The following is a 56,651-nucleotide window of genomic DNA, read 5'->3' on the forward strand; positions in this document are numbered from 1 at the left end:
GAAAAAGCCAAGCCGAAGCTGATTTGCCGCCGCCTGGCCGACACTGGCAGCCGCCTGCCCGAACGCGAATGCCGCACGCAGGAAGACTGGGATCGCCAGGCCGACAGCATCAGCAAAAGGCTGCACAACGAGAAATAAATGCCGTTGGCTGGACTTCCGGGGCGCCGGTCGAACGGATGTTCGACGATCATGTCAAGACGAGGAGGGTGCGATTTCGACAACCTCTTGGCTAATGCAGGAAATATCCCTAGGAAGCCACACCCCTCCAAGGAGCGAATATTGTTATGATCTCTGCGATACTTTCCCTGGCCCTTGCAGCAACGTCGCCGACCGTCGCTGCGGATTCGCCCGCAAAGCCAGCCAAGCCCAAGAAGGTTTGCGAAAAGGTCGAAGTCACCGGCAGCACGGTGCCAAAGCGCGTATGCCGCACGGTTGCCGAACCGGCAAAGCCGAAAGACGAAGCGGCGCAGGCCGTCGTCGCGCAGCCCGCGGGCGGCAGCACCAACTAAGCCCGGACGTCAGCTATCGGCGCGCAGGCGGTCCCACCGGGTCGCCTCATAGGCGATCGATTGTTCGACCAGCTCGTTCCACACGGCGCGCAGTCGCTCGGGTTCCAGCCCGGCGGCTTCGGCTTCGCGCGCGACATTGTCGAGCACCTGGGCCTTGCGGGCTTCGTCGCGAACGCTGCCGCGGTCGGTCTTGATGCGCGCCGCAGCGTCCATATAGCCGAAACGGCGAACGAGCAGCGCGACGAGCGCGCGATCGACCTGGTCGACCCCGGCGCGGACATCGATCATGGTTTCGCACTGTTCGGGAAGTTTGGCGGACGTCATGCGCGCTGCCTTTAGCGGCTTTTTCGACGCTGTCGAGGCATGCGTCCAACTTGCGCCGCAACGCTTGACTTTGCCGCCCTCGCCGTCTAACCGCGCGCCTTCGCAATGGACCCCGCACCCCGGTGAAGCGGCGGTCGCATATGGCATCTGCCCATATGGTGCGACCCGGGAAGCGCCGAAATCCTTCGGCACACAGCATATTGGAGACGACATATGTCGAAGCGCCAGAGCGCCAAGTATAAACTCGACCGCCGGATGGGTGAAAACATCTGGGGTCGCCCGAAGAGCCCGGTCAACCGCCGCGAATATGGCCCCGGCCAGCACGGTCAGCGCCGCAAGGGCAAGATGTCGGACTTCGGCATCCAGCTCCGCGCGAAGCAGAAGCTGAAGGGCTATTACGGCGACATCACCGAAAAGCAGTTCAAGAAGAACTATTTCGAAGCGTCGCGCATGAAGGGCGACACCGGCCAGAACCTGATCGGCCTGCTCGAGCGCCGCCTCGACGCGGTCGTCTACCGCTCGAAGTTCACGCCGACGATCTTCTCGGCGCGCCAGCTCGTCAGCCACGGCCACGTCTATGTGAACGGCGTGAAGTGCAACGTCGCCAGCCGCCTCGTGAAGCCGGGCGACGAAGTCACCCTCGGCAAGAAGGCGCAGGAAATGGCGCTGGTCGCCGAAGCGCAGAGCCTGCCTGAGCGCGACCTGCCCGAATATCTGTCGGTTGACGGCACCAAGTCGACCTACGTCCGCGTCCCGACGCTCGACGAAGTGCCCTATCCGGTGAAGATGGAACCGAACCTGGTCGTCGAATTCTATTCGCGCTGATCGAGTTCGCTATCGAATTCAAAGGGGCGGTCCGGCAACGGGCCGCCCCTTTTCGTTTCAGTGCGGCAGAAAGGCCGAAATCTTGCGGAGCATGTCGGCGCGCGCCTCCCCTGTTTCCAGGCCGTGGCCCAGTTCGGGATATTCCACCAGCTCGACCCGCTTGCCCTTCGCCGTCAGTTCGCGTTTCATCGTCCGTGCCTGCGCGACGCGGACATTCTGGTCAAAGGTGCCGTGGAACATCAGCACCGGTGCCTTGATTGCCCCGGCATTCTGCGCCGGCGATCCTTCGCGAATATGTGGACCGGTGCCGATAAACCGCGCGTTGATCGCACCGCCGCCGGTATCCCCCTCTTCGGTGCGCAATTGCTCCAGGTCGGTGACAGGGGCGATGGCGACGATCGCTCGGAACAGATCTGGCGCGACGACACCCGACTGCAAAGCGGCATAACCACCATAGGACCAGCCCACGATCGACAATTTCGCAGGATCAGCCCCCTGCCCGGAAACCAGCCAGCGCCCCCCGTCGGTAACATCGCCCATCGCAGTCTTCCACGATTTGAACCCGTTCTTCTGATACCATTCGTCGCCATAGCCCGACGATCCGCGGAAATTGGGCTGGAGCACTGCAAAGCCTGCCTGCGCGAAATATTGTGCCAGCCAGTCGAAACCCCACTCGTCGCGCGCCGACGGGCCGCCGTGCGGCATCACGATGGCGGGCAATCCCTTGGCGTCATTGCGTCCGGGCGGAAGGGTCAGATAGGCGGGCACCATAGCCCCGTCGGCGGCGGGATAGGTGACCGGACGAACGGGCGACAGCGTCATTTCGGCCAGCGCGTCACGCTCGCCCAGCAACGGGCGCAGTTCCTTCGCCTTCGGATCGAACAGGAAATATTGGCCGGGGTCGACGTCCGAACTGGTCCGGACCAGATAGCGGCTTTCGTCGGCCGATGCATCGGCGATCATGATCTGCTTGCCACCCAGCACCTTTGAAAGCGCCGCCGTCATTTTGGCGAGCGCCGGATCCGTGAGCACCGAAACACGACGGTCGGTGGCATAGGAAACCCCGACGATACGGCCGTTGCGACCGACACGAACGATATTGTCGATATCGACTTCGGGATGTTTGAAAACGGTCGTGACGGCGCCGCTGCCGTCCAGCGCCATGGCGACAACGGCCTTGCGCCCCTCGACCGATTGCAGCCCGTAGACGCGGTCGGTGGCGGGATCGATCGCCAACGGGTTAAAGCCTTGCTCGCTCGCAATGTCATAAATGGACAGAGGCTTCCAGACGCTGTCGCCCTTTCCTCGGTAGAGGAAGCGAATGGTCGGGTCCATTTGGCCGCTATTTTGCGAATAGCCCTGCGTCGCCATCACGCGGACCTGCCCGTGGCCATCCGACAGATAATAGATCGCGTCGCGGTTCGGCGCTTCGACGCGCTTGCTTGTTCCGTTCGCGGCATCAACGCGATCGACGCCCAATCCCTCGCTCCGGCCGGCGATGAATGTGCCCGTATTGTTTTCGGGAACATAGGTTCGCGTCATCAGCAGCGACCCGTTTTCCGACGCCGACCAGTCCAGAACACTGCCGCCGCGAAAATCGGCATAGAGCGATCGCGCGCTGCGCCGGTTGCTGAGGGATTTGAGATTCCCGCCCGCCGCATCGATCGCAATGAGGTTGCTGGCGGCGACAATCTCACCCGCCAGCTTGTCACGTTGATATGTCTGGCACGCGAGCCGCGCGTTCGTCACCCAGCCGCACCAGCTCAGAAACCCATCTTCGCCACTGCTCGACAAGATCTGTTTGGGGGTCGCCCCTTCGGTCGCATCGACGACAAACAGGCGACGCATCAACTTTTCGCCATTTTCGATGAAAGCGATCCGCGTGCCGTCGGGCGACAGGCTGACATCCCGGATCGATTCGAGCGCACCGAAACGCGCCGCATTGTCCACAGCCCCCTGCGCAACCGCGCCGGAAAATGCAGGCACAGCCGCGACCAGTGCACAAAGTGGAAGCGCACCGCGCCTCATCATATCAAGTTTCAACAAAAGCCCCTCCCGTTGCCCTTTTTAGGCGGTCCACGGTGAAGACCGCGGCCAATTTTTCAAGTGACTTTGGTGCCTTGCTGGCAGCTTCGGCCGAAAAATCCGCGGCTCCCGCCCCGCCTTGCATCGCGGCGCCCCGGCTGGCACAAGCCCGCTCGTCGCAAATGAAACTTTCCGAGGAATTTCCATGCTTCGTTTCCCCCGAACGACCGCAGCCGTCGCGGTTCTCCTGACCGTTGCCGCGTGCAACACATCCGACAAGGCCGCGACGTCGGCCACCGCCATTCCCGACGTCCAGATCCCCGAACTGTCGCTCGCGACGCTTCAGGAAGTGACGAAGGAATTGTCGTCGGACGCCTATGAAGGCCGCGCGCCCGGCACCCCCGGCGAGGAAAAGACCGTCGCCTATATCATCAAGAAGTATGAGGAAGCGGGGCTGAAGCCCGGCAACAACGGCAAGTGGACGCAGGATGTGCCGCTGGTCGAAATCACCGCGAAGAATGCGACGCCGCTGACCTTCACGGGCGGCAAGGCGCCGGTCACCGCGCAATATGCAAAGGACTATGTCGCGTTCAGCTATCGCGTCCAGCCCAAGACCGCGGTCAAGGACAGCGACGTCGTCTTCGTCGGTTACGGCATCAACGCCCCCGAAAAGGGCTGGAACGACTATGCCGGGCTCGACGTGAAGGGGAAGACCGTCGTCGTCCTCGTCAACGACCCCGACTGGCAGACCAAGGAAGCCAAGGGCGAATTCAACGGCCGCGCAATGACCTATTACGGACGCTGGTCGTACAAATATGAGGAAGCCGCGCGCCAGGGCGCCGCGGCGGTGCTGATCGTCCACGACACCGAGCCCGCCGCTTACGGCTGGAACGTCGTCGAATCGAGCAACACCGGCACCAATTATCTCGCCGAAACCAAGGACGGCGGGGCGAAGGAAACGCTCGCCAACGGCTGGATCCAGCTTCCGAAGGCGAAGGAACTATTCGCGAGCGCGGGACAGGATTTCGACAAGCTGCGCGCCGACGCGGGCAAGAAGGGCTTCAAGCCCGTCGCGCTGACCGGCGTGAAGGCGAACTTCAGCTTTGACAACGCGATTTCAAAGAAGATGTCGCGCAACGTCATCGGCGTGCTGCCGGGCGCGAAGCGTCCCGACGAATATGTGCTCTACACCGGCCATTGGGATCACCTCGGCCGCTGCACGCCCGTTGCCGGCGACGACATCTGCAACGGCGCGGTCGACAATGCGAGCGGCATCGCGGGTCTCGTGACCTTGGCGCAGGCCTTCCACAAGGCGGGCGCACCCGATCGCAGCATCGTATTCCTGTCGGTCACCGGCGAGGAATCGGGCCTGCTCGGGTCGAAGTTCTACGCCGAAAACCCCGTCTTCCCGCTCGCGCAGACCGTCGGCGGCGTGAACATGGACGCATTGAACGCAATCGGCCCGGCAAAGGACATCGTCGTCGTCGGCCGCGGCAAGTCCGAGCTCGACGCCTATGTCGCCAAGCTCGCCGAAATGGAAAAGCGCGTGATCAAGGACGAACCGACCCCCGAGAAGGGTTTCTATTATCGTTCGGATCACTTCAGCTTCGCCAAGCTCGGCGTGCCGATGTTCAACTTCGGCAGCGGCGACGACCTGGTCGAGGGCGGCGTCGATGCCGGCAAGAAGGCGGCGGAAGATTATGAAAAGAACCGCTACCACGCACCCGGCGACGAATATGAGGCGATCACCAACTGGGGCGGCATGATGTCCGACCTGCGCCTCTATTACGCCGCGGGCCGCATGCTCGCGATGACCGACGCATGGCCGAACTGGAACGAGGGCGACGAATTCCGCGCCGCTCGCGACAAGTCGCGTCCCGCAAAGTAAGCGGAAAGAGCGCGCGCCCATGACGCTGAAAATGCCTGCCGAATGGGCGCCGCACGACGCCGTCTGGATCGGTTTCCCGCACCTCGCCGAAGAGTGGGCGGGCGCGATCGACGAGGGACGGCGCGACGTCGCCGCCTTCGCCAACGCCGTCCATGACGGCGGCCGCGGCGAAGAGGTGCGGCTGGTGGTCAACGACGCGCGGCAGGCGGATATCGCCGCCGCGCTCGTCGATCCGGGCGTGCGCATCCTGATCCAGCCCTTGGGCGATATCTGGCTGCGCGATACCGGGCCGATCATCGCCGGCACCGGCACAACCCGCCGCGCGCGCAATTTCGAATTCAACTGGTGGGGCGAGAAGTTCGTCATGCCCGGCGATCAGGAAATCGGCGCCGCGCTCGCCGCCGGATCCGGCCTGCCAGTCGACGATCAGGACTGGGTGCTCGAGGGCGGCGGCATCGACGTCGATGGCACGGGCCTCTGCGTCACGACCGAAGAGTGCCTGCTCAACACCAACCGCAACCCGACGCTGACGCGCGAGGATATCGCGGTGCGGCTCCACCAGTCGCTCGGCATCGACCGGCTGCTGTGGCTCGGCAACGGCTTGGTCGGCGATCACACCGACGGCCATGTCGACAATCTGGCGCGCTTCGTCGGCGAAGGGCGGCTCGCGCTGCCCGTCGCGGCGGGCGCGGACGACCCCAACGCGCATATCTATGCCGATGCACGCGCGCGCACCGCGGCGTTCGGCGGGGTCGAGATCGTCGACCTGCCCTCGCCCGGCCGCATCGAGATCGATGGCGAGGTCGCGGCGGCGAGCTATATGAACTTCTACATCGGCAATAGCGTCGTCGTGGTGCCGACCTATGGCGTCGCCAATGACGTCGCAGCGGTCGACACCCTCGCCGCGCTCTTCCCCGACCGCCGCGCGGTCGGCGTGCCCGCGCGCGGGATCATCGTCGGCGGCGGCAGCTTCCATTGCTCGAGCCAGCAGCTTCCGGCCTAGCATCGGGCGCGAAGCCGCCTATATTCCGGCTCGATTCGAGCCATCACGGACCCCGCCCATGACCCGCACCATCACCGTCGCCGCGCTGCAGCTTCCCCTGCCCGGCCCCGTCCAGCCCAATATCGACGCCGTCACCGCGCTCGTCGAGAAAGCGGCGGCGAAAGGCGCGCAGGTGATTTTGCCCCCCGAGCTCTTCGAAGGCCCCTATTTCTGCCAGGTCGAGGATGAGGAATTGTTCGCATCGGCGCGCCCGACCGCCGAGCATCCGAGCGTGGTGGCGATGCAGGCGCTCGCCGCGAAGCTGAAGGTCGCGATCCCGACGAGCTATTTCGAGAAGGACGGGCCGCATTATTACAATACGCTCGCGATGATCGGTCCCGACGGGGCGATCATGGGGACGTACCGCAAGAGCCACATTCCCGACGGCCCCGGCTATGAAGAGAAATATTATTTTCGCCCCGGCAACACCGGTTTCAAGGTCTGGGACGTGTTCGGCACGCGGATCGGCGTCGGCGTCTGCTGGGACCAATGGTATCCCGAATGCGCGCGCGCGATGGCGCTGATGGGCGCCGAGCTGCTTTTCTACCCGACCGCGATCGGCAGCGAACCCTATGACGCCGATCTCGACACCAGCCGCATGTGGCGCCGCGCGATGCAGGGGCATAGCGTGTCGAACTGCATGCCGGTGATCGCGTCGAACCGCATCGGGACCGAGGGCGACGCCAATTTCTATGGCCACAGCTTTATCAGCGACGAATGGGGCGATCTTCGCCAAGAATATGGCGCCAGCGAAACCGGCGTGCTGATCGAGACGATCGACCTCGACCGCGCAGCGAAGCATCGCGCCGGCATGGGCTTTTTCCGCGACCGCAGGCCGCAGCTTTACGGGCGGCTGGTCGAGGACATCTGACAAGATAGCGCGGGGGCGAAACATGGAATTACCCGACGATATTTTTACCGAGCCCGAGGACGTCGATCCCGAGACGCTCGCCAATCTCGGCCCGCTGCGCCGTCTTGCGGGGATATGGGAGGGACAGCGCGGGGTCGATATCAACCCCAAGGCCGACGGCCCCGAGACGCGCCAATATTATGAGCGGATCGAGATGCAGCCGATCGACCCGCAGGCGAACGGGCCGCAGCTATTTTACGGGCTGCGTTACCATTTGCACGTCAACACGCGCGAAGAGGACATCGCCTTCCACGACCAGGTCGGTTACTGGCTGTATGAGGCCGCGACCGGCCTGATCCTGCAGACGCTGGCGATCCCGCGCGGGCAGATCGCGATTGCGGCGGGGCATGCCGAGTCCGATGCGAAGCAGCTGGTGCTGAAAGCGACGCGCGGCCAAACCGACTATGGCATTTGTTCGACGACCTTCCTCGAGCTCGCCTTTCGGACCGACAGCTATCAGATTACGGTGGATTTTCACGATGATGGGTCGTGGAGCTATGTTTCGGACACGACGCTGATCGTCAAAGGCCAGCACGAGCCCTTCCTCCATCGCGACCGCAACACGCTGACGAAGATCGCCGAACCCGACCTCAACCCCTGGGCAAAGATCACCCGCGGCGGCTAGGTCCTGACCCCAAGGTCAGCTTTCGAAGCGGCGGATGCTTTCGAGGTCGGCGCGGTCGAGCGGCTGCGTCAGCCACAGGCCGCCGCGCCCGGCGCGCGACCAGCGGACGATCGCGCGGCGCTTGACTCCGCCCGCGAGTATCAGGTCGAGTTCCTTGCCGACTTCCAGATGGCCGTCGTGGATGAACCCGGCACCATTTTGCGACAAATCGACCAGTTCGATGCTCGTCGTGGTTTCGTCGGTGACCGCCTGCGCCTGCGTGCTCACGGGCAGGCGCGGCTGGCGATAGCCGGTGGCGCGTTGTTCGGCCGCCAATTGTTTGAGCACGTCTGCGACATCGACTTCCTTGTCGAACGACACGCCGCACCGGCCCGCGTCGGACCAGACGACTTCGCCGCGGATCACAACCGTATCCGAAAGCGCGATCTCCAGCTTCTCGCCGACCCCGATCGGAACGTCGGCCGCCAGCATCATGCCCTTGTCGGAAATATTGCGCACGCGCCACAAACCCGCATCGCCATTGCGCATCACCTTGGCGATCCGCCAGACCGTGCGATAGCGGTCGCCGCCACGACGATCCGTGTCGGCCGCTTTGTCCTGTTCCTCTACCGGGTCGGAGAGGCGACGGTGGTTCATGTCATCTACCTTATCGAAGCAGCATCGAACGGAAGCATAACTTCCCGTCTATACTGGAAAACTCACAATCCCCACGACACCGCATTACTTGAATTAAGCTTATAATTCAATCTTAGTGCAGATCATAGTTAACGTCACATCGGTCAGAAAATGCGAAAGCGCACGGCCCGGCTGGTCGTTCGATAGCGAAGCTCTCGTATTTTACACAATTTACGGTGCGAGCGCGCCGGGATTAAGTGCCAAAGTGACCGGTTCGGCAAAGCCATTCGCGCCAGCGCGCCGGGCCGACCCAACCGAGCGATGCTTTGCGGCATGAAAGCGAAACTACGCTTGACGGCGCCAACTCTACCGATCAAGTTGAGTTGCCGGCCTGATCCCGACCGGCGAGGCGTTTTTCCCGGGATCCGCGGCTTTTGACCGGGAAGCAGCTTGCTCCGCGTTACCAACAGCTAAAGCGCGCGATGCTCAGGCGACAGCGCCAGGTATCGTGTTCCCCTCATGCAATGAGGTGATACGATGCACGTCTCCCCACCGCGATAGCGGCCCGCGTCCGAGCCGGACGCCTCTCTGAATCAAACGCACGCCGATTTGGGCGCAGCCGTTTGGCACCCCTTTATCCGGCGCCGCCCGGCGGTCGCCGCTCGCATCGTCGCGCGCTTCGGCGCCGCGACCCCAATCGACGAGGAATTCGACATGACCATCCAGACGCTCGAACATAGCGAAACCGCCACCAAATTCTTCGACATCACTCCGCTGCAACCGAGCCTCGGCGCGCTGATCAGCGGTATCGACCTCGCCCAGCCGCTGGACCGTCCGACCTATGACGCGCTGCGCGCCGCGCTGCTCCAGTACAAGGTGCTGTTTTTCCGCGACCAGAATCTGACGCGCGAGCAGCATATCGCGCTCGGCGCGGCGTTCGGCGACCTTGAGGAGCATCCGGTCTTTTCGCTTCCCGATTATCCGCAGATCCTGCCGCTGATCTCGCAGGAGCTGAGGGGCAAATATCGCCAGTCGACCGACAGCAACTGGCACGCCGACACCACGTTCCGCACCGAACCCTCGGCGGCGTCGATCCTGATCCAGCGCGTTTCGCCATCGCTCGGCGGCGATACGGTGTTCGCCAACGCCGTCGCCGCTTATGAAACGCTCGACGAGGAGACGAAGGCGCGGATCGACGGCCTGACCGCGATCCACGACCCCAGCATCTTCATCCAGTTCCTCGACACCGAAGAGAAGAAGGAGGCGCTGCGCGCCAGCTTCCCGCCGGTCGAGCATCCCGTCGTGCGCATCCACCCCGAGACGGGCGAGAAGGTGCTTTACGTCAATTCGGTGTTCACCCGGCATATCGTCGGGCTGCCCGAGGATGAGAGCAAGGCGCTGCTCGCGCGGCTGTTCGACCAGGTCAAGCGTCCCGAATTCCAGGTGCGGTGGAGCTGGCAGCCCGGATCGATCGCCTTCTGGGACAATCGCGCGACGCAGCATTATGCCGTCCCCGATTATAGCGAGGCACGCCATATGGAGCGCGTGACGATCGTCGGCGACCGCCCGGTCGGCCCGAACGCTTGATCTGAATTCAGCAGATGACACGCCCCCTCTCCCCTTTCCGCACGCTCGTCGCCGGCGCCTTCCTGTCGCTCGCGGCCTGCGGCGGCGCGGTCGACAGCGGCACGACGATCAAGATCGGCGACCAGCTCCACGCGCTCAAATCCTCGCTCGACGTGTCGGGCGAAGGCCAGCCGACCGATTACAAGATCGAATGGGCGAACTTCGTCGGCGGGCCGCCGATCATCGCGGCGCAGACCGGCGGATCGCTCGATGTCGGCTGGATGGCCGAAACCCCGCTGATCTTCGCGCAGGCCGCGGGCAGCCCGGTCAAGGTCGTCGCGGTGAGCAAGACGATCGACGGCGGCGGCTCGCCTTATGCGCTCGTCGTCAAACCCGACTCGCCGATCCGCAGCGTCGCCGATCTCAAGGGCAAATCAGTGTCGTTCATGAAGGGCACGGTGCTGCACTATTTCATCGCACGGCTGCTCGACAAGCAGGGGCTGTCGCTGAAGGATATCAAGCCGGTGCAGGCGACCGGCTTTGGCACCGGGCTGCTCGACAAGGGATCGGCCGATGCGATCACGATCGGCGAACCCTATCTGACGCAGGCGCTCGACGCCGGGAAGGTGCGCGTGCTCGCCAGCGGCGCGCCACCGAACACGCCGGGCTTCTTCTACCTCGTCGCGTCCGACAAGGCGCTCGCCGATCCGGTGAAGGCGAAGGCGATCGGCGACCTCGTCGCGCGCGCGGCGCGGGCGACGCGCTGGCAGCGTGAGAATCCCGCCAAGGCCGCGCCGGCGCTCGCCAAACGCTACAATGTCGACGCGGCGATCGCGGAAAAGATCATCACGCGCGCGCCCGCCAGCTATGCGCCGATCAGCGACGCGATCATCGCGGCGCATCAGGACGAGGCCGATCTGTTCTTCAAGGAAGGACTGATCCGAAAAAAGCTCGACGCGTCGCAAATCTTCGACAAGCGCTACGACGATATCGTCGCCGCGCAGGAGGCGGCGAAGTGAATGCGCCGACACCGATTGCCCTCGCGGGCGACCCCGGCCGGCTCGTCCAGCCGGTCGTCCGCAGGGCGGGAACCCGATCCGAACGCTTCTCGTTCGCGCGCCGCGCCACCGGCCCGCTGATCATCGTCGCGCTGTGGGCGACCTCGACGAGCGCGGGGTGGATCGACCCGTCGATCCTCCCCTCGCCTGCCGGTATCGTCGCGGGGTGGCAGCAATTGTGGACCGAACAGGCGCTCGCGTCGCAGATCGCCACCTCGCTCACCCGCGCGCTCGTCGGCGGCGCGGTCGGCATCATCTTCGGGCTGATCCTCGGCACGATCGCGGGCCTGTCGAAGCTTGGTGAGGAAGTCTTCGACGCGTTGCTCCAGATGCTGCGCACCATCCCCTTCCTCGCGCTCGTTCCGCTGTTCATCGTCTGGTTCGGGATCGGCGAGGCGCCGAAGCTGCTCCTCATCGCGCTCGCGACGATGTTCCCGATGTACCTCAACACCTATGCCGGGGTGCGCAACGTCGACCGCAAGGTGATCGAGGCGATGCGCAGCTTCGGGCTTGGCGGGCGCCGCCTGATCCTTGAGGTCGTGCTGCCGCTCGCGCTGCCACAGATCTTCACCGGGCTGCGCTTCGCGCTCGGCGTCTCGGTGCTCGTCCTGATCGCCGCCGAACAGATCAACGCCTCGGCGGGGCTCGGTTACCTGCTCAACAGCGCACAAATGTACCAGCAGGTCGACGTCATCCTGATCTGCATCGCCATCTACGCCGTGCTCGGCCTCAGCGCCGACCTGATCGTCCGCTCGCTTGAACGGCTGTTCATGCCGTGGCGCGCGGGTGTCGCCATCCGATAGGAGATTTATCGATGACCGCCGTCCTTTCGATCGATTTCGCCGCCGCCGAGCGCGTCGCCGTCCCTGACTTTTCGCACCGCCCCGTCGCGGTCGAGGTCCGCGATGTCAGCCGCAATTTCACCGGCAACAGCGTCCTCGATAGCCTGAACCTGACGATCCACAGCGGCGAATTCGTCGCGCTGCTCGGCGCGTCGGGCAGCGGCAAGACGACCCTGCTGCGCATCCTCGCGGGGCTCGACGCCCCCGACGGCGGCGAAGCCTGGGTGCCCGCGGCACGTACCGTCGTGTTTCAGGAACCGCGGCTCGTCCAGTCGAAGAGCGTGTGGAAGAATGTCGTGATCGGCCTGTCGGGCAAGGACGCATCGCGCGAGCGTGCCATCGCGGCGCTCGCCGAGGTCGGGCTCGATCATCGCACCGATGCCTGGCCCGCGACGCTGTCGGGCGGCGAGGCGCAGCGCGCGGCGCTCGCGCGCGCATTGGTGCGCGAACCGCGCCTGCTGCTGCTCGACGAGCCTTTCGCGGCGCTCGACGCGCTGACGCGGCTCAAGATGCAGCGGCTGATCGGCGAGCTGTGTCAGGCGCACGGCCCCGCAACGCTGCTCGTCACGCACGATGTCGAGGAAGCGATCCTGCTCGCCGACCGCATCCTTGTGCTGAAAGAGGGGCGGATCGGGTACGACACGCGCGTCCGCTTGCCGCACCCGCGCCGTGCGGGCGGCGAGGAATTCGACGCGCTGCGCGATACGTTGCTCGCCGAACTGGGCGTGCCGCAGGCGCACTAGCGCCGCATCAGCGAACCACAGCAAAGGCTTTGACCGCCCCGGCATGCATCGGCATGCTGGGGTCAGGGGGATTTCGACTCATGGTAATTTCGCGCGCACGGGCCTGGGCCACGCGCATGCCCGGATCGGGCTGGATGATCGTCGCGCTGATCCTCGGCTTCGCGATTGGCACCTTCATCGCGGCATCGTCACCTCTGGTCGAGGCGGCGCAGCTGGTCGGCGGAATCTGGCTCGACGGCCTCCGCATGACGATCGTCCCGCTGATCTTCGCGCTCGTTGCGACCGGCGTCGCCAGCCTCGGCATGGGCGACCATCACGAGGCCGCGCGGCTCGGGCGGCGCCTGCCGCTGGTGCTCATTGGCCTGCTGATCGTTTCGGCGGTGATCGGTGCGCTGATGGTCCCGCCGCTGCTCGGCGCGGTCACCATCGCGCCCGCCGATATCGCCGCGCTGCGCAGCCTCTTCCCTGCGCCGCCCGCACCAGCGGTTCCCGGCGCGGCCGAGACCGTGCACGCGATGATCCCGACCAACGTCGTCGCGTCGGCCGCCGAGGGTGCGGTCCTGCCGCTCGTCATCTTCGCGCTCATACTCGGCCTTGCCGTCGGCAAGATCGACCGCGACCGCGCCGAGGCGGTCCTCCAGCCGCTGCGCGGGCTCGCCGATGCGATGATTGTCGTCGTCGGCTGGGTGCTCCGCGTCGCGCCCGTCGGTATCTTCGCGCTCGCGCTGGCGATCGGCGCGACGGTCGGGACTGCGGTGCTCGCGATCCTCGCCCAATATCTCGCGATCTCGATTGCCGTCACGCTGGTGCTGATCATCATCGGCTATGCCATCGCGCGCTTCGCGGGAGGCGTCCCGCTTGGGAGGTTTGCGCGCGCGATGGCGCCGGCGCAGGCCATCGCGGCGAGCACCCAATCGTCGATCGCGACGCTGCCCGCGATGATGGCGAGCGCCGACCGCATCGGGATCGAGGAACGCAGCGCCGCCGCCATCCTGCCGATGGCGGTCGCGACCTTCAAGATCACCGCACCGTCGAACACGGTGATGATGGCGCTGGCGCTCGCGTGGATGGCGGGGGTCGAAGTCTCGCCGCTGCAGCTCGCGGTGGCCTTGCCGCTCGCGGTCCTGTCGTCGCTGGCGATCCTCGGCATGCCGGGACAGATCAGCTTTTACGCGTCGGTCGCGCCGACCGCGATCGCAATTGGCGCGCCGATCGAACTGCTACCGATATTGCTCGCAATCGACGTCATTCCCGACATGGTCCGCACGGTCGCCAATGTGACGCACGATGTCGCCGCGGCGGCAGCGATCGCACCGCCCGCCTCAATCGATCAGTAGCGGCCCGACAGCAGCGCCCCGGCACCTGGGACTTCGGTCGGCAGTCCTAGCCGCGTGAGCATCTGGTGGGCGGTGCAGATCGCCGCCGACACGACGGGCAAGCCGGTCGCATCCTCGATTGTCTGCACCGACGGCAGCGACGGCATCTGAACGCATGCCGACAGCACGAGCGCGTCGATGCCGGTGAGGTCGAGCTTTTTGTAATGCTCGAGCAGGTTGGCGGGATCCTGCGCCGCGACCTCCAGATTGTCCGGGATTTCAAGGGCAAGCCAGTCGCTTACCTCGATACCTTCATTTTGAATGTAGGAAACGACCATCTGCGTCAGCGGCTTCATATAGGGCGCGACGAGCGCGATGCGCTTCGCCTTCAGTGCCGCCAGTCCCTCGACCAGCGCACCGGCGCTGGTGACGACAGGTGCAGCGCGGCCATTCTCGACCGTCCGCTGGTGCAGCCGCGCCTCGGACACGCGATGATAACCTTCGCCCATGCTCATGATCGCGACGAGGCAGGCATAGCCGAGCACATCGACCGCGGCGTCGGACAGCTCGAGCGCGCAGCGATCGGAATCGGCGTCCATCGCCGCGAGTTCTTCCTTCGTCACCTTCTTCATCCGCATCCGCGACGAGTGGAAGGTGAAGCGTTCGGGTGCGATGCCCTCGCGCGCGCGAAGCAGCGCGGGGATTTCGGTTTCCATCGTGACGTTCGAGCTGGGCACGATCTGCCCGATGCGGATGGGGCGTGTCATCTTAAACGCCTCAGACCGCGATGATCGGATTGCGCAGCGTGCCGATGCCCTCGACCGTGCATTCGACGACGTCGCCAGGCCACATGAACTCCTGCGGATCGCGCCCCGCGCCGACGCCCGCCGGGGTACCCGTCGCGATGATGTCGCCGGGTTCGAGCGTCATCACGCTCGAAATGTCGGCGATCAACTTATTGATATTGAACAACATGAAGCGCGTGTTGCTGTTCTGCTTCTCGACGCCGTTCACATGCGTCAGGATATTGAGGTTGTGCGGATCGCCGATCTCGTCGGCGGTGACGATACACGGCCCCATCGGCGCGAAGCTGTCCTGCCCCTTCGAGACGATCCATTGCCCCGCGCGGCGGCAATCGCGCGCCGATACATCGTTGATGACGGTATAGCCGAACACATGGTTCAGCGCGTCAAGCTCGGCGACCTGGCGCGCGGTGCTGCCGATGATCACCGCCAGCTCGGTTTCCCAGTCGAGCTGCTGCGTCACCTTCGCATTGTGGCGGATCGGATCGTTCCACGCGACGACCGCAGTCGGCGGCTTCGAGAAGATCACCGGCTGCTGCGGCAGCTCGTTCGACGTGTCTAGCGAACGAGCAGATTCAGCGACATGCTCGGTATAGTTTAGACCAATTCCGAAGATATTTTTGCGCGGGCGCGGGATCGGCGCGAGCAAGGTCACATTGCCCTCGGGAAGCGAGGTGCCGATCAGGTCGGCGGTGGTCGCGGCTGCGACAGCTTCCTGCAGGAAGCGCAGCGCGATCGGCCCCAGATCGATGAAATCGAGCATCGTCGAGGGCAGATCCTGCCCGATTGCATCGCCGAAATATTCGACGTCGATCACGAGGCCGTCGTGGAGAAGGCCGAGCCGCGGTTCGGTCTCGGCCGTGCGATATGTCACGAAGCGCATATTCTGTCCTGTCTGCTGCAAATCAGGCGGGTTGGTGGCCGCCATGTTCGGAATAGGCTTCCTCGATCCGGACGCCGAGCGCCTCCATCACGGGGAAATCGTTGAACGAGAAGAGGAAGGCCTCCTCGGAAGGATCGAGATTGACATGCTCGTGCCACATCCACGCGGGCACGCAGAAAATGTCGTGCGTGCCCCAGTCGAAACGCTCGCCGCCGATGATCGAATAGCCGCGCCCGCTCGCGACATTATAGACGACATTGCCGGTGTGCCGGTGCGCCTTGCCGTGAAAGCCGGGCTTCAGCATCTGCATATGCGCGCCCATCGTCTGGAGCGCCCAGCCGCCGGTCAGCGGGTTCGAATAGCGTAGCATATGTCCGTCGAACTGCGTGCCGTCGGACACTTTCGCGAGGTTCCACAGCGCGTCGCGCGTCGCTTCCCAGCGATAGACCATCACCGGCGAATAGGGCTTGTCCCACGCGCCAATGCCTTCGGGCCGTAGCGACCCGCCGCCATAGCTCAGCGGCAGGTCGTCGACGGGAAAGACCGCCGTCTGCGCGGGCTGGTCGTAGACCGCGTAAAAATTGGTCTCGAGGCTGTTCATCAACGGAATGTCGAGCCCGTCCTGCCAGATCGACACCTCGCCCCCGGCGACGACGCCATGGTCGTGCCAGCAGCCGCCGGGCGTCAGCACATAGTCATTGGCCCCGAGCGTGATGTGGTGCCCGTCGACGACGGTATAGGCGCCCTTCCCCTCCATGATGAAGCGGTGCGCCGAGGCGGTGTGCCGGTGCGCGGGCGTGATCTCGCCGGGACGCATCGCCTGCATCCCGCTGAACAGCCAGCCGCACACCGCGACATTGTCGCGCCCCGCGTCGCTGTCGTTGAGCAGGGTCACGACGCGGCGCCCCGCCTCCTCGGGCTTCACCAGATCGAGCGCGCGCAGGCACATCGCGCGCATCTCGGCGTAGCGCCAGAGCGTCGGGCGATAACGCGTTTCGGGCTCCCACGGCTCGATCGCGTTCGCGCGTTTCCAGAAGGCACCTGCATTGCGGGTCGCAAGCTCTTGATAAAAGGCTTCGAGTTCGGGCGTGTCGGTGACGCGCGCCCGCCCGAGCACATCGTCGCGCGGATTGATGATCGTGCTATTGCCTGCCATCATGGCGTCTCCTCGTCGGGATCGACGGGCTGCGGCTCGTCGACGAACAGGGCCGACGCGCGGGGGGTCCGGTCGACCGTCAGGTTGAAGATGTCGAAGCGATTATAGCCGCCGATGATGTCGTGCATCAGCTTGGGGCGGATGCAGTCGCCCAGGTCGATATCGGCATAGACGATACCCTCGTCGTCGATCAGCGCCTTGCCCACCAGATTGCCGTGCGGGTCGATTACGCCCGAAAAAGCGCTGTTCGGGCGCGACAGCAGGTCACGATTCTGCGGGCGGTCGGCGCTCATCGCGTCGATGATTTCAGGGCTTATCGCCGAGCAGGCGACGATCGTGAACACCTTGCCCTCGAAGCTGTGCGCGGTCGCGCGGATCTTGATCGCCTCGGCCATATTGTACGACGCCGGCGCGACGGGCAGCGCGATATAATTGGCGACGTGAACCAGCTCGCCCTGCGAGAGCAGCGCGAAGCGCGCGAGCGTGTTGGTATTCTCGCCGCACGCCAGCGTGCCGAGCGGCCCGACCGGCGTGTCGTAGACACGGATCGAACTGCCGTCGCCGCCCGCCCAGGTCAGTTTCTCGGCCCATGTCGGCACGAGCTTGCGGTGCCGCCCGAGCAGCGTCCCGTCGGCGCCGATGATCAGGTTGGTGTTGTAGAGCGTGCCGACGCTCACCGGATCGCGTTCATTGATCCCTATGACGACGGTGCAGCCATGATCGCGTGCAGCGTTGCAAAGCGCCGCAACCTCGGGGCCGTCGATCGACAGCGACGCGCGATACAGCCGCTCGTGCCACTCGGCGCCCTCGATCGGGGTCATCAGCCAGTTCCAATAGGGATAGGCGGAAACGAACACTTCGGGAAAGGCGACAAGCTGTGCACCATTGCCGGCCGCCTCGGCGATCAGCGCGCACGCCTTGTCGACCGTGCGCGCGGTGTCGAGAAAGACGGGCGCGGCCTGCACCGCGGCGACGCGCGACTTGGGCAGGAAAGGCGCGGACACGTCGCTCATGTCACGGCCGCCCGCTGGTGATATTGCGGCTTGTCCCACGCGCGCGTCGCGCAGACCTTTTTGAGCCGCTGGACGGTTTCGACGATATCCTCATAGCGCAGGTAAAGCGGCGTCAGTCCGAAACGAAGAATGTCGGGCGCGCGGAAATCGGCGATCACGTCAAATTCCTTGAGCGCCTGCACGATCTGATAGCCTTGCGGGTGTGCATAAGCGACCTGGCTGCCGCGCTCGGCATGGCCCTGCGTGCTCACCAGTTCGAAGCCGTATGCGTCGCACAAAGGTTGCATCTGCTCGATGAACAGGTCGCCGAGCGCGAGCGACTTGCGGCGGATTTCGGCCATATCGGCTTCGAGGATCAGGTCGACGCCCACCTCGAGTGCCGCAAGGCCAAGCACCGGCGGGGTGCCGCACTGGAAGCGTTCGATCCCCGCCGCGGGATCATAGTCCTCCTCGAAGGCGAAGGGCCGCGCGTGCCCGAACCAGCCCGACAGCACCGGCGTGGCGGCATGATGCCGCGCGGCTGCGAACAGATAGGCGGGCGCGCCGGGGCCGCCGTTGAGGAACTTGTATCCGCAACCGATCGCGAAATCGGCGTTCGCGCCATTGAGATCGACCGGGATCGCCCCCGCGCTATGGCTCAGATCCCATACGACGAGCGCGCCGACTTCGTGCGCGCGCTTCGTGATCGCCGCCATGTCGCGCACGCGGCCCGACTTATAGTGGACCTGCGTCAGCAGCAGCACCGCGACGTCCTCGTTCAGCGCATCGACGATCGCGTCGGGCGCAACGGTGACCGCCTTGACGCGCCCGCCCGAAAAGGCCTCGATGCCCTGCATCATATAGACGTCGGTCGGGAAGTTCGTCGCCTCCGACAGGATCACGCTCCGTTCACGCCGCAACGAAAGTGCGGCCGTCAATGCCTTGAAGATATTCACCGAAGTCGAATCAGTCGCGACGATCTCGCCCGCATTCGCACCGATCAGCCGCCCGATCTTGTCGCCGATCCGCCGCGGCGCAGTCGACCATTCGGCGCCGAGCCACGAGGTGATCAGCCCCTCGCCCCATTCGTTACCAACAACCGCGGCAAGCCGGTCGCCCGTCGCCCTGGGCAAGGCGCCGAGCGAATTGCCGTCGAGATAAATCAAACCTTCGCGCAGGTGAAAACGATCCCGAAAAGGCGCGAGCGGGTCGGCGGCGTCGAGCGCCGACACATCGGTGGCAAAGAGCGTGTCGGTCATGCGATTTCCCTCAAGATGGCGCGCACCGGGCTGGCATCGGCGCCGACGATACGGAGCGGCAGCGCGACGAGTTCGTAGCGGCCGGGCGGCACGTCATCGAGCACGAGGCCTTCCAATATCCGCATATCCGCCGCCTTGACCGCCTGATGCGCGTCGAGTGTCTTCGATTGTTCGGGGTCGAGCGACGCCGCGTCGGTGCCGATCAGCCGCACACCGATCTCGCCAAGCCGAGTGATGACATCGCTGGCAATCGCGGTGAAATCGGAGTCCCACTGGTCGTGCGGGAAGTGCTCATAGGTCCGCAGCAGAACGCGTTCGCTGCCTTCGATCGCATCCCAGTCGATATCGGCAATCTCGACCCGCCCGCGCGCGTGGCGCATATCGAGCAGCACGCACGGCCCGATATAGGCATCGAGGTCGCAATCGGCTGAGGACGCCCCATCATTGGCATAATGCAGCGGCGCATCGCCGTGCGTGCCCGCGTGGAGCGGCGTGAACATGCCGCCGACATTGACCGGGCAGCCGTCGCCGATCACCGCATGGCTGTGCAGCGCGAACGCCGGCTCGCCCGGCCATACCGGGACCGCGGCGTGGAGCGGCTGTGAGATGTCCCAGATCCGGCTCATGCGCCCTTCCCTTCGGCATAGTCGCCACCCTCGCGCGGCGCCGCCATGCGCGTGCGCATCGACCAGAGTTCGGGGAAGAAGCTGAGGTCCAGCGCCTTGACCAGATAATTGACCCCCGACGAACCGCCGGTGCCGGGCTTGTGCCCGATCACGCGCGCGACGGTCTTCATGTGCTTGAAGCGCCATTCCTGGAAATAATATTCGAGCGCGGTGATCTTCTCGGCGAGCGCGTAGAGATCCCAATGCACATCCGGGTCGGTGTAGATCTTGAGCCAGGCGTCCTCGACCGCGTCCGACGCCGCATAAGGCTTGGTCCAGTCGCGTTCGAGAATGTTCGCCGGAATATCAAAACCGCGCCGCGCGAGCAGCCGCAGCAATTCGTCGTAAAGCGACGGCGCCTCGAACGCCGCGCGTAGTCTTTCAGTCGCCCCCGGATCGTCCTTGTGGACGATCATCATATCCTCGCGCTTGTTGCCGAGCAGATATTCAAGCTCGCGATATTGCTGCGACTGGAACCCCGACGCGCGGCGCAGGAAACCGCGGAAGGTCAGGAAATCGTGCGGGGTCAGCGTCGCCAGCACTTCCCAGCTGTTGATCATATGCCGCTGGATCGTCGCGATGCGGTCGAGTCCCTTGCCCGCGATCTCGAGCCGGTCGGCCTTGATCGCGTCGTAAACCAGCCGCCCCTCGTGCAGCACGAGCTTCAGCCACAGCTCCATCGTCTGGTGCATGATGATGAACAGCATCTCGTCGGGCTTATCCGACACGGGCACCTGCGCCGAGAGCAGCTGCGCGGTCTGCAAATGCCGCGCATAGGTCAGGCCATTGTCCCACTGGATCGTCTCGCCGTCGATCTCGGTCTCGAAGATGTCGGTGCCGCCGTCGCGCGTCTGCCTGATCATTGCGATGCCTCTCCGCTCGCCGGCACAGCCGGCAGGTATCCTTCATAGGCGACATCGCCGCGCCAGGCATCCCCGGGTTCGAGCGCGGGTTCGTCAGCGATTTTGCGGTAGATGCTTGCGAAGTCGGTTTCTTCGGTCGCGCGCAACAAATCCTCGAACCCCGCGACGACGAAATAGGTCTGCTGGAATTCGTCGAAATTATACCGCGTGCGCATCACGCGTTCGATATCGAGCCAGATACGTTGCGGTTCGGGCGACGTCAGCGCGGAGAGCGCTTCGGCAAAGCTCGACATGAGGCCGCCGCCGAACGCGCGGAGTTCGCCGTCCTCGACCACGAGGCCGAACTCGACCGTATAGAGCCAAAGCCGACCGAGAAAGTCCGACGCCCCCAGCTTTTCGGCGCGCAGCCCAGCCTGACCATAGGCCACCAGAAAGTCCGAAAAGGCCGGATCGGTGAGCATCGGGATATGGCCGAAAATGTCGTGAAACATATCGGGCTCTTCGCTGTAGGCGATCTGCTCGGGCGGGCGGACGAAGTTGGCGGCGGGAAAGCGCTTGTTCGCGAGATGCTCGAAAAAGGGCTCGTTCGGAATCCAGCCGGGCACCGCGACGACTTCCCAGCCCGATACGGGTTTCAGCAGCGCGTTGAGCTCGGCGAAGTCGGGAACCCCCGGCCTCAGCTTGCGAAGAATGTCGAGGCCATCGAGGAACGATCGGCAGGCATAGCCATCGAGCGCCGCCGCCTGCTGATCGAACAAGCTCCGCCATGTCGCGTGCTGCTCGGCGGTAAAGGCGGCCCAGTTCTGCGGCATCGTCCAATTGGCCGCGACACCTTCGGGCGGTGCGTCGAATATATGTGTCGCGGCCATCGGTCTCTCTCCAAACCTCGGCGCAAGTGATAGCGCGGGGCCGCGCGAACATTGTGCGGATTTCGCGGCAACAGATTGCGGAAAATCGCTAATCGTTCTGCTAATTTCCATATTTGCAGGAATTTGTTCTCAGGTTTAGAATGAAGCGGCCAGATTCTCGCATAAACCCGATTCAGGACGGAACGCATGGACAAGCTCGACTGGAAAATCGTTGCGGCGCTCGAACGCGACGGCCGGCAATCTTACGCCGACCTCGGCGAACAGGTCGGCCTGTCCAAATCGCCCTGCTGGTCGCGGGTGAAAAACCTCGAGGAAAGCGGCGTCATCGAAGGCTATGCGGCGCGGCTCGACCCGATCGCGATCGGCCTCGCGGTGCAGAGCTTCGTCGAAGTCCAGATCCGCTTCGATGCGCACACCGATTTCGAAGCCGCGGTGCTCGCGCACCCCGCGGTGGTCGAATGCCACACCACCGCGGGCGAGAGCGACTATCTGCTCAAAATCTTTGCGCGCTCGGCCGATCACCTCGACGAGCTGCTCCGCCACAATTTGTCGAAACTGCCCGGCGTGCAGCGGCTGAAGACCGTGGTGTGTCTCAAGACGATCAAGCGGCACGGCGACCTCGCGGAATGGGCGCGGACGACCGAAGGCCGCGGGCGCGGCGATTAGCGCCGCTGCAGCGGGCGTCAGTGCTTCAGATATTGACTCGGCGGCACGCCGAAGGCGCGGCGGAACATCGCGGCGAAGCCGCTGGGGCTGTCGTAGCCGACGTCATAGGTGACCTGCGTGATCGACGCGCCCGCCGCGAGCATCGAAAGCGCCTCCATCAACCGGACCTGCTGCCGCCAGACGGCGAGCCCCATTCCCGTTTCCAGCTTGAAGCTGCGCGTGAAGGTGCGCCGTCCCATCGCCGCGAGCGCCGCCCAGTCGTCGATGTCGCGCGGGTCCGACGGATCGGCGATGATCGCGTTGCAGACGCGGAGCAGGCGCGGGTTCGACGGCATCGACACCTGATAGGGGGCGTTCGGCATGCGCCCGATCTCGTCGAGCAACAACGTGATGATCCGCCCCTCGCGCCCGTCGACGTCATAGAGCGCCGGGAAATCGACGACCTCGAGGATCAAAGATTTGACGAGGTTCGACACTTCGAAAACGCGGCACTCGTGCCCCGTCTCGCCGCCCCGACACGGCAGGTAGAGCGTGCGGAGCGACACCGCGCCGCGGCACGCGACCTCGTGCCGTGTTCCCGCGGGCAGCCATACGGCGCGTTGCGGCGGGATGACGAAGCTCGTTTCGGGCGTGCGGACCGACATCACCCCCGACGACGCGTAGAGGATCTGGATATGGTCGTGGCTGTGCATCGGATCGATGAAGCCGGCAGGATATTCATCCTGCAGCGCAATGACCGGGCGGTCGTTCGTCAGAACATCGGCACTATGCTTCATGGCCCGATCCTCACAAGCTTTGGACAAATACACAATATAGGCCGCGCGCGCCGCTGGCCAGCGATGATGCGCCCACTGGCCTGTCCGCTGCGGTGATTGGCCCAAATGGGCGATAGATGGGGACGCGCAAAAGCTATCAGGCAATCAAGGATCGTTTCGAGAAGGATAAGCGAAATATGTCAAAGGGCTTAAGCGTCATGCAGAACGACATGGCCGACCCCGATATCCGGCGCTTTGTCGACGCGATCAACGCCGCCTATGCGGAGCATGGCGCACCGGCGGGCGCGAGCATGGCGACGCGCCGCGCCGTCGCCGAACGCGTCCGCCAGCCGTGGCGCGAGGGTGGCCCGATAATGGCGGAGAGCCGCGAAATCGACATGGGCGGCGTCCGCCTGCGGCTCCACCGCCCGGTCGCCGACGCGAAGCTGCCGGTCATGCTCTATATTCACGGAGGCGGATGGACGCTGTTCAGCATCGACACGCACGACCGGCTGATGCGCGAATATGCCGCGCGCGCGGGGATCGCGGTGCTCGGCATCGATTACAGCCTGTCGCCCGAAAGCAAGTTCCCCGTCGCGCTGGAGGAATGCGCGGCGGCGCTCGACTGGATCGCGGCAGAGGCGGATACGCTGAACCTCGATGCGACCCGCGTGCTGATCGGCGGCGATTCCGCAGGCGCCAACCTGTCGGTGGCGGCGTGCCTGTTGCAGCGTCAGCGCGGCCGTCCGCTGCCGGCCGCGATGCTACTCAATTATGGCGCTTTCGCGCCCGAGCGGACGCCAAGCTACGCCCGCTTCGGCGCCGGCGACTATTCGCTCGAAGCCGACGAAATGGACGCCTTCTGGGCCTCCTATGTCGATGGTCCCGGACAGCTTGCCGACCCGTTGGTCGCGCCGCTCAACGCCGACCTGACCGGCCTGCCGCCCGCGTTCCTCGCCATCGCCGAGTGCGACATCTTGGCCGATTGCAATGACGCCTTCGCCAGCAAGCTCGAAGAGGCGGGCGTGCCGACGCGCGCGGTCACCTATCTGGGGGCGACGCACAGCTTTCTGGAGGCGGTATCGATCGCGCCGCTCGCGGGCCGCGCGCTCGACGAGCAGGCGGCGTGGATCCGTGATATCGTCGCGGCATGACCGACCTCTACACGCCGCGCGGCGCCGCCGACATCGGGCAGCTGATCGCCGACTATCCGCTCGCCTGGGTGATATCGGGTGCCTTCCATGCCAGCCCGCTGCCGCTGATCGCCGAGACGGACGATGCGGGCGCGGTGGTCGCGCTGTTCGGCCATTGTGCGCTGCGTAATGCGCTGGTCGCCGATTTCCGCGCTGACCCGCGCGGGCTGATCCTGTTCAACGGGCCATCGGGCTATGTTCCGACGACTTTGTTGTCGAAGCCCGACTGGGCGCCGACGTGGAATTATGCGGTGTTGCGCTTCACCGTCGAGGTCGAATTCGTCGGCGACGAAACGCAGGGCGCAATCGAGCAGCTCGTCGCGAAGATGGAAGGTGGCGCCTGGTCGACAGCGAGCCTCGGCGCGCGCTATGAAAAGATGCTCGACCAGATCATCGCCTTTCGCGCCCACGTCCGCTCCGCCGAACACAGCTTCAAGCTCGGGCAGGATGAGAGCGCCGAGGGCTTTGACAAAATCGTCGCCGGCCACAGCGACCGGACGCTCGCGAAATGGATGGAAGGACAGAGGTGAAGCTTTTCTTCGACGATCGCCAGACCGCCCACGCCCCCTCGCGCGAACTGCACAATGGCGACTGGGTGCCCTATGCCGAGAATATCGAGCGCCCGCGTTCGATCGTCGAACAGTTCAGCGACTGGAGCGCTGTTCGCGATTTCGGCATGGCGCCGCTGCTCGCCGTTCACGACTCCGACTATCTCGCCTTCCTCGAGCGCGCGCATCGCGACTGGGTCGCGGCGGGACGCAATGGCGACGCGATCGGCTATACCTTTCCGGTCAGGCGCCGCCGGCCGCTCAGCTTCGGGCGCATCGACGCCGATCTCGGCGCATACAGCTATGACGCCGGGACGCCGATCGCGGCGGGTACGTGGGAATCGGCCTATTGGTCGGCGCAGGGTGCGCTGACCGCGCTCGATCATCTGGCGAACAGCGGCGAGGCGCATGCCTTTGCGCTGTGCCGCCCGCCGGGCCACCATGCCGGGCGCGACTATATGGGCGGCTATTGCTACCTCAACAACGCCGCGATCGCGGCGCGCGAGGCGCATGATCGCGGGCTCGGGCCAGTCGCGGTGCTCGACATCGATTATCATCACGGCAACGGCACGCAGGACATCTTCTATGAAGATCCCGGCATCTTCTTCGCCTCGATCCATGCCGACCCGCGGACCGATTATCCCTTTTACTGGGGGCACGCCGACGAGACCGGCGAAGGTGCGGGCGAAGGCAGCACGCTCAACCTCCCCCTCCCCCGCGGCACCGACGGGCAAAGCTATGCGCCCGCCCTCGACACCGCGCTCGCGGCGATTTCGGATTGGGGCGCGAAATTCCTCGTCGTCTCGTTCGGCGCCGACACGCACAGCAGCGACCCGATTTCGAGCTTCGCGCTCGAACGCGAGGATTATGTCACGCTCGCGGGCCGCATCGCGGCGCTCGGCGTGCCGACGCTGATCGTGATGGAGGGCGGTTACGCCGTCGGCGATCTCGGCAAGAACGTCGCCGCGTTTCTCTCGGGTTTCGAGAAATAACGTCGGCTTAGAGGAGGGAAGCCGCCACCCCAACATTCGTCATTCCCGCGAAAGCGGGAACCCAGCGGCAACGGCAGCTCGCTGGGTCCCCGCTTTCGCGGGGATGACGAAGTAGGAGGTGGAGCGGCAACTAACGGTCGTTTCCGGTCATTTCCAAATGACCGCCCCGCCTTCCCGGCGGGGCAGCTCCTTTCTTGATCTCAGTTCAGGCTGAACCTTACGCTCGCGCCCAGCGTGCGCGGCCGCGCGACCGAGCCCGCAAAGGCGAAGGGCGCGTTCAAAATGCCATATTGGTTGAACAGGTTCTTCGCGAACAAGCTGAGCTCGATCCGGTCGCTCACCGTCACCGATGCGTTGAGATCGACGAGGTGGAAGTCGCCCTTGTCGAGCGTCCCGGCGAAATCGACGGGTGCGCTCGACAGATAGCGGTGCGCGATCCCGAAGCGCGGCTTCAGCGACATGTCGGGGAAGCTCAGGTCGAGCGAATTCGACAGCGTCCATTCGGACGCGCCCGGCAGACGCGTTCCCTTGGCATAGCCGCCGCCCGGCGCGAAGCTGTCGGGCAACAGCGACGACAGCCGCGCGTCGTTATACGCGATGTTCGAAGTGAAGCTGAGGTTGCGCGTCGGGCGCAGGTTCAGGCTGATTTCGACGCCGTCGATGTCCGCGCCGCCGCCGTTTACCGTGTAAGCGCGGAAGTCGCCCGGCGTGAACAGGCGGGCCTGAATATTGCCCCAGTCGATGTGATAGGCGGTCAAATCGACGCTGAGCGTCCGGTCGATCAGGTCGAAGCGCGTGCCGATCTCATAATTCTTCGTTGTGTCGCTTTCGAAGGTCAGCGGCAGCCCCGCGGTTGCGAGCGAATAGACGTTGAGACCGCCGATGCGGAACCCTTCGGAATAGAGGCCATAGATCATGAAGTCCTTCGACGGCTTCCACGTCAGCGACGCCTTCGGGATGAAATCCGAATCCTTGGCTGTATCCGGCGCATAGTCGAAGGGCGGGATCAGGTCGGCATTCGGCAGATATTGCAGCCGCGGCGCGGTGCGATATTCGAACAATCGCCCGCCGAGCGTCAGCGTCAGCGTGTCGACGATGTCGAACGACGCTTCGCCGAAAACCGCCTTTTCGGTGACGCGGTTGCTGCTGACCGTCCGCGATGCCAGGTCATCGGGAGCGAGTTCGCTGCCCGGCCGCCCGCCGAACTCGCCCGGATTGGCATCGATATAGTCGGAGATGCCCTCGATAAAGGTGCCGTCGGTGCTGTTCGAACGCAGCCGCGTGTAGTTGACGCCGAGCAGCCAGCGGAAACGCCCGCCGTCGGGCGACGCGAGCCTGAGTTCGCCATATTCGGTCTTCGACTTGCCCTTGCCGCTCGCGAGTTCGGGGGTGTCGGTGCGCGGGTCGTTGCCGCCAAAGATCGAATTGTCGAACGCCAGGTCGGCCTTTTTCTCGGTATAGCTGCCCACCGCGGTCAGCGTCGCAAAGCCCAGATCCTGCTCGATCCGCAGGCTGTGCATCATGAACTGCGTGTCCTGATATTCGGCAACGTTAGTGGCGCGTTCGAAGGTCTTGGGCGGGCCGAAGATCACATAGGTCTGATCGTCGAGATCATATTCCTGGTACATGCTGAGCGCCGAGACGCGCGTCGTCTCGGTCGGCGTGAAGACGATCGAACCGCGCAGGCCGCGGACGCGGAGGTCGTTGCTGCCTTTCTCGCCGAGCAGCGTGTTGTCGAGATAGCCGGCGTCGTAGCGCTGGAGCGCGACGAGACGGACGGCGAGCTTATCGGTCGCGATGGGCACATTGACCATGGCCTTGACCGCATAGCTCGCCTCGCCCGCGCGCTTGGTGGTCGAAACGCCGCCTTCGAAGCCCGCATCGAAGCGAGCGGGATCGGCCTCGTTCACGACATAGTTGATCGCGCCGCCGAGCGACGAGGAGCCGAAGAGCGTGCCCTGCGGTCCGCGCAGCACCTCGACGCGGCTGACATCGAAGCTGTCGACGTCGGGGATCACGAGCGGGAAGCCGGGCTCGATCAGCGGAACTTCGTTGAGATAATAGCCCGTCGTCGCCTGGTTCGCCTCATGATAGGTCGACGAGGCGACGCCGCGGATCACGACTTCGGAAACGCCCGGCTGATAGTCGTTGAAAATGACGCCGGGGACGCGGGTGATGTAATCGGAGAGGCTCTGGGCATTGAGCTTTTGCAACGTCGCCTCGCTGACCGCCGACACCGAGCCGCTGACGTCGCGCACCGACTGTTCGCGCTTGGCTGCGGTGACGACGATCTCGGTATCGTCGGTTTCCTGCGCCAGCGCGCCCGATGCCTGTCCCAGCGCCAGGATCGAGATGCCACATGCGGCGACCCGCCTGATCGATGCAAAGCCCATTTTTGCCTCCCTTATTGATTATGCCTATTGGTAAGAAAATCCGATGCTCAAGCTATCATGCGAAATTGGCGTGTCGGCGATGGTCGGGCCAGTTTCCAGCCGGATCGGGCCACCCCTGTGGCGCAGGAAAGCGTGGTTTCATGAGGGGTTGCGGCCAATTTGCCCGATCGGTGGATTGGGCGGCCTGATCGGCGCAGTAAGCCAACCCGGGCGGCATACACTGGACGCGACATCCCCACCGGGCGAGAGAGGGTCGCATGCAGAACATCGAGAACAAGGGTCGGCGCGCGTTCATGGGCAGCGCCGCGATGGCGGCGCTCCTGCTGGGAAATCGCGCGGCGTGGGCGCTCGATCAGGGCGGCGCCGGGCGCTGGCCCAAAATCGCGCCACCGCAATCGCCGCGTGTCTCGCATGTGATCGATCAATTGGGCCGCCAGCGCGACGATGCCTATAGCTGGATGAAGTTCATCCCGGCGACGGGCGAGCGCACGCGCGATAATTTGCCCGACGCCGTCGGCGCGATGCTGAAGGCGGAAAATGCTTACGCTGACGCGATCCTTGCACCGCTCGCGGGCGAACGCGCGAAGCTGCTTGACGCGATGCTCGCGCGGGCGTCGGGCGACACGGCCGCGCCGGCGCTCGAAAAGGACGGCTGGGACTACGGATCGGCGCGGCCCGCCGGCGCGGCACATGCGATCTATACGCGCAGCAAGAAGGGCGGAAAGCCCGAGCAGCTCGTCGACGAGGCGGTGCGCGCCAAGGGCCAGCCCTATTTCCGCAGCACCGGGCATCAGCCGAGCCCCGACCACCGCTATTTCGCCTGGGCCGAGGATGTGATCGGCAACGACCGTCACCGCATTGTTATCCGCGACAATGCGAGCGGCGACGTGCGGACGATCGTCGACAAGGATGCCTATGGCTATGGCGGGCTCGTCTTCGCGCCGTCGTCGCGCTGGCTGTTCTGGATCTGGCGCGACGCGCGCAACCGTCCGACGCGGCTGTATCGCACCTCGGTCGACGGCAAGGTCACCGACCTCGTCTATGAGGAAAAAGATCCCGCGATCTTCATGCAGGTGAAGCGCACGGCGGCCGACGGCTTCATCGCGCTGACCCTCGCCGGCCCCGAGACCGCCGAAGTGCGGCTGGTGTCCGCGGCCGACGAAAGCGCGGCTCCCGCCGTCGTCTGGCCGCGCAAGACGGGTGTGCTCTATGACATCGACGAGTGGAACGGCGGGCTGATCGCGCTCACCGATGCCGGCGACGCGTTCGACATGGCGCTGCTGCGCCTAGACCCGAAGAGCTTTCGCACCCTCGCAACGCTCGTGCCGCACCGCGCCGGCACCCCGATCCTCCAGATCCAGCCTTTCGCGGCGGCACTCGTCCGCCTCGAGCGCGTCGACGGGCTTCACCGGCTCGTCATCCTGCGCCCCGATGGGTCGGAACAGACGGTCGCTTTCGACGATCCCGCCTATGCGATCGAACTGCCGCTCGAGCAAAGCTATGGCGCGTCATCGGTGATGATCGTCCATCAATCGCCCAAATCGCCGCGCCGCTGGATTCGCGTCGATCTAGCCAGCGGCAAGCAAAGCGTCGTCCAGCAACAGGCGGTCGCCAATTTCGACCCCGGTGATTATGAGGTCGAACGCCTCTTCGCTCCCGCGCCCGACGGCGAGATGGTGCCGATCACGCTGTTGTCGCGCCGCGGCGCGCCGAAGGACGGCAAGGCGCCGCTGCTTCAATATGGCTATGGCTCGTATGGCGTGCCGAGCGATCCCGAATTTTCGATCCCCGCGCTCGCGCTCGTCGACCGCGGTTGGCGCTATGCCATCGCGCATGTACGCGGCGGATCAGAGAAGGGGCGCCGCTGGTTCCTTGGCGGGCGCAAATTCACCAAACGCAACAGCTTCACCGATTTCATCGCCTGCGCCGAACATCTGGCCGCCGAGGGCTATACTGCGAAGGGCAAGGTCGTCGCTTACGGCCTGTCTGCGGGCGGGCTGCTCGTCGGCGCGAGCATGAATATCGCCCCGACCTTGTGGGGCGGCGTGATCGCACAGGTGCCGTTTGTCGACATGCTCAACACGATGAGCGACGGCGCGCACCCGCTGGTGCCGCTGTTCCGCCCCGATTGGGGCGACCCGCTCGCCGATCCCAAAGCCTATGATTATATCGCCTCGATCTCGCCCTATGAGAATGTCCGGGCCGCCGCCTATCCGCCCTTGCTCTGCACCGCGGGACTTAAGGACGACCGCGTCGCCTATTGGGAGCCCGCCAAGCTGGTTGCCGAAGTGCGGCGTCGCTCGACGAGCGGCAACCCGGCGCTCTTGCACACCGACATGGACAGCGGCCACCAGGGCAGCGCCGACCTGAAAAGCGAATATCAGCAGAAAGCGCTGTTCTGGGCCTTTGCGATGCGCTGCGTCTAGAAACCGCGGAACGCAGGCACGGGCGCGAACATGAGCATAAGGAAGCCATAGGCGCTCGCGAGCAGCAACAACACGCCCGCGGCGCCGACCAGCCAGTCGGCGCGCAGGCGGCGGACGAGATACGCCCCGATCGGCGCGGCGATCACCCCGCCGATGAGCAGGCCGATTGCGGCGGTGCTGAAGCTTTGCCAGCCCATCGCCCCGATGAACCCCGCCGCGATCGTCACGGTGACGAAGAATTCGGACGCGTTGACCGTGCCGATGACGGTGCGCGGCTCGGCGCCCTGCGCGAGCAGATTGGCGCTGACGATCGGGCCCCACCCGCCGCCGCCCGACCCGTCGGCAATCCCGCCGATCAGCCCGAGCGGCCCGACGAACTTGATGCTGCGATAGGTTTGCGGGCGCCGCGCGCCGCGCCACAGCAGATAGATGCCGACCGCGCCGAGATAGGCGAGCACGACCGGCCGCGCGATGCTGTTGTCGATATTGGTCAAAATCCACACGCCGATCAGCCCGCCGACGATGCCCGGGACGACGAGGCGGCGGAACAGCCGCCAGTCGACGTTGCGCTGCATCGCATGCGCCAGCCCCGACACGCCGCCGGTAAAGCTTTCGGCGACATGCACCGCCGCCGAGGCGGACACCGGCGGCAAGCCCAGAACGAGCAGCAGCGCGGTGCCGATGACGCCGAACGCCATGCCGAGCGCGCTGTCGATCAACTGCGCCGCAAATCCCACGACGATGAAGGGCAACAGCGCCCAGAGCGTCAGCCCGTCGAATATCGTCATCGGGCAGCGGACCGGGGGCGCGTGGTTTTCGGGGTCCGGCGCGTGAAGAGGAACACCGCGGGGAAGCCGAGTGCGATGAGCGACAGCGCACCGGCGAAGACCGGCTCGCCGCCCGCGAGCCAGGGCAGCACCGCGGCCCAGATCGACACGCCGAGCACAGTCAGGAAAATCTGTTCCTGATCGATATCGGTCGCGACCGCGAGCGGCACGCCGCGCGCATCGGCGCGCAACGCCTCAAGGCGGCGCGCAACCGGACTATGCGGTGCCGCGCGCCGCCCCGGGGTCAGCGACGACAGCACCGACCCCAGCCCCGCGCCGACCAGCCGGACGCCGACCGCGCGGGCGAAGGCGCGCGGTTCCTGAAGCCGGTCGCCGACCGCGCGCAGGCTCAGCCGCCCGCCGAACACCAGGTCAATCAGCGCCTCGCCGGTCACCGCCTTGATCGGCCGGTCCTGTACCTGATGGCTCGCCTCGATCCAGTCGAAGATCGCACCCGGCACATCGATGCTGCACGCGCGTTCCAGCCCCTGAAACCCCGGGGCGCTGTTCGCCTCGCAGATCCGGTAGCCCTCATTGTCGAACAAGATGTCGATGCCAGCGACTTCCAGCCCCAGCGTGTCGGCGGCGCGCGCGGCGAGGTCGGCCATTTCGCCGGTCGGCGTATAGGCGATGCCGACGCCGCCGAGCGAGACATTCGATTTGAAATGGCCCGCAGGCGAGCGCCGCTCCATCGCGGCGATCACCCGGCCGCCGATCACGAGCACGCGCACGTCGCGCCCGTGGCTCGACCGGACATAGTGCTGGAACAGGAAATCGGCCTTGGCATCGGCGCTTTCGAGCAAGCCGGCGAGATCCTCGAACTGGCTGCGGTCCTCGCATTTGAGGACGCCGGTGCCGCGCGTGCCGCGCAGCGTCTTGACGATCATCGGGAAACCCAGCTCCTCCTCGACGATGTCGACCCCGATCGGGAATTTGCCGAGGATCGTCGCGGGGATCGGCAATCCGGCGCGCGCGAGCCGCTGCATCGTGTGGAGTTTGTCCGCGACAAGGTCGATCGCTTCGGGCCCGTTGATCAGGCGCACGCCGCGGCGTTCGAAATGGCGGAGCACCGCAAGCGTGAAATAGTCGGTCTCGGCACCCGTCCGGCACAGGATGAAGTCGGGCCGGGCCAGCGAATGGCCCTCATAATGCACCGACCAGCCGTCGACCGGCGCCGCGACGATGTCAAAATTATGCGGTTTCAGGACATGCAGTTCGATCCCGCGCGCCGCCGCGGTCTCCTGAAACCGCAGGATTTCAGGGACCTCCGGCAGGGCCGGATCGAGATCCCGTTGGAAGAAAATCCAGCCCAGCAACGATCGGCTCCTTCAACATCTGGTCGAACGCATAGGCTCAGTGCCAGAAAACCGCCCGCCTGCGCAATCGTTCACGCGGCAAGTCGACCTAAGTTCCTGTTTTGCCGTTTCGATTGCGACGATCCCTCCGATCTGGACCAGACAGGATCGAAGATAAGCGCTCTCTGGCACGAATCCGGCTTAAACCTGCCCTGCGCGACACGTTAAATGTCGCATGACCACCAAAGCGACACAATCGAACGAGCCGGTAGGACGGTTCCTGGGTTGGCTGGGGCTTCGCCAATCGCGCGGCGCTCCCCCCGAAGGGGGCCATGCGCCGCCGAACGGGGCGGGGCCGTACGACCTTGCACGCCAGGCGCGATACGAACTCGCCGCATCGATCACCTCTTTCCTCGTCGATAATGACCTCGACGTGTCACCCGCCAATCTGCTGCTCGCGCACAGCGCCTTTTCGGGCCGCAATCCCCGGCTCGCGCGGCAGGTGATCGCGCAGGCGCAGACTCCCGAGGGGATCAGCCAGAAATGGCTGAACGAACTCGACGAACAGGAAGCGGGCCAGCCCGATCGCGTCGAACTCGACCGGCTGATGACCCGGCTCGAAACCAATATCGAGGCGTTCCAGGCGAATACGAAAGAAGCGCGAACCGCCACCACTGACTATGGCACCGAACTCGAGCAGCATGTCGTCGATCTCGAACAGCTGCAGAAGACGGGGCGCATCGTCTCGAGCCTCGCCGACCTTGCCAAGGTCATGCTCGAACGCACGCGCAAGGCCGAGGACGACATGCGCAAGAGCGAGGACGAGGCGAAGGCGCTGCGCCGCAGCCTCGATCGCGCCAAACGCGACGCCGAGCTCGACTATCTGACCGGTCTGCCCAACCGCCGCGCGTTCGAGGCCTTGCTCGACCGGCACTATAAGGAAGCGCGCGCCGCGGTCGAACCGCTGAGCATCGCCTTTTGCGACATCGACGAATTCAAGAAGGTCAATGATATCCACGGCCACGAGGCGGGCGACCGCGTCATCAAGGCGATCGCCGACACGCTGGCGCGGATTTCGAACGACCATTGTCATGTCGCGCGTCACGGCGGCGAAGAGTTCGTCATGCTGTTCCGCGGCCTGACACCAACGCAGGCCGCCGAAAAGCTGGACGATGCGCGCGAGGCGCTGGCAGACCGGCGCCTGATCAATCGCAAAACCGACGAGCCCTTTGGCCAGATCACCTTCTCGGGCGGGGTCGCCGACGTCTTTGGCTATGGCGACACGCGCGCCGCGCTCAAGGCCGCCGACGCTGCGCTCTACAAGGCCAAGGCCGGCGGACGAAACCGGATCGAAATCGCCGATCCGGCCTGAATTTCTGGGATTCCCGCGGGGGGCGGGAGGCCGCGGGCGATCGCGCACCAGCGCGCGATCGCCCGCAGTTTATTTGTCTCGACCGTTACGCGGTCGCCGGACGCGCCACCCACAGCCCGAAACTCGCAATGATCGCATAGCAGATCAGCGGCACCGCCAGCGCGAGCCGGATGTCGCCGCTGAGGTCGGCCACCGTTCCGAACAGGAACGGGACGATCGCCCCGCCGATGATCGCGGTGCACATGATGCCCGACCCCTGCGGCGTCCGTTCGCCAAGCCCCTCGGTCGCGAGGCTGAAGATCGTCGGGAACATCAGCGAATTGCAGAAGCCGACCAGAATCAGCGCCCAACCCGACAGTGCCCCGGTCGTCACCGCCGACAGGACGATCAGCGAAATCGCGCCCGCCGCGAAGGTCGCGAGCACGCGTCCCGGCTTCGCCAGTCGCAGGATGAAGCCGCCGAGCAACCGGCCGACCAGCGCGCCCAGCCAGTACATCGCGACCAGCTTGCCCGCCGCCTGGAGCCCCAGCCCCATCACGCTCGGCTCGGCCAGATAGGCCATCAGGTTCGAGCCGATCGCCACTTCGGCGCCGACATAGACGAAGATGCACAGCGCGCCGAACTGGACGCGGCGGTTGTGGGTCAGCAAGCCCCAGGTGCCCTCAAGCTTCACATCGTCGGCTTTGGCGTGATCGATCGCCGATCGATACATCCAGAACACCGCCGCGATCACCAGCATCAGCACGCCGAGCCACATATAGGCGGTGCCGATCGACGCGCCCTCGGCGACGCGATAGGCCTGAATCTGCGCCTCGCTCGCGGTCTCGGCGTCGATCGGCTGCTCATCGCCGAGCAGGAAGGTCGCGCCGCCATAGACCATCAGGAACACCCCGATCGAATTGAACGCCTGCGCAAAGGTCAGCCGGCTGTGCGAGGTCTCGACGGGCCCCAGCGTCGTGATCACCGGGTTCATCGCGACCTGCAGGACCGTGATCCCCGCGCCGATGCAAAAGAGCGCCGCGAGGAAGCCGGGGTAGGACGCTGCGGCCGAAGCCGGGATGAAGAGGAAGGCGGCCGCCGCCACGATGACGAACCCGAGCACAAAGGTGCGGATATAACCGAGCTTCGACATGATGATGCCGGCGGGAATCGAAAAGGCGCCATAGGCGATGAAAAACGCCATCTGCACGAGGTTCGCCTGCGCATGCGTCAGGTGGAACATCGGCTTGAACTTGCCGACCAGCAGGTCGTTGATGTTCGTCACCCCGCCCAGCAGGAAAAACACCGCAAAGGCGAGGATCAGCACCACGCGCGTGCTGTTACCGCCCTTGCCCGGCTGTTCGGTCGCGTTCGTCGCGACGTTCGGCGCCAATGCCATTATCTCTCTCCCCTTGCCTTGTCTCAGGCTAACCCGGATGACGGTCTTGTCACTTTACCGCCGGTGGGCAAGGCAGATTCTCCCCGACCGCCTCGACATTCGTATTCAACAGCGTCGCGGCGAAGCCCTTGTCGCTTTGGATCGAGACGGCATAGTCAACCTGCCGCAGATTGGCGCCCGCATCGGCGAAGCAGCGGAGCGGCACCTTGATCGTCGAGACCTGCCCCTTTGGCGCCGCCTTCACCGCCGCCGAGATGTCGAATGCCTTGCCGCCGAGCGCGAGGCTGACCGGCGCGCTGCTGGTCGCATCGATCCGCCAGTCGATACGCAGCGCGAAGCTGTTGTTCAGCTGGCGCGACAGGTCGGCATAGGGACCGCTGAGGTGCAGCGCGGCGGGACCCGTCCAGACGAAGCTTTTGCCATCCTCCTGCGCGCGAACATCGACCGAGCGCGCGGCGATCAGCCCGCCGGGGCTCGATACCGGCGGCGATTCCACGGGGCGCGATCCGCCCGCGTCGGTCACGGTCAGCACCCACGGCGCGCGCGCGCGGCCACCCGAGAAGTAATTTTCGACGTTCAGCGCCGCCGCGATGTCGACGCCCAATTCCTCGGACAGCTGCGGAACCGTCGTGCTCGCGCCATATTTCAGGCCATAACCGACCGCGAACTGCGGCTTTTCGACCGGCGATCGCGCGTCGGCGGGCCAGGCGAAAGGCAGCGTGCCGGTAAAGCCGCGCACCGTCTTTCCATCCTTGCCCGCGACGAGCACGTCGGCGACGCCCGCACCCTGCGATCCCGGCAGCCAGCCCGCGACGAACGCGTCGGCGGCGTTGATTTCGGGGTTGGTGAACATCGGCCGTCCCGACAGGAATAGCGCGACCACCGGAATGCCCGCAGCCTTCAGCTTCTTGAGCGTAGCGAGATCGGTCGCTTCCGACGGCTGATAGTCGAGCGTCGCGACGTCGCCCTGGAATTCGGCATAGGGCGCCTCGCCGAACACGACGATCGCGACGTCGGGCTTTTCCTTATACACGCCGCCGTCCGACAGCGTCGCAACGCCGCCCGCATCGCGCACCGACTTGTTCAGCGCTTCCCAAATCGTCTGGCCGTTGGGGAAGTCGGCGTGAGTGACGTCGGTCCCCTGCCAGCTGATCGTCCAGCCGCCCGACTGGATCGCCATGCTGTCGGCCGCGGGGCCGGTCACGAGCACGCGCGCGCCCGGTTTGATCGGTAGCACGCTGCCGTTATTCTTCAGCAGAACGAGCGACTTGGCGACCGCTTCGCGCGCGACAGCCAGATGTTCGGGCGTGCCGACGGCTTTCACCACGCTGCGGTCGACATGGCCTTCGGGAAACAGGCCGAGCTTGTATTTGACGCGCAGGATGCGCCGCACCGCATCGTCGAGCCGCGCCGCCGATATCATGCCGTCCTTCGCATGTTTCAGCGTGGTCTCGTACAGCCCCTTCCAGCTGTCGGGCGCCATGAACATGTCGAGCCCGGCGTTGATCGACTGCGCGCAGTCGGTGACGCTGCATCCCGCAACCTGCCCATGCCCGTTCCAGTCGCCGACGACGAAGCCCGCAAAGCCCATCTTGTCCTTGAGCGCGTCGGTGAGCAGCCCCCTGTTGCCGTGATGCTTGACGCCCTGCCAGCTCGAGAAGCTGGCCATCACGGTGAGCGCGCCGGCGTCGATCGCGGCGGGATAGCCCATCGCATGCTTGGCGATCAGTTCCTTCTCGTCGGCCTTGGCGTCGCCCTGGTCCTTGCCCTCGAACGTCCCGCCGTCGGCTAGGAAATGCTTGGCGGTCGCCGCGACATGTGTGCCGTCGACCGTCTTGCCCGCGACCAGCGGCCCCTGCAGCCCCAGCACCATCGCCTTGGCGTAGTCGGCGATCAGCTTCGGGTCGGAGGCGTAGCCTTCATAGCTCCGCCCCCAACGCAGATCCTGCGGCACCGCCAGCGTCGGGGCAAAGGTCCATTCGATCCCGCTGCCGGCAATTTCGGCGGCGGTGACCGCGCCGATGCGCTGGATCAGTTCGGGATCGCGCGCGGCGCCGAGGCCGATATTGTGCGGGAACAGCGTCGCGCCGGGGATATTGTTGTGGCCGTGGACGGCGTCGACGCCAAAGATGATCGGGATCGCGACGCCGTTCGCTTGCGGGCGCAAGGACACCGCGCGAAAATCGCCGACCAGCTTCGCCCAGTCGGCGGCGGTCGAGCGTTCATTGCCATTGGGGCCGCTGTTGCCTCCGGCGAGGATCGAGCCGAGCGGATAGGTTTCGAGATCCTTCGGCGTGATCGTGCTGATGTCGCCCTGAATCAGCTGGCCGACCTTCTGCTCGATCGTCATCTTCTTCATCAGCGCGTCGATCCGCGCCTCGGTCTTGGGATCGGTGATCGCCGCGGGGCTTTTTGCCGCGGGCCATAGTTCCGGATGGACCTTGGCCGCTTCGGTTCCAGTGGTCTGCGCGGTCGCGGTTGCCGTTCCTGCCAGCAGCAGCGCGGTCACCATACCCATTGCCTGTCGGCGCATCGTCTCTCCCATTCCTCTTATGTGAACGTTATCAAGTTTCACTTCGCATAGGGAGTGGATGAAAGCAAGCGCTCTGTTTTTGCGTTATATCAGCGCAGCCGCGGCATCGTCGCGAGCAGCAGCACCGCGATCGCGGAGAGCGCCGCGAGCAACAGGAAAAGCGCGTCGAAACCGAAACCCGGAACGAGCGAGATCGTCAGCCACGGCATGATCAGCGACGGCACGGTATTGGTCAGATTGAAGATGCCAAGGTCGCGCCCGCGCCGGTCCGACCGCGGCAGGATGCGCAGCGTCTGGCTGCTATGGAGCGACAGGAACACGGTCGACGCGATGCCGAAGACGAGGTAGCTCGCCTTCGCCGCGTCGAGCCCCGTCGCCAGTGCCATACCGACCATTCCCAGGCTCGACACCGCTGCGGCGACGACGAGCGGCACGAAGGGCCGGTCGTTGCGGTCGGCCCAGCGGCCGCTCGCCAGCGCGATCGGTATAGCGATCGTCAGCGCCATGCCGAACAATCGCGCCTTTTCATTGTCGTGCATTCCGGGATCGATCGAGCGGAACCAGAAATAGAGATAGGCGAACAGCGCCGCCTCGGCGATCTGGACGAGCAGGCGCGCCAGCCACATCCGCACCGCCGGTCCGGTCGGTCGCCGCCGCTCGCCAACTGCGCGAGCCGGGGGCGGCGCGGTAAGGTCGGGGAACGCACGCGGGCGGCCGAGCAGCAGCACCGGCAGGACGGCACTTGCCACCAGCAGCGCAATGACCACAAGCCGCTGCTCCGCCGACACCAGCCCCGGCCAGGTGACGAGCCATCCCGACCAGCCACCGAGCGCCGGCGAAAAGGCGAGCAGCCCGCCGAGCAGCCCCTTTTGTTCATCGGGAACGAGGTCGCCCGCCCATGCCGCGAGCGGCCCGAGCATCATGTTGAGCGTGAGCTGCCACGCGACGATGATCGCAACGAGCGACCAGATATTATGCGCGAGCGGAACGACCAGCAGCAAGGCGATCGTCAGGACCAGCCCCGTCAATATCCAGCCGCGCCGATTGCGCGTCAAATCGCTGAGCCAGCCGAAACCGATGCCGCCGGCGCTCGCCGCGACGGCACCGAAAAAGGTAACATATCCCAGCGTCTGCACGTCCGCAGCCCCCGCCAGCTGGGTCATGCGCCCGGGCAGCCAGATCGTCAGGAAGGGAACATAAGCGATCGCCCCGCCCGCCGACGCGAGCGCATAAAGCAGAAGGAAAATAAGAGACTGGCGGCGCGGGGTCCCGGCGTCAGCCATGGACGGCGACAGGCGGCGCTGCGGTCGATCCGCGCTGGACGAGGCCGCCCTGCACGCGCGTCGGTTCGGTCGGACGCGGCGCCCCGCGCTGCGCCGCGATGATCAGCTCGACCGCGCGCGACGCGGTTTCGGCGACCGGCTGGTCGACCGCGGTCAACGCCGGCTGGGTGAAGCGGACGACCGGCGTGTTGTCGAAGCTGACGATCGACAATTGTCCCGGCACATCGATGCCGAGGTCGCGCGCAACCTCCAGCGTCGCGAGCGCCATCTGGTCGCTGCTCGCGATGATCGCCGTCGGCGGATTGGCGCTGGCCAGCAAATGCCGCGCCGCGGCGGCGCCCGACGCATAGGTGAAATCGCCCTCGGCGAGCAGCCCGTCGGTGGCGAGGCCGGCCGCCGCCATTTCGCCTTCCCAGCCGTCGATGCGCCAGCGGCTGAGACTATATTCGGGCGAGCCCGGAATGAACCCGATGCGTTTGTGACCGAGATCGATCAGGTGCCGCGTCGCGCGCCGCGCCGACCCTTCGTCATCCATCGTCAGCGCGATGCCCGCGTCGCCGCCGCGCGAACCGATGCGCGCGAACGGGATCTTCTGCTGGTCGAGCAGCCCGACGATCAACGGATTATCCGAATGCGGCGGGGTCAGGATGACGCCGTCGGGCTGCAGCGCCGCGATCGCCGCGCGCAATTCGCGTTCGACATGATCATTATGCGTGTCGACCAGCTCGAAGATCATGCGATAACCATATTCGGCGCATTTCAGCATCCCGCCGAGCAGCATCTGGTCGACCCAGTCGACCCCCTGCCGCCCCTGCCAGTCGGCAATCGTGCGTTCGCGGTCGTTGATCGCAAGGATCAGATAGGATCGCGACCCGCTCATCCGCTGCGCAGCGATCGACGGAACATAGCCGAGCTTGTCGATCGACGCCTGGACGCGTTCCTTCATCTCGGGCCGGACATTGGGCTCGTTGTTGATGACGCGGCTCACCGTCTGCAGCGACACCCCCGCGTCGGCTGCAACATGCTTGATCGTAACCGACTGCCGCCGACGCCCCATTATCTTTCCCGGCCCCCTATCGTGTCGCAATCGCTAACCGCATCGTCGCCACAATGCCAGCCACTAACCCGTTCTGCTTCCATAATTTCCGCCCTTCAAGCCGCCTGCGGGACTGCGGCGCCGCAATAGCGGGCGACATAATCCTGATGCGCGGGCAGGCCGGCGACCGTCTGGCGCACCTCGCTGCGGATCGCTTCGAGCAGCCGGTCGAGTTCGTCGTCGCGCAGCTTTTCGGCGATCGGGTGATGGCTTTGCGGCTCGATCCCCTGCCCCATCATCACCTGCACCCAGCTGTTCTCGGCGAACAATTCCTCATTCTTGCGGAACACGCGGCCGGTTTCGCGGAACAGCTCGATCTTCTGCGCCAGCGTGTCGGGGATCGGCATCGCCGCGCAATGGCGCCAGAACGGGCTGTCGCGGCGGTTGGTCACCTTGTAATGGAGGACGAGGAAATCGCGGATTTGCAGCATGTCCTGCATCTGCTGCTCGTTGAACTCGGCGACGTCGCGTTCGCTGACGCGCCCCGCCGGCAGCATGCGGATGAAGCGCAGCACCGAGCGCTGGATCAGGTGGATGGCGGTCGATTCCAGCGGCTCCATGAAGCCCGCCGACAGGCCGACGGCGACGCAGTTGCGATACCATTGCTTGCGCCGTGTGCCCGCAGTGAAGCGCAGGAAATTGGGCTCGGTCAACACGTCGCCCTCGATGTTGCCGAGCATCCGGTCGAGCGCAGCATCCTTGCCCAGATAGCGGCTGCAATAGACGATGCCGTTGCCGGTGCGGTGCTGGAGCGGGATGCGCCATTGCCAGCCGGCGTCGTGCGCCATCACGCGCGTATAGGGGACGGGCGGATGGACATTCGGCGTTTGCAGCGCGATCGCGCTGTCGCACGGCAGCCAGTTGCTCCAGTCGTCGAACCCGGCATGGAGCGCGCCTTCCATCAACAGTGCGCGAAAGCCCGTGCAATCGATGAACAGATCGCCCTCGATCCGCCGGTCGCCGTCGAGGACAAGCGCCGCGATATCGCCGCTTGTCCCGTCGAGTTCGACGCGCGCGATCTTGCCCTCGATGCGCTTCGCCCCGTCGGCCTCGGCCATCTCGCGCAGGAAGCGCGCGTAGAGCCCAGAATCGAGCTGATAAGCGTAGTTCATGCGGTCTTCGGGCAGATGCGCGAACTTGCCCGCGATCGCGGCCTTCAGCTCCATGCAATAATCGTCATAGGGCTGCTGATGCCCCTTGGTGCGGCCATAGAGCCAGAAATGCTGGAAGCCCGCCGACCAGTGATCCTTGCCGGTCAGGCCGAAGCTGTGGAAATATTGCGTCCCGAGATCCTTCCAGTCGTCGAACAATATGCCGAGCTTGAAGGTCGCCTGCGTCGCGCGCATGAAATCGGCTTCGTTGATGCGCAGGATGCGGTTGAAATTGACCAGCGGCGGAATGGTGGATTCGCCGACCCCGATGGTCCCGATCGCTTCGGATTCGACCAGGGTCAGGTCGACCGCCTGTCCCAATGTGCGCGCGATGGCCGCCGCGGCCATCCAGCCCGCGGTGCCGCCGCCCGCAATGACGATGCGCTGGATGCGTTTATCTTCATTCATCGGCTGAGTGTCCTCAACAGGAAAGCGCGGAGGCGCCCGGCGCTTTCGGGGGTGAGCCGCGCCAGGATGCTGCGCGCCTTTTCGGGAATATGGTCGGTGACCTGCTCGTTATTCTCGAACACATAATGGTCGAACAGCTCGCGCCAGATCGCCTTGTCCTCAGGCGGCAGGTCGCGGATCGCGAGGATCGCGTGATTCAGCGCGACCTGCGGTTGCCCCAGCCAGGCGGGCGTGCTGCGCCACCAGTAATTGACCAGCACATTGAAGTCCGCGAGCCCTTCGACATGGTGCCACCACATCGACGGGATGAAGATCGCGTCGCCGGGTTCGAGTTCGATCGTTTGCGCCTCGGCCATCGCATCGACGAAGCGCGGGAAGGCCGCGAGGTCGGGCGCGTCGAAGTCGACCATGCTGACCGCACGGCCCGCGGGCGTGTTGTCGATCGGCCCCAGATAGAGGTTGCGGAACTGGTGCGGCGGGAACAGCGTGAAGCGGCGACGGCCGACGGCGCAGCAGGCGAGATTGTCGGGAAAATCATTGTGCGCGGCGATCTTGGTGCGCGTGCCGATCCAGATGCTCTTCAGCGGATCGCGCGTCCCAAGGTCGACCGAATTCGCTTCGTCGAGCCCGTCGAAATGCGACGGGATGTCGATCGAGGCGAGATAGACGGTGCGGTTTTCGCCCTGTTCCTCGGCCGTATCGATGCCGCCGAAGATGTCGGCGAGCTTGCCCGTTCCGATGCGGAAATTCATCTCCATCTCGGCATTGTAGAACAGCCGGCCATCGTGGCCGGGCGCACCGATCGACACCTTGAACGGACGGTCGCGCGCATGATCGAGCAAGTAGCGCCGCGCATCGCGGTCCGAGCGCTTGCCCGCCGCAACCAGCGGCCAGTCGCTTACCAGCCCGCGAAGGACAAAGGGCTCGCGCGCGCCTTCCAGCAACGCGCCCGGCCCCGCCCCCTTATTCCATTCGCGCTCGGGCACCGGCGCGAGGCGGTCGTATATGGCGCGGTCGCGCTCAGCCACCGGCCAGCCTGCGGTTCTTGCGCGCGACGAGCACCGACAGCTGCGACAGCGAGGCGAGCGCCATGAACATCGGCATCAGGTGCCCCGCCGCGTGGAGCGCGCCGAGCGCCTCGCCGCCCAGCGCACGCAGCTTCGCCTCGTCGATGATGTGGAAGCCGACGAGCGAATGGATCGATCCGTCGTCGAGCGTGACTTCGAGGCTGAAGGGTTCGAGCAGGTCGTAGGCGATCAGCGCGTCGTAAAAGGCGCCGCTCTCGCGATGCCCCTCGTCGAGGTCGCCGAGCCGCCCCGCGATCTCGTCGAGATAGGGCGTCGCCATGCCGTCGGCATCGAACAGCCGGATGCCCTCGCCCGCCGCGGCGATGCGCGGGTGGTCCATGTCGATGTGGATTTGCCCCGGACCGTCGCCACCCGCCGGACGTCCGATCAGGAACGGCTGGATCGCGGCCGATAGCGGGCGATAGCGCGCATCCCAGCGGTCGCCGTCGAGGAACAGATTCTCGCCATTTTCGAAACCGAACATCGCCAGCGCGGTAAAGTCGTCGCGCCCCGTTTCGCGGCGGAAGAGGATCGGGAAATGCGCCTGCACGCGTCGGAACTCGCTCGGCACCGTCAGCGTCGCCATGATGTCGTCGCCCAGCTCCGCCCCCGCGTCGGTCCGGATGCGCAGGTCGCGGTGGGTCTTGTTGTCGAGGACGGCGTGGCGGGTCATCAAATTCCTTTCCTATCGCGCCGCGGCTTGGGTACCGGGCGCGAGGGCGTCGAGATAGTCGCGATTGGCGGGCAGCGCCGCGACGAGCGCGCGCGCGCGCTGCCGGTTCTCGGCGAGCAAGGCGGCCGCCCGTTCGCTCGATGGCAGATCGGCGGGCACCCGATAGCCCATGCCATAGAGGATATATTGGTGGCTTTCGGCCGAGAAAATCTCGTCGACGCGCGGGAAATCCCATGCCGACGGCGGCTGGTCGCGCCACAGCTGCAGCATCTCCGTCAGGCGCGGCGGCATGTGCGCGGGGTCGCGCTGGGCCAGCCAATAGGGCTCTTCGCGCCGGCTGAGCGCATAGTGGAGCTTGAGGAACTCGACGATGCGATCCCAGCGATAGCGGAACAGGTCGTTGAAGCGGTCGGCGTGGATCGGCATGGCCGCGCGGCGGGCCGGAAAATTGTCGATGAGCGCCTTCAGCGACAATTCGATCATCACGATCGCCGATGCCTCGAGCGGTTCTATAAAGCCCGCCGACAGGCCGACGGCGACGCAATTGCCTTCCCAGAAACGCGCGCGGTGCCCGGTCGGAAAGGTCAAGCGCCGTGCCGGAACGTCGGATGCATCGGGCAGGACGCGCGCGATATAGGCGCGCAGGGTCGCCTCGGCAGCATCGTCGTCCATGAAGCGGCTGGCATAGACGCAGCCGATGCCGCGGCGTCCCGGCAGGCCGATGTCCCAGATCCAGCCGGCGGCATGCGCGGTCGACACCGTCTGCGACGCGATCGGGCTGCCGGGGGCGACCGGAACCTGCGCCGCGAGCGCGCAGTCGTTAAACAGGATATCGCCGCGATCGATCCACCCGACGCCCAGATGATTGCCAATCAACAGCGATGCATGGCCGCTGCAATCGATGAACAGGTCGCCCGCAATATCGCCGTTCTGGCGTGTCGCCACCGATGCGATGCCGCCCGCACCGTCGCGCGCCACATCGACGACATGGTCCGATATGTGGCGCACCCCGAGCCGCTGCACCGCATGCATCGCAAGCAGGTCCGCGAACTTGCCGGCGTCGAGGTGATAGGCGTAATTCGCCGCGCCCTGATAGTCGGGCATCGCGCGTTGGCGCGGCGCGAGATCGAGATCGCAAACATGCGCCTGCGCGGTCATCGCCGCCGCGAACGGCAGCTCGGGCGCCCCCGCCTGCCAGGCCGCAAGCAGTTCGGCAGTCGGTGCGGCGGGAGGCGGCGTGAACGGGTGCAGGTAACGATCGCCCTCGGCGCCGGTCACCCAGCCGTCGAACCGCGACCCCTGTTTGAACGATCCGTCGCACGCGGCGAGAAATTCGGCCTCGCCGATCCCGATCGATGCCAGTGTCGCACGCATCGTCGGCCAGGTTCCCTCGCCGACGCCGATCGTCGGGATATCGGGAGCCTCGATCAGCGTGACGTCGAGCTTTGCGGCGCGAGGCGCGCTGGCGAGAAGGCAAGCCGCGAGCCATCCGGCGGTGCCGCCGCCCACGATGACAACCCTCTCGATCGCGCTATTCATTACCGTCGATCCTAAGCCAACCCACCGCCGCCGTCACGCAAAAGAGCCGCACCCCGAAAGGTGCGACCCTCTTGCCTGCGACCCGGCGGACGTGGCCCACCCGCCTTAGAAGCTGAACCTGACCCCTGCCGCATAGCGGGCGAAGCCCGGCTGTACGAAGGTGACATTATTCTTGTGCCGCGTGTGGCCCCGCCGTCCCTCGCCGGTCAGATTGATCGCCTCGACAAAGGCGGTGAGGCCGGGGATGAACTCATAGCTGGCGCTGGCGTCGATCTGCCAATATTCCTCGATATAGGTCGGGTTCGGACCCGAACCTTGAAGGAACTCGTCGCGCCAGTTCCACGCGACACGCGCCTGGAGGCCGTTCTTGTCATAATAGGCGACCGCGTTGGCGCTGTCGCTGAGCCCCGTCAGCGCGAACTGGGGAACCGCCACCGCCGCAGGCTTCGTATTGTCATAGGTCGCGTCACCGTTGACGATCGTATAGTTCAGGATCACGCCAAAGCCCGTGTCCCAGAAACTGTGCTGGAGCGCGAACTCCCACCCCTCGATTGTCGCGGTCTGATCGCTGTTGACCGGCGTCGTGATCTCGAAATTGACCTCCGGATCGCCCGGCGCGGCAAGGATGGTATTACCGCTCACCGTACCGGGGAAATTGTTGAGGATATACTGGCGGATATCCCCGACCGTCGGGTTCGGCGGGAGCGCCGCGAGCGCCGCCTGCCACCGCGGGCCGTTTACCGGGGTCGTAATCCCGGGCGCGCTATAGTCGATGCGCGTCGAGGATATGAAATTGCTGACATCCTTATGGAAATATCCAACCGAGACATAGCTTGTCGGTGCGTAATACCATTCGGCCGACAGATCGATATTCTTCGACTTGTACGGGATCAAACCGGGGTTACCCAGCGCCCCCGTGCCGCCGCCCACGCGGAACAGCGTATCGAGCGAGCGCCCGCCCTGCATACTGGCATAGTCGGCGCGCGTGATCGTGTGGCTGTACGACGCACGCAGCTTGACATTTTCCATCGGTGAGACGTCGAGGTCAAACGCGGGCAGCCAATTATTGTACGACCCTTTGAAACGCGTGAACTGCTCATCGGGCGAAAAAATGACATTGAATTCATTCTCGCCCACCCAGGTGGTGGTCACGGGCACCGGCACCAGCGCCGACGATGCGATATCGGTCGTTTCGTAACGGATACCCGCGACGAAATGCGCCGGGTTCTGGAAAAGGTCGAACACGGTCGCGACCTGCAGGTAGGGCGCCAATGTTTTTTCGGAGATGCGCCGGTCGGTATTGAATTCGGCAAGGCAGGTTCCCGGCTGGGCCGTGCCCGTCGCGGGGTTGCTGCACGACTGGTAATTCTGCTCGATCAGACCGGCCATGCGCTCGAAATCGAAGGTGTAGAAGCTCTGGATCATGCCGTCGCGGGCGAGACCCGGGAATTTGTCGGGAAGCGTCACGAGCGAGAAGATGTCGTCGGGAATATCCGAAGCCGGGCCCGCCCCGCCCCACGTATCGTCGTTCTGGATCGTGCCGAATGCCGAGCGAACCTTGCTGTCGACATAGGAAACGCCGAAATCGATGCTGTCGAGGAAACCGCCGTCATGGTCGTATTTGCCGCGGAGCTGGACCTGGTCGATCCGGTTCCGGAAATAGGCGTTGCGGAACGCATTGCCGGTCGGCGTGATCAGCGCGGCATTCAGCGGATCGATCCCCGGATGCATCCCATAGGAGATGACCGGCAGATCATTTTCGAAATTGATCGTCTGGTTGGCGACACCGAAAACGGCATTGCCCAGCGACATGCTCGATCCGAAATTGTTGACCGGCTTCACTTCGGCTGTCGAATGATGCGCGTCGAGTTCGACCGTTACGCCGTCCGGGCCCTTCCATTCGAGATTGAAGCCCAGCGAATTATTCTCCGCCCGGTTTTCCTGAAGCGCGCCGCTGTAGGACAGATCCTTGCCGACCTGGCAGTTGTTCGGCGGGGCCGGCGACGGCGCCGAGCAACCCGGGTCGGGCGGTCCAAAGCGCTCGGTGTAGAAGAGCGGACCCGCGACCGGACCATCGGTCCACGCGCTCGACGTGTCGCCATGGTTGAACCACACGCCGACATTGCTGTTCCGCGTTTCGACGGTGTTGCGCGAATAGATATAATCGACCGTCGCGGTCAGATTGTCGGTCGGGCGAAATTGCAGCACCGCCTGGCCGTTGATGCGTTCGCGGTCGATGTCGTTGAGATCATAGGATGCGTTCTGCGGCACCTGATAGACGTCGGTCGGATCGGGCCGGTTGGTGATGTTCGCAGCGCCCCCCGTACCCGGCTGCGCCAGCGAACCCCAATTATTCTCGCTGCCAAGATAACCGTCGCGATAGCCCACATTGGCCGAGTTCGTGCTCGATTTGCGCTTCTGGTAAGAGCCCGCGATCATGATGCCGATTGTGTCATCGGCAAAGGTCGTGCTGACGATCCCCGAGATTTCGGGGGTGATCGGGTTGCCCTCGTTACGCGAGGTATCATACACGCCCTTGACGGCGAGGCTGCCGCGCAGCCCCGGATTGTCGAGGGGGCGCGGGGTGCGAATGTTGATGGTCGAACCGATGCCGCCCGATTCGATCGTCGCACGGCCGCTCTTGTAGACCTCGACGCCCGCTATGCCTTCCGACGCGAGGTTAGCGAAGTCGAACGAGCGCGACGATGGTGCGCTGCCGCCGTCGCCGATGGTCGCAGTCGGCACCTGGCGACCGTTGACCGTCACAAGGTTGAATTCCGGCCCGAAGCCGCGGACCGTCACCAGCGAGCCTTCGCCATTGTTACGGTCAATAGACACGCCGGTGATGCGCTGCAGCGATTCGGCGAGGTTGGTATCGGGGAATTTTCCGATGTCTTCGGCCGAGATCGCGTCGACGACGCCCTGCGCCTCGCGCTTGATGTCGGCCGATGCGGCAAGGCTGGCGCGGATACCCGTCACGACGATCTCGTCGCCGTTCACTTCGCCCTCGGCCGGCGCCTCCTGCGCGGCGGCCGCTTGCGCCATGCCCATCAAGGACAGCGCCGACGTGCCGACCAGAAATTTGCCCAGCCACTGCTTTTGAGACGCCCGCATCCCATTCCTCCCAAATAGCCGCTCTTTTTTGGCGGCATTCCCGTTATGTGAACGTTATCTAAATGGGAACGTTCTCATTGTCAACGCATCGGCTGTGGCATTTCGGTCACAATATTACAGATTCTGCGCCGCAAACGTATGCGACATAATAAGCGCGAAGTCCGCGATCAGCGGCTCCAGCGCGCAAAAATCGCGGTCGGGAGCAGCAATCCCCGCGCCTCTTCGCGCACCGCGAGTTCGCCGCACTCGACCTTGCCGGGCAGGTCGGCGAAAAGCTGCGCCAGCAACTCGCCGATCGCGAGCGCCGACATGCGCACCGCATAGACGGTCAGGAACAACGCCCGGCTGTCTTCGTCGAGCAACTGGCGGCAGTCGGTGAGCAGGGGCGCCAACCCCTCCTCGATCTGCCAGCGTTCGCCGGTCGGGCCGCGGCCGAATTTGGGCGGATCGAGCAGGATCGCGTCGTAGCGCTTCTCGCGCCGGACCTCGCGCGCGGTGAATTTGCCTGCATCGTCGAGGATCCATCGGACAGGCTTGTCGGCCATATCCGCGAGCGCGGCATTCTCGCGCGCCTGCCCCACCGACTTCTTCGACGCATCGACATGCGTGACCGATGCGCCCACCGCGGCGAGAGCCTGGCTGCCGACACCGGTGTAGCCGAACAGGTTCAGGAAAGCGGGGTCCGCCTTGTCGGCGACGCGTTCGCGCAGCCAGTCCCATACCGGCGCCATGTCGGGGAAAAAGCCGAGGTGGCGAAAGGGCGTACACTGCGCGGTGAAGCGCGTTTCGCGCCATGCGAGTGGCCAGCCTTCGGCGGGCACGGGCTTGTTATAATACCAGCGGCCGCCGCCGTCGTCATCCGACGCGGGGATGAATTCACCGTCTGCCGCTTCCCATTCGCTCGCAGGCAGCGCGGGCGCCCACATCGCCTGCGGTTCGGGGCGGATGAAGCGATAGCGGCCATAGCGTTCGAGCTTGCGCCCATTGCCGCTGTCGACGAGCCCATAATCGTCCCACGCCTCACCGACGAGCGTGACGAGGGGCAGAAGATCAGCCACGCGCCGCTTCCGCGAGGACAAAGGCCTTCACCGCGTCATAGTCGCCGGGGAGGCGCGTATAACGTTCCTCGCGATCGAACAGATTGCCGAGCCGCGCGGGGAGCGGCGGGCGCACGCCGGTCGCGCGCTCGACGGCTTCGCGGAACTTTGCCGGATGCGCAGTCGCGAGGGTAACGACGGGAATATCGGCATCGATGTCGAGCGCGCGCGCGGCGGCGAGGCCGACCGCGCTGTGCGGATCGATGATCTGCCCGCCATGTTCCTGCGCCCAGCGCAGCGCGAGCGCCATCGCGTCGCCGTCGATGCTCGCGCTCGAAAACAGTTCGCGCGCGCCCGCGAGCATGTCGGCGGGGATCGTCATCGCGCGGTTCGTGTCGAACTCGCCCATCATGCCGGTGATCGCCGCGCCGTCGCGCCCCGCGAGGTCGAACAGCAGCCGTTCGAAATTGCTGCTGACCTGAATGTCCATGCTGGGCGTCGCGGTCGCGGTGACCGTGCCCGCGCTATAGTCGCCGCGGGTCAGCGCGCGGTGGAGGATGTCGTTGACGTTCGTCGCGACGACGAGCTTTGCGATCGGCAGCCCCATCTGCGCCGCGACATAGCCCGCGAACACATCGCCGAAATTGCCCGTGGGGACGCTGAACGCGATCGGACGATCGGGCCCGCCGAGACGGACCGCGGCGTAGAAATAATAGACGACCTGCGCCATCAGCCGCGCCCAGTTGATGCTGTTCACCGCCGACAGCGTGACCTGGCCGCGCGCTTCCTCGTCGCCGAACAGTCGCTTCACCATCGCCTGCGCGTCATCGAAGCTGCCGTCGATCGCGATATTATGGACGTTGGGGGCGAGCACCGTCGTCATCTGGCGCCGCTGGACGTCGCTGACGCGGCCCTCGGGATGCAGCATGAAGATCTGGATATGCTCGCGCCCCGCGACCGCCTCGATCGCCGCCGATCCGGTATCGCCCGAGGTCGCGCCAACAATCGTGATGTTCGTATCGCCGCCGGCGAGGAATTTTTCGAACAGCTCGCCGAGCAGCTGCAGCGCAACGTCCTTGAACGCGAGCGTCGGGCCGTGGAACAGTTCGAGCAGCCAGTGGCGATGATCGAGCTGGACGAGCGGGGTTACCGCATCGTGGCTGAAGCGGCCATAGGCGGCCCGGCAAAGCCCGCGCAGTTCGTCTTCGGTCAGCACGCCCTCGACAAAGGGCCGCATCACGCGCACCGCGGTTTCGGCATAGTCGAGACCCGCGAGCGCGCGGATTTCGTCCGCTGACATCTGCGGCCATTTCGCCGGCACATAGAGGCCGCCGTCGCTGGCAAGACCGGCCAGCGTCGCGGCACGAAAGTCGAGGGTCGGCGCAGAGCCGCGGGTGCTGATATAGTCCATGACGAAATGCGCCTAGCGGCGCGCCGTCACGGCTGCAAGCGGCGGCGGACCGCAAGGATGTAGATAATCAGCGCCACGATCGCGAAGAAGAACCATTGGAAGGCATAAGCGAGGTGATTGTTCGGCGTATCATCGGCCGATGGCACCGCGCTGGCCCGCAATCCCGCGACCGGTTGATCGGCGATCAGCATCGCACGCGCGGGCATCGCCTTGCCCATCGCGCGCTCCATCACCGTCGGCTGTTCGGGGCCGGGAACGATCGTCCCCTGCACCGTTCCGCCCGTCCATTTGGGCGGCGTGAAATTGTCGCCGATCCCGACATCGACAAGCACGCCCGGCCCTTCGGCGCCGGTGCGGCAATCGGCGATCATGCGGATGCCCGACTGGCCCTTGATGTCGGTGCCGCTGCGCGGATCCCAGCGCACGGGTTCGAGGCAGACGATGCTGCTCTTGCGATAGAGCATGGCGTCGGGAACGGGCGGCAGCTCGGGATAGGCGACCATCGACGACATCGCCACATTGCGCTGGAACAGCGCGATCAGCGCTTCCTTCTCGCTCTTGCGCTGCAACTGCCAGACGCCGAGCGCGATCATCGCCGCGACCGCGGCGAGCACAAGCAGGGTCGGGATCAGCGGCCAGCGCCGCGTCGGCTGTTGGGCTGGTTCAGTCATTCTTGTCCACCTTACGGCCTTCGGCGGCCTGACGCTGATGCTCGCTCGCCAACAAGGCGCCCTTGCCGACACGCAGGCCATAGATGACCGCGGCGGCGGTCAGCGGCACCCACAGGATGATATGCACCCACAAAGGCGGCCGTACCATGGCATCGAGCGTCAACGCGATCGCGATCAGCAGCGCGCCGATGATCAATGTCAGGAAGGCCGCGGGGCCGTCGCCGACATTGTAGCGGCCATAATCGAGGCCGCAGCTTTCGCATTTCGCGCGGAATTTCACCGGCCCTTCGAACAGCGTCGGCGCGCCGCATTCGGGGCAGAGACCAAAAAGGGCAGCGCGCCAGACCGGCGGCTGCCCCTTTTGAAATTTGTCGCCAGCCGGCAATTTAGTGCGCGGCGATCGGCGCGCCCCAGCCGCCCCAGACATAGACGATGATGAAGAGGAACAGCCACACGACGTCGACGAAGTGCCAGTACCAGGCGGCGGCTTCGAAACCGAAATGCTGCGTCGGGGTGAAGTGGCCCTTGTAGGTGCGCACGAGGCAGACGATCAGGAAGATCGTGCCGACGAGCACGTGGAAGCCGTGGAAGCCGGTCGCCATGTAGAAGGCCGAGCTGTAGTTGCTCTGCCCGAAGCCCCACGGCGCGTGCATATATTCGTAAGCCTGGATCGTCGAGAAGATCGCGCCGAGGATGATCGTCAGCCACAGGCCCTTCTTGAGCCCTTCGCGGTCGCCGTGGATCAGCGCATGGTGCGCCCAGGTGATCGTCGTGCCCGAGCAGAGCAGAATCAGCGTGTTGAGCAGCGGCAGCGAGAAGGGATCGATGACTTCGATGCCCTTCGGCGGCCACATGGTGATCGCCGCCGCGCCGTCCTGGCCGAACAGCGAGGTGACCGCGCCTTCGGCATATTCGATCGGCACCGGGAAGAGCGAGAAGTCGAACCATGCCCAGAACCAGCCGACGAAGAACATGACTTCGGACGCGATGAACAGGATCATGCCGTAACGCAGGTGAAGCTGGACGACCGGGGTATGGTCGCCGGCGTGGGCTTCGTTGATGACGTCCGACCACCAGCTGAAGAAGGTCGCGATCACGCCCATGAAGCCGAGGCCGAGAACCCACTTGCCGATGCCGCCGAAATGGTCGGCGTGCATGGCCATGACGAGCCCGAAGAACATCACGAGGGCAGCGACCGAGCCGATGAGCGGCCAGACGCTGGGATTTACGAGGTGGTAGTCATGATGTTTCGCACCGGACATGGCGTGTTTCCCGTTTTTAGCAGCCCCAGCATGATGATTCCCCATCATCTGCCGGTCTTGTTAGACTCTTGTTCGCGGCCTTAGCTCGCCTTTTTACCCTCGTCTACAGGGTGGAAGGTGTAGCTGAGGGTGATTTCCTGCACGTCGCGCGCGTCGGGGTCGTCCATGATCTTGGGATCGACGAAGAACAGCACCGGCATGCGCATCTGCTGCCCCGGCTCGAGCCGTTGCTGGGTGAAGCAGAAGCACTGGATCTTGGTAAAATATTTGCCCGCCTGATCGGGTGTGACGTTGAAGCTGGCGGTCCCGACGACGGGATGCGCCGAATTATTTTCGGCAATGAAGATCGCCATGTCGCGCGCGCCGATGCTCACCGTATCGGTCGGATGCTCGGGATAGAATTTCCACGGCAGGTTCGGCGAGACATTGGCGTCGAAACGGACCGAGACCGTCTGGCTCAATATTTCGGGCTCGGCCGCCGCGGCGACCGGATCGTAACGCTGCGTCGTACCGCCGAAGCCGGTGACGCGGCAGAAGAGATCGTAGAGAGGCACCGCCGCGAACCCGAGACCGGTCATCGCGAGCGCCATCAACGCCGCGAGGCTTGCGGTCTTCGCGTTCGGGGACATGCGCCCAATGACCGGAAAAAACGTCATGAGAAAATCTGCATCTTGGCGATGGTGATGAAGAAAAAGAGGATCGCCAATGCGCCGAGCATCCACGCCATCAGGTTCGCGCGGCTGCGCTGACGGCGGCGATATTCGACCTCGTCAAAGGGTTCGTTCGGGGTTTCTTCGGTCATAGCGGCCACCAATGGTCGGCGACGACAGCGCCGAACAGAATGAAAAGATAAGCGATCGAATAAGCGAACAAGCGCTTTTCGGGTTGCATCAGGTCGCCCTCGCCCGTGGTGCGCGTACCGACCTGAACCGACAGCAGGACGAACACGGCCGAGAGCACCACCGCGGTCCAGCCGTAAAGCGCGCCGGTGTAGCCGAGCGGCCACGGCGCGATCGCGGCGGCGGCCATGATCAATGCGTAGAGGAGGATCTGGCGCCGCGTCGATTTCTCACCCGCGACGACGGGCATCATCGGGATGCCCGCGGCGGCATAGTCCGAGCGCATGAACAGCGCGAGCGCCCAGAAATGCGGCGGCGTCCACAGGAAGATGAGCAGGAACAGCAGCACCGGCAGCGGCGCGATCGACCCCGTCGCGGCGACCCAGCCGATCAGCGGCGGAAAGGCGCCCGCCGCGCCGCCGATGACGATATTCTGCGGGGTCCGCGGCTTCAGCCACATCGTATAGACGAAGACGTAGAAAAGGATCGAGGCGGCGAGCAACAGCGTTGCCTGCCAGTTCGACGCGAACAGCATCAGGAACAGCGAAAAGGCGGCAAGCCCGACGCCGAACTGCAATGCGGTCTGCGGGTCGAGGCGCCCGGCGGGAAGCGGCCGGCCCGCGGTCCGCTTCATCTTCGCGTCGATTCCGGCTTCATACCATTGGTTGAGCGCGCCCGAAGCCCCTGCCCCCAGCGCGATCGCGAGGATCGACGAGAAAGCGAGCACCGGCGGCACATGCCCCGGCGCCGCGAGCAGGCCGCACAAGGCGGTAAACACCACCAGCGACATCACGCGCGGCTTCGTCAGCGCGAACAGGTCGCGCCAATCGGCGGGTAGTGCCGTTTCGCCGTGGGTCAGGCTCTGCGCCATATTTACTCCGGCCCGAAAGTCGTGCGCCCCCTGCCATCAAACGGCAGGGGGCAACACACATCAGGCGATACGCGGCAGTTCGTTGAACTGGTGGAACGGCGGCGGGCTCGACAGCGTCCATTCGAGCGTCGTCGCGCCTTCGCCCCACGGATTGTCGGCGGCCTTCTTGCCCGCGAACAGCGAGTAGAGGATGTTCACGAAGAAGAAGAGCATGCCGACGCCCATGATCACATAGCCGAGCGACGAGATGTGATGCCAATAGGCATAGGCTTCCGCATAGTCGGGGTAACGGCGCGGCATGCCCTGCTGGCCCAGGAAGTGCTGCGGGAAGAACATGACGTTCACGCCGATGAAGAAGACCCAGAAGTGCAGCTGGCCGAGCGCCTCGTTGTACATCCGGCCCGACATCTTCGGGAACCAGTAATAGAAGCCGGCGAAGAGCGAGAAGACCGCGCCCAGCGACAGCACATAGTGGAAGTGCGCGACGACATAATAGGTGTCGTGCAAATTGGTGTCGACGCCGCCATTGGCGAGCACGACGCCGGTCACACCGCCGACGGTGAACATGAAGATGAAGCCGAGCGACCACATCATCGGCGTCTTGAAGCTCAGCGTGCCGCCCCACATGGTGGCGATCCAGCTGAAGATCTTGATGCCCGTCGGAACCGCGATGACCATCGTCGCGGCGGTGAAGTACATCTTGAGGTTCACGCTCATGCCGACCGTGAACATGTGGTGCGCCCACACGATGAAGCCGACAACGCCGATCGCGACCATGGCGTATGCCATGCCGAGATAGCCGAACACCGGCTTCTTGCTGAAGGTCGAGATGATCTGGCTGACCATGCCGAAGCCCGGCAGGATCATGATGTACACTTCGGGGTGGCCGAAGAACCAGAAAAGATGCTGGTAGAGGACGGGATCGCCGCCGCCGGCCGCATCATAGAAGGTGGTGCCGAAGTTGCGGTCGGTCAGCAGCATGGTGATCGCCGCGGCGAGCACCGGCAGCGCGAGCAGCAGCAGGAAGGCGGTGACGAGCACCGACCACACGAACAGCGGCATCTTGTGCAGCGTCATGCCCGGCGCGCGCATGTTGAAGATGGTGGTGATGAAGTTGATCGCACCAAGGATAGACGCCGCGCCCGCGAGATGGAGCGAGAAGATCGCCATGTCGACCGCGGGCCCCGCCGAACCGCTGGTCGACAGCGGAGCGTAGACCGTCCAGCCGGTGCCGGCGCCATTGCCGCTGCCACCCGGAACGAACATCGAACCGAAGAGCATGACGAAGGCAACCGCAGTCAGCCAGAAACTGACGTTGTTCATGCGCGGGAACGCCATGTCGGGCGCGCCGATCATCAGCGGGACGAACCAGTTGCCGAAGCCACCGATCATCGCCGGCATGACCATGAAGAACACCATGATCAAGCCGTGCGCGGTGATCATCACGTTCCAGAAATGCTTGCCCGCGACCTCGTCGGCACCGCCGCCAAGGGCGCTGGCCCAGCCCGAAAGATACTGGACGCCGGGTTCGGCGAGTTCGAGCCGCATCATGCCCGAAAGCGCGCCGCCGACGATGCCGGCGACGATCGCGAAAATCAGGTAGAGCGTGCCGATGTCCTTGTGGTTCGTCGACATGAACCAGCGGACAAAGAAGCCGGGCGTGTCGTGATCATGGTCGTCATGCGCATGGACGGCATGGCCATGATCGGGTGCAGTTGCAGCGATATCGGTCATCTGTCGGACCCCTTATTAATTCTTGGCGGCCGGCGCGGCGGCGGGCGCCGCTGCCGGAGCAGCTTCGGGTGCAGTGGTCGGGGCGGCAGCCGGCGTCACGGCAGGCGCCGCAGCCGGAGCGGCGGCAGCGGGAGCCGGCGCGGCAGCGGCGGGAGCCGCGGCGACCGGACCGGCGGGGTTACCACCCTTCGAGCGAACCCACGCTTCCCACTTGTCGACCGGAAGCACTTCGACGGCGATCGGCATATAGCCATGATCGACACCGCAGAGTTCCGAGCACTGGCCGTAATAGACGCCGACCTTGTTTGCGGTGAAGGTCGTTTCGTTGGCGCGGCCGGG

52 protein-coding genes (2 of these 52 cut by a window edge) are annotated in these 56,651 nt (G+C 64.9%); 18 read left to right on the forward strand and 34 right to left on the reverse strand.

The annotated features are described in order from the left end of the window. Together ACTJI5_RS15640 and ACTJI5_RS15645 are read left to right on the forward strand one after the other, a co-directional pair. Positions 1-138, forward strand: the 3' portion of a protein-coding gene (locus tag ACTJI5_RS15640) for a hypothetical protein (RefSeq protein ID WP_058538132.1). The gene continues 90 nt to the left of window position 1, outside the view; the window shows 138 of its 228 coding nt (coding positions 91-228); its start codon lies off the left edge, out of view; its stop codon occupies positions 136-138. 146 nt (positions 139-284) lie between these two features. Continuing rightward, a complete protein-coding gene (locus tag ACTJI5_RS15645) occupies positions 285-509 on the forward strand; it encodes a hypothetical protein (RefSeq protein ID WP_058538133.1) in 225 nt (74 codons plus the stop codon). A gap of 9 nt (positions 510-518) precedes the next feature. Here the strand turns inward: ACTJI5_RS15645 and ACTJI5_RS15650 are convergent, their stop codons facing one another. After that, positions 519-833, reverse strand: coding sequence for a chorismate mutase (locus ACTJI5_RS15650; protein WP_310253067.1), 315 nt, complete (start codon positions 831-833; stop codon positions 519-521). Between the two features lie 213 nt (positions 834-1,046). Between ACTJI5_RS15650 and rpsD the strand changes: the two genes are divergently transcribed. Continuing rightward, complete coding sequence (gene rpsD, locus ACTJI5_RS15655; protein WP_037510385.1) at positions 1,047-1,658, forward strand: 30S ribosomal protein S4; 612 nt, start codon at positions 1,047-1,049, stop codon at positions 1,656-1,658. Between the two features lie 57 nt (positions 1,659-1,715). On the opposite strand, the gene ACTJI5_RS15660 is transcribed toward rpsD, so the two are convergent. After that, positions 1,716-3,644, reverse strand: coding sequence for an alpha/beta hydrolase family protein (locus ACTJI5_RS15660; RefSeq protein WP_231732633.1), 1,929 nt, complete (start codon positions 3,642-3,644; stop codon positions 1,716-1,718). A 244-nt stretch (positions 3,645-3,888) separates the two neighbouring features. On the opposite strand from ACTJI5_RS15660, the gene ACTJI5_RS15665 reads away from it, so the two are divergent. Genes ACTJI5_RS15665 through ACTJI5_RS15680 form a run of 4 tightly spaced genes read left to right on the forward strand, consistent with a single transcriptional unit; the run spans position 3,889 to position 8,148 of the window. Continuing rightward, positions 3,889-5,571, forward strand: a complete 1,683-nt coding sequence (locus ACTJI5_RS15665; protein ID WP_440860959.1) for a M28 family metallopeptidase — start codon at positions 3,889-3,891, stop codon at positions 5,569-5,571. Positions 5,572-5,590: 19 nt separating this feature from the next. Next, positions 5,591-6,574, forward strand: coding sequence for an agmatine deiminase family protein (locus tag ACTJI5_RS15670; protein WP_440860960.1), 984 nt, complete (start codon positions 5,591-5,593; stop codon positions 6,572-6,574). 58 nt (positions 6,575-6,632) lie between these two features. Beyond that, positions 6,633-7,484 carry an N-carbamoylputrescine amidase gene (aguB, locus tag ACTJI5_RS15675; protein WP_058538137.1) on the forward strand — a complete coding sequence of 284 codons (852 nt, stop codon included), beginning with the start codon at positions 6,633-6,635 and terminating at the stop codon, positions 7,482-7,484. Positions 7,485-7,506: 22 nt separating this feature from the next. After that, positions 7,507-8,148, forward strand: a complete 642-nt coding sequence (locus tag ACTJI5_RS15680) for an FABP family protein (protein ID WP_440860961.1) — start codon at positions 7,507-7,509, stop codon at positions 8,146-8,148. A gap of 15 nt (positions 8,149-8,163) precedes the next feature. Here ACTJI5_RS15680 and ACTJI5_RS15685 read toward each other — a convergent pair whose 3' ends face one another. Further along, positions 8,164-8,784: a PilZ domain-containing protein gene (locus ACTJI5_RS15685; RefSeq protein WP_310253056.1), complete on the reverse strand. Its 621-nt coding sequence runs from the start codon at positions 8,782-8,784 to the stop codon at positions 8,164-8,166. 693 nt (positions 8,785-9,477) lie between these two features. Here ACTJI5_RS15685 and ACTJI5_RS15690 point away from each other — a divergent pair. The 5 genes from ACTJI5_RS15690 (at position 9,478) to ACTJI5_RS15710 (ending at position 14,309) form a co-directional block, all read left to right on the forward strand. Continuing rightward, on the forward strand, positions 9,478-10,350 hold the full coding sequence (locus ACTJI5_RS15690) for a TauD/TfdA dioxygenase family protein (RefSeq protein WP_440861102.1): 873 nt from the start codon (positions 9,478-9,480) through the stop codon (positions 10,348-10,350). Between the two features lie 14 nt (positions 10,351-10,364). Next, entirely contained in the window at positions 10,365-11,348 is a 984-nt protein-coding gene (locus ACTJI5_RS15695; protein ID WP_440860962.1) for an aliphatic sulfonate ABC transporter substrate-binding protein, read from the forward strand. Beyond that, a complete protein-coding gene (locus ACTJI5_RS15700) occupies positions 11,345-12,190 on the forward strand; it encodes an ABC transporter permease (RefSeq protein WP_440860963.1) in 846 nt (281 codons plus the stop codon). The genes ACTJI5_RS15695 and ACTJI5_RS15700 overlap by 4 nt, the downstream gene beginning before the upstream one ends. 11 nt (positions 12,191-12,201) lie before the next feature. Further along, complete coding sequence (locus ACTJI5_RS15705) at positions 12,202-12,972, forward strand: ABC transporter ATP-binding protein (RefSeq protein ID WP_440860964.1); 771 nt, start codon at positions 12,202-12,204, stop codon at positions 12,970-12,972. An 80-nt stretch (positions 12,973-13,052) separates the two neighbouring features. After that, positions 13,053-14,309, forward strand: coding sequence for a dicarboxylate/amino acid:cation symporter (locus tag ACTJI5_RS15710; RefSeq protein WP_440860965.1), 1,257 nt, complete (start codon positions 13,053-13,055; stop codon positions 14,307-14,309). Here ACTJI5_RS15710 and ACTJI5_RS15715 read toward each other — a convergent pair. Genes ACTJI5_RS15715 through phhA form a run of 8 tightly spaced genes read right to left on the reverse strand, consistent with a single transcriptional unit; the run spans position 14,303 to position 21,778 of the window. Beyond that, on the reverse strand, positions 14,303-15,055 hold the full coding sequence (locus ACTJI5_RS15715) for a maleate cis-trans isomerase family protein (RefSeq protein WP_440860966.1): 753 nt from the start codon (positions 15,053-15,055) through the stop codon (positions 14,303-14,305). The genes ACTJI5_RS15710 and ACTJI5_RS15715 overlap by 7 nt on opposite strands. Positions 15,056-15,065: 10 nt before the next feature. Next, positions 15,066-15,974 carry a fumarylacetoacetate hydrolase family protein gene (locus tag ACTJI5_RS15720; RefSeq protein ID WP_440860967.1) on the reverse strand — a complete coding sequence of 303 codons (909 nt, stop codon included), beginning with the start codon at positions 15,972-15,974 and terminating at the stop codon, positions 15,066-15,068. 22 nt (positions 15,975-15,996) lie between these two features. Then, on the reverse strand, positions 15,997-17,133 hold the full coding sequence (locus tag ACTJI5_RS15725; RefSeq protein ID WP_440860968.1) for a cupin domain-containing protein: 1,137 nt from the start codon (positions 17,131-17,133) through the stop codon (positions 15,997-15,999). Then, a complete protein-coding gene (locus tag ACTJI5_RS15730) occupies positions 17,130-18,143 on the reverse strand; it encodes a carbon-nitrogen hydrolase family protein (RefSeq protein WP_440860969.1) in 1,014 nt (337 codons plus the stop codon). Before ACTJI5_RS15730 ends, ACTJI5_RS15725 begins: the two co-directional genes overlap by 4 nt. Next, complete coding sequence (gene kynU / locus ACTJI5_RS15735) at positions 18,140-19,381, reverse strand: kynureninase (protein ID WP_440860970.1); 1,242 nt, start codon at positions 19,379-19,381, stop codon at positions 18,140-18,142. The genes ACTJI5_RS15730 and kynU overlap by 4 nt, the downstream gene beginning before the upstream one ends. Next, positions 19,378-20,007, reverse strand: a complete 630-nt coding sequence (kynB, locus tag ACTJI5_RS15740) for an arylformamidase (RefSeq protein ID WP_440860971.1) — start codon at positions 20,005-20,007, stop codon at positions 19,378-19,380. Before kynB ends, kynU begins: the two co-directional genes overlap by 4 nt. Continuing rightward, a complete protein-coding gene (locus ACTJI5_RS15745) occupies positions 20,004-20,909 on the reverse strand; it encodes a tryptophan 2,3-dioxygenase (RefSeq protein WP_440860972.1) in 906 nt (301 codons plus the stop codon). Before ACTJI5_RS15745 ends, kynB begins: the two co-directional genes overlap by 4 nt. Next, complete coding sequence (gene phhA / locus ACTJI5_RS15750) at positions 20,906-21,778, reverse strand: phenylalanine 4-monooxygenase (RefSeq protein ID WP_058538150.1); 873 nt, start codon at positions 21,776-21,778, stop codon at positions 20,906-20,908. The genes ACTJI5_RS15745 and phhA overlap by 4 nt, the downstream gene beginning before the upstream one ends. A 186-nt stretch (positions 21,779-21,964) precedes the next feature. Here phhA and ACTJI5_RS15755 point away from each other — a divergent pair, with 186 nt between their 5' ends. Beyond that, positions 21,965-22,444, forward strand: coding sequence for an Lrp/AsnC family transcriptional regulator (locus ACTJI5_RS15755; RefSeq protein WP_058538151.1), 480 nt, complete (start codon positions 21,965-21,967; stop codon positions 22,442-22,444). A 17-nt stretch (positions 22,445-22,461) separates the two neighbouring features. On the opposite strand, the gene ACTJI5_RS15760 is transcribed toward ACTJI5_RS15755, so the two are convergent. Next, entirely contained in the window at positions 22,462-23,220 is a 759-nt protein-coding gene (locus tag ACTJI5_RS15760; RefSeq protein ID WP_058538152.1) for an AraC family transcriptional regulator, read from the reverse strand. 176 nt (positions 23,221-23,396) lie between these two features. Here ACTJI5_RS15760 and ACTJI5_RS15765 point away from each other — a divergent pair, with 176 nt between their 5' ends. The 3 genes from ACTJI5_RS15765 to ACTJI5_RS15775 are packed head-to-tail and all read left to right on the forward strand — an operon-like array spanning position 23,397 to position 25,932. Continuing rightward, positions 23,397-24,353: an alpha/beta hydrolase gene (locus ACTJI5_RS15765; RefSeq protein WP_439513988.1), complete on the forward strand. Its 957-nt coding sequence runs from the start codon at positions 23,397-23,399 to the stop codon at positions 24,351-24,353. After that, complete coding sequence (locus ACTJI5_RS15770) at positions 24,350-24,922, forward strand: FMN-binding negative transcriptional regulator (protein WP_440860973.1); 573 nt, start codon at positions 24,350-24,352, stop codon at positions 24,920-24,922. The genes ACTJI5_RS15765 and ACTJI5_RS15770 overlap by 4 nt, the downstream gene beginning before the upstream one ends. After that, on the forward strand, positions 24,919-25,932 hold the full coding sequence (locus ACTJI5_RS15775) for a histone deacetylase family protein (RefSeq protein ID WP_440860974.1): 1,014 nt from the start codon (positions 24,919-24,921) through the stop codon (positions 25,930-25,932). Before ACTJI5_RS15770 ends, ACTJI5_RS15775 begins: the two co-directional genes overlap by 4 nt. Positions 25,933-26,132: 200 nt before the next feature. Here the strand turns inward: ACTJI5_RS15775 and ACTJI5_RS15780 are convergent, their stop codons facing one another. Beyond that, entirely contained in the window at positions 26,133-28,325 is a 2,193-nt protein-coding gene (locus tag ACTJI5_RS15780; protein WP_440860975.1) for a TonB-dependent receptor, read from the reverse strand. Between the two features lie 257 nt (positions 28,326-28,582). Between ACTJI5_RS15780 and ACTJI5_RS15785 the strand changes: the two genes are divergently transcribed. Beyond that, positions 28,583-30,751 (forward strand): S9 family peptidase, encoded by a 2,169-nt coding sequence (locus ACTJI5_RS15785; RefSeq protein ID WP_440860976.1) that lies wholly within the window; start codon positions 28,583-28,585, stop codon positions 30,749-30,751. On the opposite strand, the gene ACTJI5_RS15790 is transcribed toward ACTJI5_RS15785, so the two are convergent. Next, complete coding sequence (locus ACTJI5_RS15790; protein WP_440860977.1) at positions 30,748-31,539, reverse strand: sulfite exporter TauE/SafE family protein; 792 nt, start codon at positions 31,537-31,539, stop codon at positions 30,748-30,750. The genes ACTJI5_RS15785 and ACTJI5_RS15790 overlap by 4 nt on opposite strands. Beyond that, positions 31,536-32,894, reverse strand: coding sequence for an ATP-grasp domain-containing protein (locus ACTJI5_RS15795; protein ID WP_440860978.1), 1,359 nt, complete (start codon positions 32,892-32,894; stop codon positions 31,536-31,538). Before ACTJI5_RS15795 ends, ACTJI5_RS15790 begins: the two co-directional genes overlap by 4 nt. Positions 32,895-33,108: 214 nt before the next feature. Between ACTJI5_RS15795 and ACTJI5_RS15800 the strand changes: the two genes are divergently transcribed. Further along, entirely contained in the window at positions 33,109-34,245 is a 1,137-nt protein-coding gene (locus tag ACTJI5_RS15800; protein ID WP_082639433.1) for a diguanylate cyclase, read from the forward strand. A gap of 85 nt (positions 34,246-34,330) precedes the next feature. On the opposite strand, the gene ACTJI5_RS15805 is transcribed toward ACTJI5_RS15800, so the two are convergent. From ACTJI5_RS15805 to coxB, 19 genes are all read right to left on the reverse strand, one after another. After that, complete coding sequence (locus ACTJI5_RS15805; protein WP_440860979.1) at positions 34,331-35,623, reverse strand: sugar MFS transporter; 1,293 nt, start codon at positions 35,621-35,623, stop codon at positions 34,331-34,333. Positions 35,624-35,672: 49 nt separating this feature from the next. After that, positions 35,673-38,156, reverse strand: a complete 2,484-nt coding sequence (locus tag ACTJI5_RS15810; RefSeq protein WP_440860980.1) for a glycoside hydrolase family 3 N-terminal domain-containing protein — start codon at positions 38,154-38,156, stop codon at positions 35,673-35,675. A gap of 89 nt (positions 38,157-38,245) precedes the next feature. Then, positions 38,246-39,439: an MFS transporter gene (locus ACTJI5_RS15815; protein ID WP_440860981.1), complete on the reverse strand. Its 1,194-nt coding sequence runs from the start codon at positions 39,437-39,439 to the stop codon at positions 38,246-38,248. Continuing rightward, the gene (locus tag ACTJI5_RS15820; RefSeq protein WP_440860982.1) at positions 39,432-40,496 is read right to left on the reverse strand and encodes a LacI family DNA-binding transcriptional regulator; all 1,065 of its coding nucleotides are present in this window, start codon (positions 40,494-40,496) and stop codon (positions 39,432-39,434) included. The genes ACTJI5_RS15815 and ACTJI5_RS15820 overlap by 8 nt, the downstream gene beginning before the upstream one ends. A gap of 95 nt (positions 40,497-40,591) precedes the next feature. Continuing rightward, positions 40,592-42,094, reverse strand: a complete 1,503-nt coding sequence (locus ACTJI5_RS15825; RefSeq protein WP_440860983.1) for a tryptophan halogenase family protein — start codon at positions 42,092-42,094, stop codon at positions 40,592-40,594. After that, entirely contained in the window at positions 42,091-43,122 is a 1,032-nt protein-coding gene (locus ACTJI5_RS15830) for a cupin-like domain-containing protein (protein WP_440860984.1), read from the reverse strand. Before ACTJI5_RS15830 ends, ACTJI5_RS15825 begins: the two co-directional genes overlap by 4 nt. Further along, positions 43,115-43,834, reverse strand: coding sequence for a SapC family protein (locus ACTJI5_RS15835; RefSeq protein ID WP_440860985.1), 720 nt, complete (start codon positions 43,832-43,834; stop codon positions 43,115-43,117). Before ACTJI5_RS15835 ends, ACTJI5_RS15830 begins: the two co-directional genes overlap by 8 nt. A 12-nt stretch (positions 43,835-43,846) precedes the next feature. Next, positions 43,847-45,373 (reverse strand): tryptophan halogenase family protein, encoded by a 1,527-nt coding sequence (locus ACTJI5_RS15840; protein WP_440860986.1) that lies wholly within the window; start codon positions 45,371-45,373, stop codon positions 43,847-43,849. Between the two features lie 105 nt (positions 45,374-45,478). Then, the gene (locus ACTJI5_RS15845; protein ID WP_440860987.1) at positions 45,479-48,487 is read right to left on the reverse strand and encodes a TonB-dependent receptor; all 3,009 of its coding nucleotides are present in this window, start codon (positions 48,485-48,487) and stop codon (positions 45,479-45,481) included. A gap of 167 nt (positions 48,488-48,654) precedes the next feature. Continuing rightward, positions 48,655-49,533, reverse strand: coding sequence for a class I SAM-dependent methyltransferase (locus ACTJI5_RS15850; RefSeq protein WP_440861103.1), 879 nt, complete (start codon positions 49,531-49,533; stop codon positions 48,655-48,657). Positions 49,534-49,537: 4 nt separating this feature from the next. Beyond that, entirely contained in the window at positions 49,538-50,935 is a 1,398-nt protein-coding gene (gene thrC, locus ACTJI5_RS15855; protein ID WP_440860988.1) for a threonine synthase, read from the reverse strand. A gap of 26 nt (positions 50,936-50,961) precedes the next feature. Beyond that, a complete protein-coding gene (locus ACTJI5_RS15860; protein ID WP_058538169.1) occupies positions 50,962-51,606 on the reverse strand; it encodes an SURF1 family protein in 645 nt (214 codons plus the stop codon). Further along, positions 51,599-51,991 carry a DUF983 domain-containing protein gene (locus tag ACTJI5_RS15865; protein ID WP_440860989.1) on the reverse strand — a complete coding sequence of 131 codons (393 nt, stop codon included), beginning with the start codon at positions 51,989-51,991 and terminating at the stop codon, positions 51,599-51,601. Before ACTJI5_RS15865 ends, ACTJI5_RS15860 begins: the two co-directional genes overlap by 8 nt. A gap of 1 nt (position 51,992) precedes the next feature. Beyond that, positions 51,993-52,868: a cytochrome c oxidase subunit 3 gene (locus ACTJI5_RS15870; protein WP_439513971.1), complete on the reverse strand. Its 876-nt coding sequence runs from the start codon at positions 52,866-52,868 to the stop codon at positions 51,993-51,995. Between the two features lie 80 nt (positions 52,869-52,948). Continuing rightward, positions 52,949-53,497 carry a cytochrome c oxidase assembly protein gene (locus ACTJI5_RS15875; protein WP_231740071.1) on the reverse strand — a complete coding sequence of 183 codons (549 nt, stop codon included), beginning with the start codon at positions 53,495-53,497 and terminating at the stop codon, positions 52,949-52,951. Positions 53,498-53,520: 23 nt separating this feature from the next. Further along, complete coding sequence (locus tag ACTJI5_RS15880) at positions 53,521-53,670, reverse strand: hypothetical protein (protein WP_162835104.1); 150 nt, start codon at positions 53,668-53,670, stop codon at positions 53,521-53,523. Next, entirely contained in the window at positions 53,667-54,578 is a 912-nt protein-coding gene (locus tag ACTJI5_RS15885; protein WP_310252980.1) for a heme o synthase, read from the reverse strand. Before ACTJI5_RS15885 ends, ACTJI5_RS15880 begins: the two co-directional genes overlap by 4 nt. A gap of 60 nt (positions 54,579-54,638) precedes the next feature. Continuing rightward, positions 54,639-56,312 (reverse strand): cytochrome c oxidase subunit I, encoded by a 1,674-nt coding sequence (gene ctaD / locus ACTJI5_RS15890; protein WP_310252978.1) that lies wholly within the window; start codon positions 56,310-56,312, stop codon positions 54,639-54,641. Positions 56,313-56,327: 15 nt separating this feature from the next. Then, positions 56,328-56,651 carry the 3' end of a cytochrome c oxidase subunit II gene (coxB, locus tag ACTJI5_RS15895; RefSeq protein WP_440860990.1) on the reverse strand. It continues 789 nt past the right edge of the window, so only the last 324 of its 1,113 coding nucleotides appear in the window; its start codon lies off the right edge, out of view; the stop codon is at positions 56,328-56,330.

Origin of the sequence: Sphingopyxis sp. 22461, assembly GCF_052044915.1 — a bacterium.
Classification (GTDB): domain Bacteria; phylum Pseudomonadota; class Alphaproteobacteria; order Sphingomonadales; family Sphingomonadaceae; genus Sphingopyxis.

What these genes read in the sequence shown, in the direction of transcription:
- ACTJI5_RS15645 (WP_058538133.1), top strand. Translation starts at nt 285, where the DNA reads ATGATCTCTGCGATACTTTCCCTGGCCCTTGCAGCAACGTCGCCGACC.
- ACTJI5_RS15650 (WP_310253067.1), bottom strand. Translation starts at nt 833, where the DNA reads ATGACGTCCGCCAAACTTCCCGAACAGTGCGAAACCATGATCGATGTC.
- rpsD (WP_037510385.1), top strand. Translation starts at nt 1,047, where the DNA reads ATGTCGAAGCGCCAGAGCGCCAAGTATAAACTCGACCGCCGGATGGGT.
- ACTJI5_RS15665 (WP_440860959.1), top strand. Translation starts at nt 3,889, where the DNA reads ATGCTTCGTTTCCCCCGAACGACCGCAGCCGTCGCGGTTCTCCTGACC.
- ACTJI5_RS15670 (WP_440860960.1), top strand. Translation starts at nt 5,591, where the DNA reads ATGACGCTGAAAATGCCTGCCGAATGGGCGCCGCACGACGCCGTCTGG.
- aguB (WP_058538137.1), top strand. Translation starts at nt 6,633, where the DNA reads ATGACCCGCACCATCACCGTCGCCGCGCTGCAGCTTCCCCTGCCCGGC.
- ACTJI5_RS15680 (WP_440860961.1), top strand. Translation starts at nt 7,507, where the DNA reads ATGGAATTACCCGACGATATTTTTACCGAGCCCGAGGACGTCGATCCC.
- ACTJI5_RS15685 (WP_310253056.1), bottom strand. Translation starts at nt 8,784, where the DNA reads ATGAACCACCGTCGCCTCTCCGACCCGGTAGAGGAACAGGACAAAGCG.
- ACTJI5_RS15690 (WP_440861102.1), top strand. Translation starts at nt 9,478, where the DNA reads ATGACCATCCAGACGCTCGAACATAGCGAAACCGCCACCAAATTCTTC.
- ACTJI5_RS15695 (WP_440860962.1), top strand. Translation starts at nt 10,365, where the DNA reads ATGACACGCCCCCTCTCCCCTTTCCGCACGCTCGTCGCCGGCGCCTTC.
- ACTJI5_RS15705 (WP_440860964.1), top strand. Translation starts at nt 12,202, where the DNA reads ATGACCGCCGTCCTTTCGATCGATTTCGCCGCCGCCGAGCGCGTCGCC.
- ACTJI5_RS15710 (WP_440860965.1), top strand. Translation starts at nt 13,053, where the DNA reads ATGGTAATTTCGCGCGCACGGGCCTGGGCCACGCGCATGCCCGGATCG.
- ACTJI5_RS15715 (WP_440860966.1), bottom strand. Translation starts at nt 15,055, where the DNA reads ATGACACGCCCCATCCGCATCGGGCAGATCGTGCCCAGCTCGAACGTC.
- ACTJI5_RS15720 (WP_440860967.1), bottom strand. Translation starts at nt 15,974, where the DNA reads ATGCGCTTCGTGACATATCGCACGGCCGAGACCGAACCGCGGCTCGGC.
- ACTJI5_RS15725 (WP_440860968.1), bottom strand. Translation starts at nt 17,133, where the DNA reads ATGATGGCAGGCAATAGCACGATCATCAATCCGCGCGACGATGTGCTC.
- ACTJI5_RS15730 (WP_440860969.1), bottom strand. Translation starts at nt 18,143, where the DNA reads ATGAGCGACGTGTCCGCGCCTTTCCTGCCCAAGTCGCGCGTCGCCGCG.
- kynU (WP_440860970.1), bottom strand. Translation starts at nt 19,381, where the DNA reads ATGACCGACACGCTCTTTGCCACCGATGTGTCGGCGCTCGACGCCGCC.
- kynB (WP_440860971.1), bottom strand. Translation starts at nt 20,007, where the DNA reads ATGAGCCGGATCTGGGACATCTCACAGCCGCTCCACGCCGCGGTCCCG.
- ACTJI5_RS15745 (WP_440860972.1), bottom strand. Translation starts at nt 20,909, where the DNA reads ATGATCAGGCAGACGCGCGACGGCGGCACCGACATCTTCGAGACCGAG.
- phhA (WP_058538150.1), bottom strand. Translation starts at nt 21,778, where the DNA reads ATGGCCGCGACACATATATTCGACGCACCGCCCGAAGGTGTCGCGGCC.
- ACTJI5_RS15755 (WP_058538151.1), top strand. Translation starts at nt 21,965, where the DNA reads ATGGACAAGCTCGACTGGAAAATCGTTGCGGCGCTCGAACGCGACGGC.
- ACTJI5_RS15760 (WP_058538152.1), bottom strand. Translation starts at nt 23,220, where the DNA reads ATGAAGCATAGTGCCGATGTTCTGACGAACGACCGCCCGGTCATTGCG.
- ACTJI5_RS15765 (WP_439513988.1), top strand. Translation starts at nt 23,397, where the DNA reads ATGTCAAAGGGCTTAAGCGTCATGCAGAACGACATGGCCGACCCCGAT.
- ACTJI5_RS15770 (WP_440860973.1), top strand. Translation starts at nt 24,350, where the DNA reads ATGACCGACCTCTACACGCCGCGCGGCGCCGCCGACATCGGGCAGCTG.
- ACTJI5_RS15780 (WP_440860975.1), bottom strand. Translation starts at nt 28,325, where the DNA reads ATGGGCTTTGCATCGATCAGGCGGGTCGCCGCATGTGGCATCTCGATC.
- ACTJI5_RS15785 (WP_440860976.1), top strand. Translation starts at nt 28,583, where the DNA reads ATGCAGAACATCGAGAACAAGGGTCGGCGCGCGTTCATGGGCAGCGCC.
- ACTJI5_RS15790 (WP_440860977.1), bottom strand. Translation starts at nt 31,539, where the DNA reads ATGACGATATTCGACGGGCTGACGCTCTGGGCGCTGTTGCCCTTCATC.
- ACTJI5_RS15800 (WP_082639433.1), top strand. Translation starts at nt 33,109, where the DNA reads ATGACCACCAAAGCGACACAATCGAACGAGCCGGTAGGACGGTTCCTG.
- ACTJI5_RS15805 (WP_440860979.1), bottom strand. Translation starts at nt 35,623, where the DNA reads ATGGCATTGGCGCCGAACGTCGCGACGAACGCGACCGAACAGCCGGGC.
- ACTJI5_RS15810 (WP_440860980.1), bottom strand. Translation starts at nt 38,156, where the DNA reads ATGCGCCGACAGGCAATGGGTATGGTGACCGCGCTGCTGCTGGCAGGA.
- ACTJI5_RS15815 (WP_440860981.1), bottom strand. Translation starts at nt 39,439, where the DNA reads ATGGCTGACGCCGGGACCCCGCGCCGCCAGTCTCTTATTTTCCTTCTG.
- ACTJI5_RS15820 (WP_440860982.1), bottom strand. Translation starts at nt 40,496, where the DNA reads ATGGGGCGTCGGCGGCAGTCGGTTACGATCAAGCATGTTGCAGCCGAC.
- ACTJI5_RS15825 (WP_440860983.1), bottom strand. Translation starts at nt 42,094, where the DNA reads ATGAATGAAGATAAACGCATCCAGCGCATCGTCATTGCGGGCGGCGGC.
- ACTJI5_RS15835 (WP_440860985.1), bottom strand. Translation starts at nt 43,834, where the DNA reads ATGACCCGCCACGCCGTCCTCGACAACAAGACCCACCGCGACCTGCGC.
- ACTJI5_RS15840 (WP_440860986.1), bottom strand. Translation starts at nt 45,373, where the DNA reads ATGAATAGCGCGATCGAGAGGGTTGTCATCGTGGGCGGCGGCACCGCC.
- ACTJI5_RS15845 (WP_440860987.1), bottom strand. Translation starts at nt 48,487, where the DNA reads ATGCGGGCGTCTCAAAAGCAGTGGCTGGGCAAATTTCTGGTCGGCACG.
- thrC (WP_440860988.1), bottom strand. Translation starts at nt 50,935, where the DNA reads ATGGACTATATCAGCACCCGCGGCTCTGCGCCGACCCTCGACTTTCGT.
- ACTJI5_RS15860 (WP_058538169.1), bottom strand. Translation starts at nt 51,606, where the DNA reads ATGACTGAACCAGCCCAACAGCCGACGCGGCGCTGGCCGCTGATCCCG.
- ACTJI5_RS15870 (WP_439513971.1), bottom strand. Translation starts at nt 52,868, where the DNA reads ATGTCCGGTGCGAAACATCATGACTACCACCTCGTAAATCCCAGCGTC.
- ACTJI5_RS15875 (WP_231740071.1), bottom strand. Translation starts at nt 53,497, where the DNA reads ATGTCCCCGAACGCGAAGACCGCAAGCCTCGCGGCGTTGATGGCGCTC.
- ACTJI5_RS15880 (WP_162835104.1), bottom strand. Translation starts at nt 53,670, where the DNA reads ATGACCGAAGAAACCCCGAACGAACCCTTTGACGAGGTCGAATATCGC.
- ACTJI5_RS15885 (WP_310252980.1), bottom strand. Translation starts at nt 54,578, where the DNA reads ATGGCGCAGAGCCTGACCCACGGCGAAACGGCACTACCCGCCGATTGG.
- ctaD (WP_310252978.1), bottom strand. Translation starts at nt 56,312, where the DNA reads ATGACCGATATCGCTGCAACTGCACCCGATCATGGCCATGCCGTCCAT.